Consider the following 57,671-nt stretch of genomic DNA (forward strand, 5'->3'; position numbering starts at 1 on the left):
GTATCCGTCGGCGGCGAGTTCGCGGTACATCGGCGGGAGGTCGGAGTTCGGCAGTTCCTGCTGCGCGCCGAACGGGGTGCGCTCCAGCAGGATCGGGAGCGGTCCGCTTGCGTGGCGCGGAGTGAGCGTCACGGCGAACAACCGGGTCCCGTCGCGCATCGGGATGACGAGTTCAGCACGATCGAACTGCAGCGCCGACGAGCGGCCTGGTCGCGAACAATTCCCGGTCGCGAGAACCAGGGATGCAGCGAGCGCGGCGTGGCGGGCTCGCGCCAATCGGAGAGGTCGGAGTCGGGGCACTATAGTAATGAATGGTATACCGGTGCGGGAGCGGCGGCGATGGTCGCCCGGTCTAGTTCAGGAGCGGCGCTGTCCCCGGGGCGTCGCAGAGCTTGGCGCGCAGGGCGGCAAATGCTTCACCGTTGGTCGGGTCGAGCACAAAGACATTGATCCGGTTCTGGTAAATGAACGGCGTCATCGTGCTGGCGCCCTTGATCCCCGGCTTGCCGCCGATTCGCCCGCAGACGACGGGCGCCGGCCAGCTGTTGCCCGTTTCGGCGGGTTGCACCACGATCAGCGAATCGAAGGTTGCCGTCGCGGGATTCTTGAGGAGCTGGGCCACTGTCGCCTTGGCATCAGTGGCGAGCGCCTGCGCGCCCGCCTTGTGCGCGGCAAGGAGGGAATCGGCGGCGCGGTGGGCCACGGCGGCGGAATCAACAGTCGACGGCGGAGGAGAACTGCCGCGACCACAGGCGGCAACGAGGAGACCGATCGCAAATGCGTGGCGGGGCATGAGTGCTCCTGTGCGTTGGTCAGGCAGCGCGAAATCTACTGCGCCATCACCCCGCGAAGAGATCGTGCGCGGACGCGGTGGCGTGGGCCAGCTGATCGAAGGTGCACTGCTTCGGCGCCTTGTCCGGGCGCCAGCGCACCAGCGACGTCCCGTGCCGGAAGCGTCCACCGCTCCAGTGGTCGTAGGTGACCTCCACGACGAGCTTCGGCGCCAGTGGTTCCCATTTCATGCTGCGCTTGCCGCTCCAGCGGCTCGGGCCACCGGGCGCCTTGCCGGTAAAGCCCGGCGGCTTGATCAACGTCTTGAGTTTGCGCGTCAGTGCCGGACGGTCGTCGCGCCTGAACGACGAGAGGAAACCGACATGGTCGAGCTTTCCCTTCTTGTCGTACAGACCAAGGAGCAGCGATCCGACCAGCGCACTGTTCGACGCATAGCGAAACCCGCCGACGACGCAATCCGCCGTCCGAATCTGCTTGACCTTCCGCATCCCGGTCCGTTCGCCCGATTGATACGGGAGGTCGAGACGCTTGGCGATGACGCCGTCGATCCCCTGCCCCGCCATGGCAAACCAGTGCTTCGCCACCTTGGGATCGGCCGTCGCCGGCGACAAGGTGATCTGATCGTCGGCGGGAAAGCGCAGCGACAGCTTCTCGAGTTCGCGGCGGCGCGCCGACAGCGGCTCCCGGACCATCGATTTCGATCCGCGCGCGAGCAGGTCGAATACCACGTAGGTCGCGGGATACTCCGTGCTGAGCTTGCGAATGCGGGACGCTGCGGGATGGATGCGCTGCAGAAGCAGGTCAAAGTCGAGGACGCCGCCGTGGTCGATCAGCAGCTCGCCGTCGAGGATGAGCTGACGCAGCGACAACCTGGCCACCATATCGACGATCTCGGGGAAGTAGCGCGTGAGCAGCTTGCCGCTCTTCGACATCAGCGTGACCGTTCCACCATCACGAAAGGCGAGGCAGCGGAATCCGTCCCATTTCGGTTCGTACTGCCATTCCTTCCCCACAGGGAGTTCGTCGACCGGAGCAGCTTCCATCGGCGGGTAGTCGGTCTCGAGTGCCAGCATCGGTCACCTGGCGCCGCGCGCCGGCGGTCCGAACGCGGCAAGATCGAACCGACCGCGCGACGACAGGAGCGGTTTCCAGAGATCGCCCACCCTGCGGACCCGGTCGGGAACGGTGTGGATGGTGAAGTCCTCGATCCGGACGCCGGCCTCCACGTCGTGCCATTTCAGTGGTGTCGACACCGGCGCGCCGCGCCTGGGGCGGACCGAATAAATCGACGCGAGGGTCCGTCCCCAGGCGTTCTGATTGTAGTCCACCAGCACGTGCCCGCGCGGGCGATCGGCGACGCGGTAAATCGCGGTGAGAAGTTTCGGATGCAGCACGGCGAGTTCCTGCGCGATCCGTTTCGCGACCGCCCAGACCTCCTTCTGCGTCGGTCCGCGCACGATCGGCAGATAGACATGGTATCCGCGCGATCCTGTCGTCTTGACAAGTGGCCGCATTCCGAGTGCCGCGAGGGCGTCGCGGAGGATGAGGGCGGCGTCGGTCACCCTCGCGAACGACGCGCCGGGGACCGGATCGAGATCGAAATGGATGAAGTCGGGACGATCGACATCGTCACAGCGCGCGTACCACGGATTGAGGTCGATGCAGCCGAGGTTGACGACCCACGCCAATGCGGCGCGATCCTGGATGATCGGAAAGTCGATCACGTTTCCCGACGCATGGGAGATCGTACAGGTCTCGATCCATTCCGGCCGCGGCGACGGCGCACGCTTCATGAAAAAGCACTTCCCCGTGATTCCGTTCGGGTACCGCTTCATCACCATGGCGCGGTCGCGCAGGTGCGGCAGCAGGACCGGGGCGATGCGCAGGTAGTACTCGATCAGTTCGCCCTTGGTGATCCGGTCGGTCGGCCAGTAAAGCTTGTCGAGGTTGGTGAGCTCGACCTCGTGACCGTCGATCGCCATCAACTCCGCGACAGCAGGCGCGCTGACGGCGTGAGCAGATCGGCGAGCCCGCTTCGCCGGTGGCCGGATCTTCCTTCGCGACGAGGTGATCACAGGAGCGTAGTCGAGTTCAGCTCCGACTCTTGCACAGCGAAGCAACAGACCGCCGCGGCTCATGTCGCCGCGCCCGGCGAATGTCGTCGGGAAGAGGAGCCGCTCGGCGAAGATGGTTTGCAGCACACCGACGTACTTGTCGGTCGCGACGGAGCCAAGCAGGATGGCGTGACGGATTTCTGATGCGCCGGCAATGAGTGCGGCGTCCCTCGCCAGCGGCACCCGATACGGTTCGTGAGTGTGATCGATGGAGGAGGCGCTCATCGCATGCAGATCGTCCAGGGTAATCTCCTGCGACGGATCGACGAGGCCGCGATCGCTGGTGATCACCCGGATCAGGTCGTCCGGTGCGCCAAAGCGCCTGGCGTAGGTGAGCTTTCCCCGGAAGTAGAGTCCGCTCAGAAAGGAGAAGACCTCACCGAGGGGGACGGCACCGGCGCGCAGGCGCGTCGCCAGATCGAAGGTCGCGCGTGGATTGAAGAGGAGGGCTGCCCGGCGACCGGCGGTACTCGCCGGCGAGAGGAGAAAGAGTCGCGGCACGCAGGTGAGACGGCGCCTGTCGGTGCTTCACGCACAGTCGCGAGCCGGGACTGCGGCCCCGCGCAATGTTTCCGGATGCGGCGCAGTTCGTTGCGCTCCCGGCCGACTGTGATAGAATCCACGCCACCTGTTCAAGGAATTCCTGATGCACCACCGCACTCTCGGCTCGCTCGACGTCTCCGCCCTCGGCCTCGGCTGCATGGGGATGAGTCACGGTTACGGCAAGTTTCCTGATCGAGCGGAGATGATCGCCCTCACCCGGAACGCGGTCGATCGCGGCATCACTTTCTTCGATACCGCCGAGGCGTACGGCCCGTACACCAACGAAGAGATCGTTGGTGAGGCGCTCGCTCCGGTGCGCGATCAGGTAGTGATCGCGACGAAGTTCGGATTCCGGTTCAACGACAAGGGAGCGCAGGTCGGCGAGGATTCGCATCCGGCGCACATCAAGGAAGTGGCGCACGCGGCACTCAAGCGGCTCCGGACCGATCACATCGATCTCTTCTACCAGCATCGCGTGGATCCGTCGGTACCGATCGAGGATGTCGCCGGCGCAGTCCGTGACCTGATCACCGAGGGGAAGGTTCGCCACTTCGGGCTCTCCGAGGCTGGGGTGCAGACGATTCGCCGGGCACACGCCGTGCAACCGGTCACGGCGCTCCAGAACGAGTATTCGCTCTGGTGGAGAACTCCGGAGCGTGAGGTGATCCCGGTCCTCGAGGAGCTGGGGATCGGCCTGGTGCCGTTCTCGCCGCTGGGCCGCGGCTTTCTCACCGGAGCGATCGACGAGAAGACGTCGTTCGAGAGCACCGATTTCCGCAATCACCTGCCGCGGTTCAGCGCCGAGAATCGCAAGGCGAACCAGACGCTGATTGAGCGGATCGCGGCAATCGGAAAGCGGCTGCATGCTACGCCGGCGCAGGTCGCATTGGCATGGCTCCTGGCACAGAAGCCGTGGATCGTTCCGATCCCGGGGACGACCAAGTTGAGCCGTCTGGAGGAGAACATCGGTGCGGACTCACTCACGCTGTCGCCCGACGACTTGAGGCAGCTGGATGACCTCACGCGAAGCGTCGAAGTCCACGGCGACCGTTATCCCGACTATATGGAGGCAAAAACCGGAATCTGAGTCCGGGCGGCCCGGATCGCTGACTGTGCGATCCGGCTCCCAACCGTGTGCGATGCGTGGTGCCGATCGTCGCCGCGTTTGAGGTTGCCGATGCCATGGAGCGCCGGTATTCTCTACCCCCCCCGGGTGACTGATTGGACTCGCGAACCTGACTCCCAAGCGGTCGAAGGCTTCAGCCAAGAAATCAACGAAAGCGCGCGCCAAGACTGCCCGCGCTGTTTCCCCCGACGCGTCGGACGACCTGTCGACTGCGGATCCGACCGGCTCGGGGGATCCGCGCCTTCCGTTTCCCGTCGTGGCAATCGGCGCGTCGGCCGGAGGGCTCGACGCGACCAACCAGCTGCTCAAGGCGCTTCCGGCGAATACCGGGATGGCATTCGTGGTGGTGCATCACCTCGCACCGAGCCGGGTCAGCATGCTCGCCGATATTCTGGCGCGTTCGACGGAAATGCCGGTCCAGTCGGCGCAGGATGCGATGGCAATCGCTGCCGACCACGTTTACGTCATTCCTGCGGGCGCCGGCATGGAGCTCGTCGACGGGAAGCTGCGGGTCCATCCGCGGCGCAAGGCCGACGGATATTATCGACCGATCGATGAGTTCTTCCGCTCGCTGGCGCGGGAGCAACTCCATCGATCGATCGGCGTGGTGCTGTCGGGTACCGCCAGCGACGGGACGCTCGGCTGCGGGGAGATCAAGGTTGCGGGCGGTATCGTCTACGCGCAGGATCAGTCGGCTCAGGAAGACAGCATGCCACGGAGCGCCATCGCCGCCGGGTGTGTCGACTTCGTCCTCTCGCCTGAAGCGATCGCCCAGTCACTGACCGAGATCGCGGCGCATCCGCTGGTGGTTCCGCGAGGCGGAGCGCCGGTGCCGGTGGACGTCAATCATCTGTCGGCGGTGCTGGACCAGGTGCGGATCGCCAGCGGGATCGATTTCGAGCATTACAAGCGCGCCACCCTGCTGCGGCGCATCACTCGTCGCATGGTGCTGCACAAGCTGACCGAGATCCGCGACTATGTGAAGATGCTCGCCGAGGATCCGATTGAAGCGGAAGCATTGGTGCAGGACATCCTGATCAATGTCACCTCGTTCTTCCGGAACCCGGAAGGGTTCGAGCTGCTGAAGACGCGCGTCTTTCCCGCGCTCTCCCAGGATCGCACCGGCAAGATGCCGCTGCGGATCTGGGTCCTGGGCTGCTCCACCGGCGAGGAGGCGTATTCGATCGCGATCGCAGTCACGGAGTTCCTGCACTCGACCGGGCGGCACGTGCCGGTACAGATCTTCGCAAGCGATCTCAGCAGCGTCGGAATCACCAAGGCGCGCGAGGGGATCTACACAAAGTTGATCGAGCAGGAGGTGTCGCAGGAACGCCTGCGGCGCTTCTTCGTCGCGACCGACGGCGGGTACCAGGTCAACAAGATGATCCGCGACATGGTGGTGTTTGCGCGGCACAACGCGCTCGTCGATCCGCCGTTTTCGCATGTCGACCTGATCAGCTGTCGCAACATGCTGATCTACCTCGATGCGACGCTGCAGCAGCAGATCGTCACGACAATGCATTACGCCCTGAACGCCGGCGGTTTTCTCTGGCTCGGCCCGTCGGAAACGATTGGCGCAACGCAGGGGATGTTCGACCTCCTCGATGCCAAGTTCAAGCTGTACCAGCGCAGGCCAGGCGTCGCTCATCCCGAGGGGCTGGGACGGAGGGAACACCTCCCCGGGAAGCGCGGTCCGATGGCCAACCACGACGTCGAGCTCCGCATCGGTCGCGATCCGCTCCTCATCGGGGATCCGCAGCGCGAAGCCGACCGCCTCCTGCTGTCGCGCTATGCCCCGGCGGGCGTCCTGGTGAATGGCGACTTCGAGATGTTGCAGTTCCGCGGGGACACGTCATTGTATCTCACCCCCGCACCCGGGCGAGCGTCGCTGAATCTCGTCAAGATGCTGCGGGACGGGCTCGTGGTCGGCGTGCGCGCCGCGCTGCTGCAGGCAAAGCGCGAACGGCGGCCGATCCGGCAGGAGGACCTGCGGATTCGCGCCGGCGGGACGACGCACGTGATCAGCGTCGAGGTGATCCCGATCCGGGTGCCGGCCAGCCGCGACGTGTATTACATGGTCGTCTTCGATGACGTGGCATCGGCGCGGGCGCGCGAAGGATCACCCACCAGGAGCGAGGCGCCGCCGCCGATGCGCGGCGCGCGCGCAACCAGCGAAATCCGGCGTCTCCGTCAGGAGCTCGCGGCGAGCCGCGAATACCTGCAGTCGGTGATCGAACAGCAGGAGGCGGCCAACGAAGAGCTGCAGTCAGCCAATGAAGAGGTACAGTCGACCAACGAAGAACTGCAGAGCATCAACGAGGAACTCGAAACGTCGAAGGAAGAGATCCAGTCGAGCAGCGAAGAATTGGCGACGGTGAATGATGAACTGCAGACACGCAATCAGCAGCTGCTGCAGAGCCACAACGACCTGCGCAATCTGATCGACAGCGTCCAGATCCCGATCGTGATGCTCGGCCCGGATTTCCGGATTCGCCGCTTCACCCCCAGCGCGGAGCGACTGCTCAATCTGATCGGCACCGATGCCGGCCGTCCGATCACCGACCTCCGGAGCAACATCGAGATTCCCGACCTCGAGGAGCGGTTGCGGCAGGTGATCGAGACGATGAGCGCCCAGGAAATCACGCTGCAGGACCGTGATGGCCGCTGGAACCTCCTCCGCCTCCGCCCGTACCGAACTGTCGACCAGAAGAGCGACGGCGTCGTGATGAGCTTCGTGGACATCGACTCGCTCAAGCAGGCCGAATCGTCGGCGCGAACGTCGCGAGATCGTCTTGCCATCGTCCAGGACGACGCGCCGCTCGGGATCCGCGAGACCGATGCGTCGGGGCGACTCACCCGGGCGAACGACGCCTACTGCCGGATTGTCGGTTACGAATGTGATGAAATCCTCGGCCAGCACTTTGCCGACGGGGTGGTCGAGGCCGATCGCGATCAAGCCGAGGGGCAATGGCGGCGAGTGATGGAGGGCGACATTCATCATTACCGGGACGAGTACCGGATCGCCCGGAAAGACGGCGCCGAACGCTGGGTCGAGGTGCACGGCTACGCCCTGCGCGATGAGCGAAAGACTCCGGTGGCCGGCGTGGCGTTCGTCCAGGATATCACGCCGAGAAAGGAGGCGGAGGCGGAACTCCGGGCGGCCGATCGCTCGAAGACCGAATTCCTGGCGCTGCTCGCGCACGAACTGCGCAACCCGCTGGCGCCGCTTCTCAATGTGACCCAGTTGCTTGCCGATCAGGACCTTCAGAGCGAACGCTTCGCCGAGCTTCGCGATGTGCTCGAGCGCCAGATCCGCAATCTCGGCCGGATGACCGACGACCTACTCGATGTGTCGCGAATCTCGCAGGGGAAGATGCAGCTGCGTCGCGAGGACGTCGACTTCGCCGGCGTGGCGCGCCGGGTGGCCGCGCTCTTTCGCCCCACGCTCGATGCGCGGTCGCAGCGATTCGTGGCGACGATCCCCGATCACCCGATACCGGTGGACGGTGATCCCGTGCGCCTCGAACAGATCGTCGACAACCTCCTCACCAATTCGTCGAAGTTCACCCCGGCGGGAGGCACGATCCAGCTGACCGTGGCGAGCGCGGCGGACGATCGCCGCCTCGTGGAGCTCCGCGTCAAGGACGACGGGATCGGCATGGGCGCCGAGGTGCTGGCGCGGATCTTCGATCCGTTCATGCAGGCCGACAAGACGCTCGACCGCAAAGGTGGAGGTCTGGGCCTCGGCCTGACGCTGGCGCGACGGCTGGTGGAGCTGCACGGCGGGACATTGACCGCGATCAGCGAAGGGCCGCAGCTCGGTTCCGAGTTCGTGGTCCGCCTGCCGGTGGTGAACCGCCAGGTCAAACGGTCGGTCGAACATCCGGCAATTCAGGTCACGCGCGAGCGGCCACTGCGAGTGATGGTCGCGGATGACAATCGCGACGGCGCCGAGACGCTTGCGATGGTGCTGCAGCTGGCCGGCCATGTGGTCGACACCGTTGCGGATGGCGCGATCGCGGTGGAGAAGATCAACCAGTTCGCCCCCGACGTGGTCCTCCTCGACATCGGGCTTCCGGGGAAGGACGGCTTCGAGATCGCCCGCGAGCTCCGCAGCAACGGCGGCCCGAGGATGCGGCTGATCGCGGTCACCGGCTACGGCAGCGAACGCGACCGGCAACACGCCGCCGACGTCGGGATCGACGACTACTTCACCAAGCCGATGGAGATCGAACCGCTCCTGGCACTCCTCGGCTCGATCGGCACCTGACGGGCGGCACCGCTGTGCGTCGGCGCGCCGCGTTCCCCGACAATGCTACTTCAGGAATGTCCCGTCGGCGAGTTCGCGAAACGCCTGCCCGAGCTCCTCGCGGGTGTTCATCACGATCGGGCCGCGCCACGCTACCGGTTCGCGCAACGGCTCCCCGGATACCAGCAGGAAGCGGATCCCTTCTTCGCCCGCCTGCACGGTGACTTCGTCGCCGCGGTCGAAGAGGACCAGCGAGCGGTTGCCAACGGTCTCATGAATCACCTGATCCGGAATACCCGCCACTTCCGTCGCCACCGGCATCGGATCGGAGGCGTTGGAAAAGCGGCCGCTCCCGGCGAAGACATAGGCGAAGGCGTTGCGCGTCGTCTCGACCGGCAGACTCTTCCGCTTCCCCGGAGGCACCGAGATATCGACGTATGACGGGTCGGCGGCGATTCCCTCGACCGGCCCGCGAATTCCCCAGAAGTTGCCGGTGATCACCCGAGCCACCGTGCCGTCGTCGTCGGTGCGAACCGGGACGTCGCCGGCCTTGATCTCCTGGTAGCGCGGCGCCGTCATCTTCTTCGATGCCGGAAGGTTGGCCCAGAGCTGGAAGCCGTGCATCCGGCCCTCGGCATCGCCCTGCGGCATCTCCTGATGGATGATCCCGCTTCCGGCAGTCATCCACTGCACGTCACCTGCGCCGATGGTTCCGGCGTTGCCGATGCTGTCGGCGTGGTCGACCGTTCCGGCGAGGACGTAGGTAATCGTCTCGATCCCGCGATGTGGGTGCCACGGAAAGCCGGCGAGATAGTCGGCCGGCCGGTCGTTGCGGAAATCATCAAGCAGCAGGAACGGATCGACCTCGGCTGTGTCTCCAAAGCCGAACGCTCGGCGGAGATGCACCCCGGCGCCTTCGAGCGTCGGCATGGCGTGGACAATTCGTTTGACGGGTCGGATGGACATCGGGTCTTCGGTCCTGTCGATCTGGCGCAGGGAGATTCCTGGCGCGGTCTTCAAGAGTAAACAATAGGAGGTTCCCGGGGACTGCACTGCTGATGACTGACCGGTAGTAGCCGCGATTGGCGTGTCAGCGAAGGCCGAATCCCCTTGCTGTCTCATCGCATCGGAAGCTCTGGACCCGCCCGTCGATAGCTTCGGGCCAACATTGCAGTCGCATCGGCTTCATGGAGATGACCCACGCCGCGACGAGGGGGCGATGGAGCCGAGGCGGTAGCGCTCGGTGATCCAGTCGGTCCTGAATCGCTCTTCGACATCGCTTGTCCGCGCAATGAACGATCGTCGCACGTGACAAGCTTGGGAGTGTCACGTCGCCGATTCACCGAGTTGAAAGGCACGGCGATTCGGCGCGCTCACTGAGGACAATCACTTGATTAGCTCGATCCCATGGGTCCCCACGCGCGCAGCGGACCTCGTCACGACGCCGGGCGTTCCTATGAGTTGAATCAAAGCTCCGCTGATGGAGTCAGCCGCGAGAATAGAAGCTGCAGCGCCGGAAGAAATGCACTTGGTCAGCATTTGCCGGTCATGAATTGGAACAGCGTCGACAAGGTCGTCACTGTCCATTGATTGCCACGACGTCCGCTCGACAAGATACCGGTCGACTGCCTCGAACTCCCCTTGAAGGTCAGCACATATAGCGATAAGTGCCGCTTGGTGTGCGAGAGGGTGAATCGAGAGCGGAAACTGACGCAATCGCACCGGAGGTAGCTTTTGCTTGGTGCTCAGGTTCTTGAGGTCGCTCCGGAGCGTGCGGCAGAAGGGGCATTGGTAATCAAAGAAGACCACGATGGTGTCTCGCTTGTCCAAGCTATCAGGCCGGACTAACCAGATACCGTCCCGGTTCACCATTCTCCAATTCAAGGCGGCCGCCTTATTCATCGCGCGCGACTGCGAATACGCGGCGATTCTAGTCCTTACCGGCCCGTTGGGATTGAGGATCAGGTATAGAAGGCCACAAAGAACTACTGTGCAATTGACACCGATGATTGTGCGTTCAATTCTCGATACACTTCCTTGCATTGTTGCATTCCTCGGAATAGGAGCACGGTCGCCGTCGGCGACGTCCTCCGCTTCCAACGGAAGCCGCCGACGGAAAAGGCCAGCTACCTCAAGGGAAGCAGCCATCCGCGCCTAAGGCAGTGTGGACATTGCACAGCCCAGCCATCGCCGCCCCGTGGTCTCCGCTATGACAGCCCATGTCATCGGCCCACGCAAAGCTGTGCTGATTTGATCCGTCGACCCACTTGTGTCCGCACCAGCCGCTGCCGCTGTCATTCTCGCCGGGCGCTGTATCGGCCCGAGCCGTGGTTGCTTGCAGGCTGAGCACCATGATGGCTGCGGCAGCCGTGCTGGTCACTAGCATCGCAATTCGCATTGGACTCTCCTATCAGTGTGGTGGGTGAATGAGGCGGAAGCGGAACAAACGGATCGTCGAACTCAGTCCATCTGGATACGTTTCCTGGGCAATCACAGAATCCGAAAGAAACTGAGTCAGCGCTTGATCAACTTGCTGTGATGCGATGAGAGTCGCCGTGGAATCGGTGACGGAGTAAACCGCCAGAACGGCATCAAGAACCAGATCTCGATCAAAGCCGTAGAATGATCGAATCGGTCGCCCTGTACGCGTCAGACCGGGCGGTGTCGTTGCTGAATCGAGCGAGAATCTCCACTTGCGATCAGGTACCTGTGTGATCGTCCACAGATAGCCATCGCGGCTGCGCCATGCCGACTTGGTGGTCGCGATCGGCACACTGCGTATGCCGAACTGAGCAAGCTTGTTCAATTGGTCGGGACCATACGGCGTGAACCAGGATGCCGGCAACCGAAGGCGGCGAGTCCGATGCCCGTCAAACGACCATTGTTCAAAAATGGGAGCGAAGTACTCCGAAACAGTCCAGATCCCGGACCCGGCGTCCGCTAACCAGCGGGACCCCATGCCGGACCGAAATGTGCGGGGCCCGGCTGGGTCAAATCCATTGGTGTCACCAAACGTTCGCCCGCGGCCATCGGGTCCATATGCGACAAAGGTGCGAAGGTTCGAACTTCGATTCGATCCGACAACGCGTCGCCCGGCTAGGCCGACGAGTCGCGCGTCATCGAGCGGCTGCGCAACAGTTTCGGTGATCGGGGGTTGGCCCGAAAGAGGGAACCACACGATTCGATTGATGCTGAATGCCCCTATCAGTGAATCGGACGTCGCCACGACATGACCGATGCCCGTCAATTCGCCGGGGCCTTTGCCGCGATGGCCAATCAGCCGAATCAGCGATCCGTCCCAACCGAACTCCGCAACTTTGCTTGGCTCCGACACCGGGCCAACGTAGAAGTGTTGGTCCATACCTTCCGCGACGTCAGCAAGAACTACGGGAACGACCGTATCCTCCACCGATCCGATTTCGGCGATTGGTGATATGGAGATTCGGCACTGCCGGCAGGATGGGACGTCGCTAAGGGGATTTCGGGTGAGCGTGTCGCCCGCTTCCACAACTCCAACGCCCGGAATGTGGTCATTGGCGTGCCGCTGCCGCGGCGCACACGCCGAAGCGAACATCATCCCAACCGTAACGATTCGGGAACGGGATATCATGGTCGGCCGATCATTAGCATCGTTCAAAACGAAGAAGTAGCAAGGCGCAGGCGCCGCAGTCGATCCCATTTCACAACGAAGGCAGCCTTCTTCATCGTAGCTCCTTAACAGATTTCCGATAGTCCCGCGCAATCCGTCGAGTAACATTGATCCATGACTACTCCAGATCTCTTCGGCCAAGGGTCGAACCTCACCGCCGTGCAGATGTGCGTCCGGGCCGGCGCCGGATTCGTGATCGCCGTTGTCCTCGTCCGGATCGCGGGGCGCAGGTCGTTCGGCATGCGTTCCCCGTTCGACGTGGTGATCTCCCTCCTCCTCGGCGCTGTGCTGAGCCGGGCGGTGGTCGGTGCATCGCCGTTCTGGCCCACCGTGGCGGCGTCAACCGTCCTGGCGCTGCTGCACCGGCTCTTCGGATTGCTCGGGACGATGAGCCACCGGATCGGCCGGGTGATCAAGGGCGAGAGCATCGTCGTCTTTGCCAACGGAACGGTTGACCCGGTACATCTTCGCCGCGCGCTGATCAGCGTCGAGGATCTGACCGAGGCGGTGCGGGTCAATCTCAATCAGAACTCGTTCGACGGGATCGAGCAGATCCGCGTGGAGCGGAACGGCGAAGTCGGGATCGTGGTCGCCCAGCCGAAGTGATCGGTGCGTCCGGGGGATTCGTCCGACGTCTTTCCGGGAGAGGGAGGCGTCATGGACCTGGTGACGCAGGAAATGCTGGGTGAATCGGCCGAACACGGCGCTCGCGCCATCGCCCACGAGTACCTGCAGCACGCGGTGAAGCGGGCCGCGCCGCTCCTGGTGCCGCCCGCGACGGCGGATGCCGCTGCCGCCGAGCGCACATCGGCTGACGTCCACGACTTCCGCGTCGCCTTGCGTCGACTGCGCACCTGGCTTCGAGTCTGCAAGAAGCCGCTCGATGAGATCGTCCCGAAGAAGCGGCGCCGCGCGCTGCGACGGATATCGCGCTGCGCCGGCAGGGCACGCGACGTGGAGGTCGAACGATCGTGGTTCGGTGAATCGCAGCTCCCCGGGGCCGACGCCGCGACCCTCGCCGCGGCCAGCCACTTCCGAAACCGGCTCGACAAGAAGGAGCTGAAACGGGTCGACCGGCTTCGTCGCGCGATTGCCAGCGATTGGCCCGCGGTGGCCGAACAACTCGGCAACGATCTCCGCCACGATGCGCCGGAGGGAACGGGCGACAAGTTCGGACCTCACCTTGCCGGCGCACTTCGCGATGAACTGGAGGAGTTGCGGCAGACGGCGGGAACGCGCCCTCGCACATCCGATGTCGGCGCGATCCACAAGACCCGGATCGCAGCGAAGCACCTCCGGTATCTCCTGGAGTCGTTCGAACCGAAACTCGGGCGAGGAACCCGGACGCTGTCCCTGCTGACCGGCGCGCAGGAGAAGATCGGCGCGCTGCACGATCAACAGCTGGTGGCGAAGCGGATCGACAAGGAGATCTCGGCCAAGGGGGCCAACGGGGGAATCGTGAAGTTGCGGCGGATCGCCCGTCAGCGCATCCGGGACGCCACTCCTGCCGCGCGAAAAACCGCCGCCGCCTTGTCGCAGCCGCAGATTGGCCGCGACGTCGGCGCGCTGGCGACGCGATGTGAACGACGGCCGAGGAGATTGCGGTAGGCCGGGACCGAGCCTGAATCACCCCAGCGGGAGCTCTCCGAAGCGCGGAAGAGGGGCGCGAAGGTTCCGCGCAAAACGAAGAGTTCCTGGCGGATCCCCAAGCGGCTATTCGTACCGCAACGCCTGGATCGGGTCGAGACTCGCCGCACGCTGCGCCGGCCAGAGGCCGAAGGTGAGCCCGACGACCGCGGAGAATGCGAACGCCACCAGGATCGCGACGATCGAGAGCTGCGTCGCGGCGCCATATTGCCGGGCGACGAAGATCGAAGCACTGACCCCGGCGGCGATCCCGAGGACGCCGCCTGCAACACAGAGGACCAGCGCCTCCACCAGGAACTGCGCCATGATCGTGAAGCGCGTCGCACCGAGCGCCTTCCGGATCCCGATCTCCTTGGTCCGCTCGGTGACCGACACGAGCATGATATTCATGATGCCGATCCCGCCAACCAGCAGTGACACCGCGGCGATCGAGATGAGCAGACTCGAGAAGGTATCGGCGGTCTGCTGCCGGGTCGCGAGGAAGTCCATCGGCGACATGATCCGGAAGTCGTTCGGATCCCCCGGCTGGATCTTGTGCTGGCGACGCAGCACATCCTCGGCGTCGACCATGCTCCGCTGCAACGGCACACCCGGCGCTGCGATCACGGAGATCGACCGCAACCGGTCGGTGCCGAAGACGCGGAATTGTGCCGTCCGCAGCGGAATCAGGATCTGCTCGTCTGGATTGTCGTATCCCTGCGCCCCCTTGGCGCTCAGCACGCCGATCACTTCGAAATCGACCTGACGAATGGCGATCAATCGTCCGATCAGCGCCGCCGGGTTGACGCCGAGCAGCTTGGGGACGTCGGCACCGACGACGGCATAGCGCTGGCGTGAGGCGTCGTCGCCGTTGGTGAACATCCTGCCGAAGGGGATGGTGTAGTTGTGGGCGTCGGCGTAGTTCGCCGTGGTGCCGACGATGCTGGTGTTGATGTTGTGATCGAGGTACACGACCTGCTGATTGCGGGAGAGTTCGGGAACGACGGCGGCGAAGGTGGTGCCGTCAGCGGCGAGCGAATCGGCATCGGCGACATACATCGCCGCTCGTGTCGCCGACGCGACGTGCCCTTGCATCCGTCCCATCCCCGGATTGATACTGATCAGGTTGGCGCCCAGTGCGTTGATCTGGTCCTGCACCGCCTGCTTGGCACCGCTCCCCATCGCCACGACGGTGATCACCGCTGCCACACCGATGATCACACCCAGCATCGTCAGCGCGCCGCGAAGCTTGTTCGCCCGGATGCTGCCGATCGCGACCCGAATCGTTTCACCGACCAACATCGTGCCCGCCTCCGCCCAGCGTCTCCGAAGATGCGCGACTTTGCGTTGCCGGAATCATCGCGGCGTGCGCAATTGCCGACGACTCCGCAATGTATAACGTATCGCTCCCATCTCCAGTGCCAACTCAACTCGCCGAGAGCTCCGCGAGCCGCGCCACCGTGTTCATGTTGCGCGCGGTTGCAGCCTTTGCCGCAGGAATCCGGAGTGTCGACTTTCCCATTCCCGCCGGATAGTAGACGAAGATCTCGCGCGTCCCGAGACGGATCACTTCATCGGTCTGTCCAGCCACGCGCGCCAGCGCATCCTTCGGCGGGTCGTTGTCGAGGAAGTGGACGTAGGTGAGGTTCCCGGCCTTGGTGCGGAACGGATTGGCGGAGACAACGCCCTGCATCTCCGCCCCGGTGCGAATGAAGACGTCGATCGCCGATCCCATATGCGCAAAGAGACACTTCTCCAGCGCGCCTTTCACGGCGCGCGGCCGCAGCTTGCTCCGGAAGACCACGTTGCCGCTGGCGATGTACGTCGCTACCTCGGTGAAGCCGGCTCCGATGCACAGTTGCTTGAGATCGGCCATCGCGAGTTTGCCGGTGCCACCGACATTGATGGCGCGGAGGAGAGCGACATATGTTGCCATCTCAGCGCACGTGCATCGTGGTCATCATCCCGGATCCGAGATGCTCTGCGATATGGCAGTGGAGCATCCAGTCGCCCGGATTCGATGCGTCGATCAAGAGGTCGACCGTCGAGCCCACCGGGATCAGCACCGTATCCTTCCAGACGAGGTTGGCGGTGGGGACGCCGTCCCGCGCCACGACCAGCATCCGCTGGCCATGCAGGTGGATCGGATGCTGCATCGGGTGAAATGACTTGGGGTCGTTGTAGATCCGGAGCTTGATCACGTCGCCGCGCTTCACCTGCCAGTCGATGGCGTCGTTTTCCTTCCCCGTCGCATCGTCGCGGATGATCCATCGCACCTGACTCGCCGTCGAGAGCCAGTTCATGTCGGGCATCCCGTCAACCCATTCCACGGGGTGGAAATACGCCGTGTCGATGCTCATGAACTGCACCGTGAAGAGCGGGAGCGCCGTGACGGCGACGGTGAGCGTGAGCTGCTTGTCGGGCGGCCTCGAGAAATACTGCCGGTATCGAGCGATGTCTGCTGACACCGCCGCATTGGCGCGGAGGTGGGTGAAGGACGCCGCGTAGTCCGGCGTCGCCGGCGACGAATCGACAGTGACCCACCCCAGGGTGTCGACCACGGCCTCGAATTCTCCCTTGTAGTGATTGATCGCCTGGATCGCGTTGACCAGCGGGAATCGCCCCGGCCGGTCGAAGCGCGCTTCGATCACATAGCGCTCCGCCGGGGCGAGCACAACGCTGGCGACCGATTCCTCCCGTTCGAATCGGCTCTGATCCGACGCGACCACCTTCATCGCGACACCGGGAAATGACACGTTCCATGTGCGCGAGGAAGCAACGTCGGTGAAAAAAAATCGCACCACCTGCCCCCGCTTCACCGTCAGCGACCAGTCCGGCTCGCCGTTGACGAGCGGGATGTTCCCCACCCGGCCCATCAGCGCGAAATCCGGCGCTTCCCGGCCGAAGGGAATCAGCGTGTCGGCGTTGATCATCAGGTCGCCGAGCATCAACGACTGTTCACTGTTTGCCGGTGAGTAATAATCGGAATCGGGACTGTCGACCAGCATGCTGCCGTACAGCCCCATCGCCTGCTCGATATCCTCCCGCACGTGCGGGTGATACCAATAGATCCCCGCATCGGGAAAGCGGACCGTGTAGGTGTAGTCACCACCCGGCGGTACCTCATGTTGCGTCAATCCCGGAACGCCGTCGTCGCGGTTGTCGAGCCGGAGCCCGTGCCAGTGCACGCTGCTCGGCAGGTCAATGTGATTGTGAAATCGTACCGTGATCGTGGCATGCTGCGCGACGCGAATCAGCGGGCCGGGTATCTGGCCGTTGAAGCCGTACATGACGAAGGCCTTGCCGCGAATGTTGCGCGACACCAGCGTCGCCGTCAGGTCGAGCGTGTCGCCATTGCGAAGGCGGACAATTGTGGTCGGGGTCGTTGCTGCGAGCATCGACCGGTCGACGCCAATCCCCGGCAGAAACGGTGCAACCGGCGGCAGCAGTCCGGCGAGAGCCGGGAGAATCATCATGCCGGCTGGCATCGGGATCGGCATCGATGCCGCGGCCCCCATCTGCATCCCCTGCATTCCAGCCATGGAGGTCGAGTCCTGCGCCTGCAACGGTCCCGCCGCGGCGGCGAATAGTCCGAGCGCGCACGCGGTGCGCCGGATCACTGCGAGATGCCGCGGAAGAGCGGGTGTGTCAGGAAGGTTTGCAGCCAACCACTCGGCGAGGTCCCGTGCAACACGATCGGACCGGTGTGCGTGGTCGATCCCGCCGTCGCTTCGGCGGTGATGACCAGGAGAAACTTGTTCATCGACGTCTCGCCGACCGTGGCAGTGTCGCCGGAAACCGTGCCCAGACGATGCCACTCCGTCAGGTCTGGTGAGACCTCCCAGGCCACGAGCGCGTGGTAGGGGCCGAGCGTCGCCGGGGCCGGGAGATTCGCCGCCGAGATTCGCACGTTGTACCGATGCCGGCCGTCGGCGGTCACCGCAACGCCGAACGGCGACGCCGCGAAGACGAGACGCGCTTCGCCGTGCGCGCCCGGTGCCCTGGCGCCGGGGAGGAGGACGATGCGGTACGGTCCCTCCGGATCCCGCGACGCCAGGGCCAGCACGGCGGCGGCCAGCGCGCCGATCATTGGCGCGGCGCGTTGCCGCCGGTCGTGCCACCGCCGCCAGCCTGGGCAATGGGGCCGTGATCGTAGTCCTGCACGCTGGAGATGTTCGGCATGCCGACGCTCTTCCCGTTCCAGCCGGTGAAGCCATCCATCCGGAAGAGCCAGAGTCCGCTGCGCATGTCGCTGATCGCGATCAATCCGTCGGAGTTACGGATATCGACGCCGAACGCACCCTGCTCGACGCTCGTGGTGCTCTCCCAGTTGACGTCGGGATTGCCGCCGAACCCGTGCTCGTGGACGCAGTTGGTGCAGGTGTAGTACCAGCCGTCGGTCCTGGGATGCACCGGATCGCGGAGGTCGAAGGCGAAGAAACCATCTTCATACGCAGAGACGAAGACGAAGGGCCAGCGGACTTCGTGATTGTGGGAGAGGTCGTGCCAGTCGGCGGTCCATGCGGAGACCGGAAGGTCGAGATTCTGGCGCTTGCCGTCCTGTCCCGCGCGCAAATCCCAGATCCGCAGCGGGGTGTACTGGTACTCGGTCTCCGTCACCGCGTAGTTGCCATCGGGCGACGGGGTGAAGGTGTGCGCGATGTCATATCCGAGACCGGTGATGGTAAAGAGCTGCACCGGATGTTCCGGATGGGTGATGTCCCAGGCAGAGTAGCCGCCGAGACCTGCGCCGTAGAAGACGTCACGGTGCCGCGCAACGTCGTAGCCCACATAGAAGTCATGATAGCCGCCGGCCATGACCTGCTTCATCGGCGTCGGATTGTCGACCTCACCGATCAGCCAGCTGCCCGGCTCAGCGTTGCTTACGACCTTCGCGAGATCGTAGATCACCGCCTTGGTCTGGCCAACGGTGGCGAAGTAGAGAACGCGGCCGTCGGAATGCTTGTAGGCGAAGGTGTTGTGGAAGCCGCCTGGCGCCTGCGGGTAGCGGATGCGCGCCACGACCTTGACGCTGGCAGGATCGGGCAGGCCGGTGACATCGAAGATCACCGCGCCAAGGTCTGCGTCGGGACTTCCCTGGTTGAACTGATATGACTGCGCATAGTAGTAACGATTGCCGATCTTGAAATACTTGCCGTCCATCGCGCCGATTCCCCGGTGAAGTTCGGGGTTTTCGATGGTCCAATCCACCAGCTTCTTCGGATGCGCCGGATCCCGCACGTCATACATCTGCGCATCGAAATTCACGAAGCCCGAGACGTAGACGTATGGGCGTCCGGGATCCTGCTCCATTTCGACATCCGCGTCCTTCCAGACGCCAGGATGAGTCACCACGTGGGCGACGACGTGCACGTTCGGCGACCCGCCGGTCTTCAGGCCGGGCGTGGGAACGGTTCTCCCGGGATCCTGCCCGTGCGCTGAGGCCACCACCCCGGAGAGAATCAGCGCTGTCATTCGTGCCCGCATGTCGACTCCTTGAAGGGGACTACGTCAGGACCTGAAGTCACGCCAATTTACTGCCCCAAAGCACGCTTGAGCGCTGATTCGCCGCCCAGAACCGGAATGGAGATCGACGTGCCATCGAGGTCGACCGTCAGCTCGGTTCCGGGCGTCGGGCGGAGGGTGAAGCCGTAATCGCTCGACAGAATCATCAGCGCAAGCTGCTGCCCCGGCTTGATGATCTGGTCGTCTGGCTGAAGCGGGAAGGTCATGGTGTAGAACTTCCCCGGCACCAGCGGCATGCCGGGGATCTTCGAGGTATAGTCGTCGCCATTCTTGAGCGACTGGTAGTTCTGCGGGTCAGCCCACCCGCGCGTGACGACCCCGATCTGGCCGGCGCTCCCGATCGGCGCCGGATCGAACGGCAGGGTCACGAGATAGACCGAGAGATTCGCCGCCGGCTTGCTCACCGCAATCTTGAGCGTCACCAGCGTGCTCCCGGACATGTGGATCGAATCCTTGAGCACCGGAAGGGCATAGAGGAGCCGGTTGGTCGACGTGCTCGCTTTCGCCATGTCGCCCGGCTTCACGTGCCAGTCATCGACCAGCTTCTCCGCCCCCTGCTTCCCCTCGGCCTTGAGGGTCAACGCCGCGACGCCGTTGCCACCCTTTGCCGGATGGAGCGTGACCATCGCCGTGCCGGGGATCGGGTAGTCGGCGTAGAACGTCGGCGGCGCCGCGCCGCGCCCGCCGCCGGGAACGACTGCAGTCGACTGGACAATCATCGCGCGCGGCAGCGTGTCGACGCCGTTGTTGATGCCATACAGGTAGTGCGCCCACCATTTGTTCTGGATCTCCTGCGGCGGCGGCGCGCCATGACCGCCCTGGCTCATGTAGATCTTGGCCGACGGATTGATCTTCTTGAGCGCTTCCCACATCCGGATCGTGTTGTCCGGCATGACGTTCCAGTCGTTGAATCCGTGTGCGAAAAGGACCGCGGCGTGGACGTTCTTGATCAGCAGCGTCTGGTCGCGCTCCGCCCAGAAGTTGTTGTAGTCTCCATGCTGGCGATCGGCCTGTTGCGCGAAGAGTCCGTCACGGTAGATGCTGTCGCAGCGCGCGCGCACGCGTCCGCTGTGCACGAAGTCGTAGAGGACCTCGACGTCTTCGCCGAGATAGCCGCCGGGAGAGCGATCGAGTCCGTAGGAGCGGTAGTAGCGGTAATCAGAGGTGTTCGGCGAGATCGGGATTACCGCTTCGAGCCCCGGCACGCCGGTCACCGCGGCCGCCATCGGCAGCGCACCTTCATACGACGTCCCGTAGATCCCCACCTTGCCGTTCGACCAGCCCGCGGCACTCACTTCCTGGTTGCCGTCGAATGTGGTGTACGCCTTGGCGCGTCCGTTGAGCCAGTCGATCACGAACCTGGCGCCGTTGCGTTCGGTGGAGTCGCCGGCGGTGGGACATCCGCCGGAAAGACCGGTCCCCGCCGCCTCGACGTTGATGGCGATCAGGCCGCGCGGCACCCACTGCGATGCGTAGCGCGCCTCGACCGGAGGATCGGCGAGGAACGGGCGATACGTCGCCGGCGTCCGCTTTGGCGGCGGCGCACCGATCTCCTGCTCGACGTTCCAGTCGGCGTCCGAGTTGCCCGGACCGATGTATGGCGACGCAAGCATGATGACCGGCAGCTTGATCCCGGCCTTCTCTGCTGCCGTGGAGCGTACGATGTCGGCATGAACCCGATCGGGCTTCCCATCGTGGTCGCTGTCGAAATTGGTCTCGACCCAGACCCGCTCCTTCACCCATTGCGTCGTGTCGGCGTATTCGGACACCGGCTGCAGCATCCCGTCGCGAACGATCGGACCGAGATGGCCCAGCGTCGTGATCGCGGAGACCGGGCGGGTGGTATCGCCGCCCCGCCCCGCACGCTGTGCCGAGAGCGGGCCGACCAGCGCAAGCGCCAGGAAGGCGGTGGCGGCCGACGTGATACAGGATTCAATCCGCAATGACAGCCGGGGATGCTCAATTGACATGTAGTCGCTCGTGTAAAGGACAGGTCGTGGCACGGTAACGTCGGCCACAAATATGGCAGGGGCGCCGTCGGGAGGCTCGCCCCGGCGCTGCTCATGCACCGCGCCAGGAATCACGGTATACTCTCGCGCGAACACCCCAACCCATCCGGAGCCTTTCAGTGTCACTGCGCATCGGCGATGCGGCGCCCGATTTCACCGCACAAACTACCGACGGCCAAATCACCTTTCATCAGTGGCTCGGCGACTCCTGGGGAATGCTCTTCTCGCACCCCAAGGATTTCACGCCGGTCTGCACCACCGAGCTCGGTGCGCTGGCACATCTGAAGCCCGAATTCGACCAGCGCGGCGTGAAGATGATCGGGCTCTCGGTCGATCCGATCGACCGCCACGTCGGGTGGTCGAAGGACATCGAAGAGACCCAGGGGCTCGCGCCGAACTATCCGATGATCGGAGACACCGACCTGCATGTCTCCAAGCTCTACGGGATGCTCTCGGGCGACGCGGGTGACAGCTGGGACGGGCGCACCGCCGTCGACAACCAGACCGTGCGGAACGTCTTCATCATCGGGCCCGACAAGAAGATCAAGTGGATGATCGCGTATCCGATGAGCACCGGACGGAACTTCGAGGAAGTGCTCCGGTCGATCGATTCGCTGCAGCTCACGGCGAAGCACAAGGTGTCAACGCCGGCAAACTGGCGGCAGGGCGAGGATGTGATCATCTCGGGAAACGTGAACGAAGAAGAGGCTCGCAAGACATATCCCGGCGGCTGGAAGCAGCCGAAGCCGTACATCCGGATCGTACCGCAGCCGGGCCGATAAGCCGGGCTGTTCCGGGACGCTGACCATCAGCGCCTTGTCATCACCGGTACCGTGGTGGCAAGGCGTTCGACTATCCGTGATCGTCTCGTGGCGCGACCGTTGCGAGACGGCCGCCGAACGCACGAATTCTCCCCGCACCTTCTGGTCGCTGCACCACGCGACACCCCGTCGCGCACGCCGACCACCTGGAGAATTCGATGCGCCCTACGATGCGGTACCGCCTCGCCCTCGTCACGCTTGCGCTTGTTGTCGCCGCGTGCCAACCGGACCAGAACCCCACCGCGCCGGCCACGCCGCCGAGCCTCAGGAATGACAAGACCAGCACCGTGCCCGTCGTGGTCGGCGTCGAGGTAGTGCCGCTCCTGCCGAACGATATCCTCGCCACGATCAACGGCATCCACGTGTTCAACGGCGGATTCGGTTCGGCGATCGACCAGCCCGAAGGCGGCAACAACGACTTCTATTCGCTGACCGACCGCGGACCGAACGTCGCCGGCAACGGCACCGACAAACTCTTCGCCGTGCCCGATTTCCATCCGCAGGTTGGTCGGTTCCATCTCGAAGGGGCCACGCTGGTGCGGCAAGGTGTGATCGTGCTCAAGAATGAGTTCGGTGTTCCGATGAGCGGCCTCCCGGTGGGCGCAGCGGGGTGCGGCGCCACCGGCGAGATCCCCCGCGACATCAACGGAAATCTCCTCCCGTTCGACCCCAACGGCATCGACAGCGAAGGGCTTCGCGTCCTCGGCGATGGTTCGTTCTGGGTCTCCGATGAGTACGGTCCGTTCATGATTCACTTCTCCCGCACTGGCGTCACCCTCGAGAAGGATTCGCCGTGCAGCGGACCGAATCCGCTCCCCGCCGTGTTGACCCATCGCCAGGCGAACAAGGGAATGGAAGGGCTCGCGGCGCTCAATGGCGGACATCTGCTGGTGGGAATCGTCCAGAACCCGCTCGACAATCCCGCCCACGCCGATGCCAAGAAGTCGCACCTGCTTCGCATCGTGATGAACGACGTGCAGCATGGCAAGACCGCGCAGTATCTCTACCCGATGGATGACCCTAGCTACGGCGCCAGCGACATCGAAGCCGTCTCGAACACGACCTTTCTCGTCGACGAGCGCGACGGCAACTTCCTCGGCGATCCGGCAAATCCTGCAGTCCAGAAGAAGCTCTACCTGATCGATATCAGCGGTGCCACCGATATCAGCGATCCCGCCAACGGACCGAACGGCCTGATCGTCGGCGGGAAGACGATGGAGCAGATGTCCGACGCCGACCTGGTCGCCAACAAGATCGTGCCGGTGAAGAAGACGCTCGTGGTCGACATGCTCGCCTACGGCTACACGCACGACAAGGCGGAGGGTGTCGCGTTGATCGATGGCGGGAAGACGATCGTGGTGTCGAATGACGATGACTTCGGCGTGAGCGACGACGGGCACGCCCACCTGATCCAGAAGCTGCTTCCGTCAGGTCTGGTCGATCACAATGAGGCGTGGTTCTTCCACCTGAGCAAGTCGCTCAAGTCCGATCACTGAACGGTACAACGGACCCCGCGAGCCGGCAGTGATGCCGGTTCGCGGGCCCTACCGCGACAGCCATCCCAGGTATTTCATCGAGTCGTCGAAGAAGAGCATCGTCGACACGCGCCCCGCCCGATGTTCCGGGCCCCACGTGACGTAGCGGGAACTCCCCGCCCTTACCAGATAGAAGAGCCGAGCCGAGTCGGGGGTGCCGACGGCGGCATTGATCGCCTGCTGCGCGTGCGAGCAGACCGGCCCGGACGACACCAGCGCCAGATCGTGCGGATCAATGCCGGAGAATCCCACGGCGCGCCGGCTGGCGCTGTCAACCGGGTTGGTGAGGAGTTCGCCAAGGCGCGCCTCGAGCCGGGCCGAGTTGGCATCGACACCAAGACACGACAACGGCTGCCGCCGGCCAAGCGCACACGCTGCCACGAGGAAGACGACGACTGCCGCGGTGAGCGTCATGTCGCGCCGGTAGGTCTCGCTGTTGGGATAGTCGATCGGCCGGAGCTTCCGTTCGACCGACGGTGCGAATCCGACGCCGACGGCGAAGAGCAGCAGCATCACCCATGAACGGATCGATTCGGCGCGCGTGTCGCCGCCAGGGCTCGCCTGTGCAGCGGCGGATGGAGTGACAGCGGCAACCGTCGAATCCGGCAATTCCGCCGCCGTCACGATCGCCAGGCGGCGCTCCGCCTCGAGCCAGAAGGTCGCCGGAAGCGCCGGCGACGCGGCGACTTCCGCAGCCATCGTGCGGATTCCGGCCGCCATCGGGGAGAGCGGCCCGAGCTTCTGGTACGCCATCGACGGCATCGGCAGCAGGTTGATCACCACGATCGCGACGAATGCGATGATCACGGCACCGATCGGTGCAGCAACGACTCCCGAATTCGGTTCGGTCCCGGTGACGAATGCGATCGCGATCCCGAACAGACCCCACCACGAGAAGAGTGCGAACCACGGCGCGTGCCCGAAGCCCATCGTCCAGATCACTCCGCTCGCGACAGTGATCAGCGCGCCGATCCAGAGGCCGCTCGCAATCCTCGTCAACAGATTGTCGTCACTCCTGTCGTGACCACGGCTGATCGCCCAGGCGATGATCGCACCGGCCGGAAGGAACGAGGTCAGCGACGCGAGGAACGGCCTGAGGAACAACGACGCAGTGTGCGCCACGAGGTCTTCGGTCAGGAACCCGATGAAGCCGAAGCCGGTCGCCCATGCGAGTGCCAGAATCGTCTGGCGACCGGGCGTGTCGTGATGGACCGGCGGCTCGCCACGACTCTCCCGCCGCGCGATCTCGACGTAGTGCTGCACCCAGTGCACCGCGAGGCCGATGAAAGCGGCGAGGAGGATCGTGATGGCAGCCTCGTGGTTGGTCGACCGGAACGACAGCCAGACGACCCACGCCAGCGTCGAGCCGACGCTGCCGAGCACGCCCCCGGCGAGTGCGGCGCGATACGAGGTGTATCGCGCCGTGGCATCGTCCATCCGGGTGGGCGAGGTCATCGAAAGTGTGCTCCTGAACGGGACGGCCGGGGGAATCGGCCGCGATTCTAACTCGCGCCATTCCGGGGCGCCAGACAGCGCCGCGACGGCCGCCGTCCGTGGCGGAAAGGCCGCTCTCCCCGTAGCTTCCGCCGACCCTCCAGACATCCTTCCAACCGGACGCGAATGGATCTGCGCGAGCAGTTGCAGCAGCACCTGGGATCGTCATATCTCCTCGGCCGCGAGCTCGGCGGTGGCGGGATGTCGCGGGTCTTCGTTGCCGACGAAGTCCGCCTCGGGCGCCAGGTGGTCGTCAAGGTCCTGAGTCCCGACCTTGCGCAGGGGATCAACGCCGAACGGTTCGAACGAGAGATCAAGACGGCGGCGTCGCTGCAGCAGGCGAACATCGTCCCGCTCCACGCCGCCGGCGAGGTCTCGGGGCTGCCGTATTTCACGATGCCGTTCGTGGAAGGCGAATCTCTCCGGCATCGACTGACGCAGGGCCCGCTCTCGATCAACGAAGTGGTCGTCATCCTTCGCGACGTCACCCGCGCGCTCGCGTACGCACACGCCCGCGGCGTCGTGCATCGCGACATCAAGCCGGACAATGTCCTCCTCTCCGGGGGCGCGGCGGTCGTCACCGACTTCGGCATCGCGAAGGCGATCAGCGCATCGCGCACCGATGCACCCGGTGGAACCCTCACGCAACTCGGCACCTCGATCGGCACGCCGGCGTACATGGCCCCGGAGCAGGTCGCCGGCGATCCGAATCTCGATCATCGCGTCGACCTCTACGCCCTCGGATGCATGGCGTACGAGCTTCTCACCGGACAACAGCCGTTCGCCAACCGGACACCGCAGAAGATGCTGGCCGCGCACCTCAGCGAGACCGCGACGTCGGTGCAGCAGCTTCGGCCGGACACGCCGCAGGGACTCGTCACGCTGGTCTATCAGCTGATGGCGAAGGACCCGAACGACCGGCCGCAGACGGCAAGTGATGTCCTCCGCGCGCTCGATGCGGCGATCACCAGCAGCGCGCCCACCGTGGCGTTTTCCGGACCGGGAATGCTGCGAAAGTCGCTGCTCTACTACGCCATCTCGGTCGTCGTGGTGCTCCTCTGCACCCGCGCAGCGATCATCGCGATCGGGCTCCCCGACTGGGTCTTCCCCGGCGCGATCGTCTTGCTGGCGCTGGGCCTCCCGGCGCTGCTGATCACCGCCTACGTGCAGCGGGTGGCGCGGCACACCGCGACCGCGACGCCGACGCTCACGCCGGGCGGCACGATGTCGCAGAGGATGCCGTCGGGGACGATCGCGACGATGGCGATCAAGGCATCGCCGCATGTGACCTGGCGGCGCACCTGGCGCGGCGGAGTCGTGGCGATCGGCGGCTTTGTCTTCCTCGTCACCCTCTTCATGGTGACGCGCGCGTTCGGCATCGGACCGTGGGGATCGCTGCTCGCGTCGGGAAAGCTCGCCGCGACCGATCGCGTCGTCCTCGCCGACATCGGCGTGCCGCCGGCGGATTCCGCCCTCGGCCCGATCGTCGACGAAGCGATCCGCGCCGCGTTGTCGCAGTCGCGGTCGGTCAATCTCGTCCCGCAGACCGACATCGCCGAAGCGATGCAGGAGATGAAGCGATCGAAGGATGCCGCGCTCAATGATCCGACCGTGGTGCACGACGTAGCGCAACGCACCGGCGCCAAGGCCGTCCTCGGCGGGCGCCTCGCGCGCCTCGGCAATGGCTACGCGGTCAGTCTCGAGCTCTCCGCGGCGCAGGGTGGCGCGGTGCTGGCGTCGTACCAGGCGACGGCGGCGAGTTCGCAGGACCTGCTCTCGACGATCGACGGACTCGCCCGCAAGCTCCGCAGCAAGGTCGGTGAGTCGCTGAAACAGGTGCAGCGCACCATCCCGCTCGAACGGGCGACCACCACGTCGCTCGCGGCGCTGCGGAAGTACAGCGACGCCGTCGTCGCCAACGACATCGACTTCGACTATCCCCGCGCGATCCAGTCGGCACGCGACGCGGTCGCACTCGACTCGACCTTTGCGCTGGCATGGCGCAAACTTGCCGTCGCGCTGTTCAACAGTTTCGCGCCGGCGTCCGCCCAGGATTCCGCCATCGAACACGCCGTACGCTATGCCGACCGGCTCCCCGATCGCGAGCGGTATCTCCTCCTCGGCTACCATTTTGAAAACGGGATCACTACCGCCGATCGACGCAAGTCACTCGACGCCTACCGCAGCGCCTACCAGGTCGACTCATCAAGCACCGTCGCGACCAACCAGCTCGGGCTGCTGTTCAATCAGCGACACCAGCAGGATAGCGCAGTGCGGTATTGGCGTCGGCAGGTTCAGCTCGCACCGAACGCAGGGAACGTGGGGCGCGTGGTCGTCCAGCTGGCTCAGGGAGGTCACGGCGCGGAGGCGGCGGCGCTGCTCGATTCGGTCGTCAAGGCGGACCCGGCGGTCGCCACTTCGAACCTGATGATGTACGACGCTCGAGCCGCGGCGTTGATCGCACTCGGCAAACGCGACTCCGCCCTCGCGATCTCTGCGCAGATGATCCGATCGCCCGATGCGACGTTGCATCTGAATGGTCTCTTCATGGAATCGACCAACGCGTCGGTACTCGGCAAGCTCCAGCGGATGATCGAGGCCGACAGCGAACTGGCCATCGCCGCCCCCGGCTCGAATCCCGCGCTGGACGTCCCGCTCGCGCGCGCCCAGGCCGACATCATCCTTCGAGACAGGGCAGCCGATGGCGTCAAGCTGGTCGACGATGTCGTCGCGGGGCGCGCCTGGACCGGGATCGCGCCGAGCGACCGTCCCTACTTCGGAGTGATCGAGCTGTATGCTCGTGCCGGCCGCCCTGATCGCGCCCGCGCCATACTGGCGCAGTTCCAGAGCGACGATCCTGGTGCCAAGGCCCCTGACTCCAAGGCCGACGTCGCGCTCGCGGAGGGAAGAATCGCCGTCGCCGAGGGGAAGTTTGACGACGCGATCCGTCAGCTTCGTGCAGCGGAGTTCCGCGAAGACGGGTCTCCGGTCGAGTGCCGCGCGTGCGTCGAGTTCGAGCTCGCCCGCGCCTTTGACCTCGACCATCAGGGAGATTCCGCCGTCGCCCATTTCGAACGGTATCTCTCGTTCCCTCCCGCGGAGCGCTCCGTCGGCGTCGTCACCGCGGACTATCTCTACCTCGCTGCAGTCGAGAAGCGCCTCGGCGAGCTGTACGAGGGAAAGCACGATCGCGCCAGGGCGCTGCAACACTACAGTGCATTCGTCGATCTCTGGAAAGGCGCCGATCCCGACCTGCAGCCGGTCGTCGCGTCGGTTCGGCAGCGGATGGCGCCGCTGACTGCGCAAGAAGGGCACTGAGCTGCATCGGTCCTGATTCAGGAGCGCGCCGTGCCGGTTCGCCGAATTGTCTCTGCCGCACCCGTGATCTGCTCTGCATCACTCCAGCTGGCGGCGTGGACAGCCGGCACTCCCCCGCTCGGCGCGCAGACCCGTGCACTGCCCCCGGCCCCAGTCGCGGCAGTGCGCCCGGTGACCGACGACTACTTCGGCACCAAGGTCGTCGACGACTACCGGTATTTCGAACACCTGAACGAGCCCGATGTCCAACAGTGGATGAAGGCCCAGGCCGAGTACACGGATTCCGTGCTCGCGAGGATCCCAGGCCGCGCGGCGTTCCTCGCGCGGATCCACGAACTCGACGCATCGGAGCAAGCACTGGTGACCTCCGTCTGGCGCCGGCCCGGCGATCGCTATTTCTACCTGAAGCGCCTTGCCAGTGAGCCCACCGACAAGCTGTACGAGCGAACCGGCCTGCGCGGCGCAGAGCGAGTTCTCGTCAATCCGGCGGACGTCCCGCTGTTGCCCCAGCATCGGGGCAGAGGACCGAGCAGCATCAACGGCGTCACGATTTCGCCCGACGGCCGGTACGCCGTCGTCGGCATCGCGCCGGGCGGAGCGGAGTTCGACAGTGAATTCCACGTGTTCGTCACCGCGACGGGGCGAGAGACCGGCGACGTCATTCCTCGCAACAGCTCCAACGAAGTGGGTTGGCTACCCGGAAATCGCGGATTCGTCTACGCGCGGCCGCAGGAGCTTCCCCCCGGCGCCCCCGCCACCGCAGCGGAACAGAAGGAGCGCAGTTACCTGCACGTGCTGGGGACACCCACCCCCAGCGACCGTGCGGTGTTCGGCTACGGGGTGACACCATCCGTCGTCGTCGATTCATCCAACGGTGCCGGCGTCCGTACCGGCCCGGGGTGGCGATACGCACTCGGCGTGCTCAGCGACGGCACCTCGCGCAACGGCGCGTGGTACATCACCTCGATCGACTCGCTTGGGATGCCGCACGCGGCGTGGCAGAAGATCGCCGGGTTCTCCGATCAGGTCACCCGCGCCGCGCTGCACGGCGATGACCTCTATCTCCTGACCTCACACAATGCATCGCACTTCAAGATCCTTCGTACCGACGCGCGGCATCCGGATCTGGCGACGGCGGAGACGGTGGTGCCCGAAAGCGAGGCGATCGTCCATCAGATGAGCGTGGCACGGGACGCGATGTACGTGCAAGAGACTGACGGCGGCGTCGATCACGTACTGCGGGTTCCGTTCGGACGGGACCCGGTGGTCGAGCACCTGACGCTGCCGTTCGCCGGCAAGGCCGATCTGAACGTCGATCCGGAGCTCCCCGGTGCACTGATCTGGCTGGCAGGTTCCACCCGGGCATTCGCCCTCTATTGCTACCATCCCGCCACGAGAAGCCTGACAGACACGAAGCTGCAGCCGGAGGGGCCCGTCGACCAGCCGACGACGATCGCGTCGTCCGAGGTCGAGGTCACGAGCTGGGACGGCACAAAGGTCCCGCTCACGATCGTGCATCCGACGGGGATGAAACTGGATGGCTCGCATCCCACGATGCTCGTCGGCTACGGCGCCTACGGCGATGCCCTCGAACTCGAGTACGATCCAATTCAGATCGCCCAGTACGAACGGGGCGCCGTGGTGGCCGCGTGCCACGTGCGCGGCGGCGGTGAGCACGGCGAGGCGTGGCATGCGGCCGGCCAGAAGCTCACCAAGCCCAATAGCTGGAAAGACTTCATCGCGTGCGCCGAATATCTGATCGCCAACGGGTACACGTCGCCGGCACATCTTGCGGGCGAGGGCGGGAGTGCCGGCGGCATCATGATCGGCCGGGCGATCGAGGAGCGACCCGACTTGTTCGCAGTCGCGGTCGCAAGTGTGCCGCTGGCCGATGGCCTGCGATCGGAAACCACCGCCAATGGCGTGCCCAACGTCGCCGAATTCGGCAGCACGAGCACAGAGGACGGCTTTCGCGCCTTGTACGCAATGAGTCCCTACGCGAACATCAAGGATGGAGTGAATTATCCGGCGGTACTCGTGACCACGGGGATCAACGATCCACGGGTCCCTCCATGGGAAGCCGCAAAATTCGCAGCGCGGCTGCAGGCCGCAACCGCGAGCGGGAAGCCGGTGCTGTTGCAGGTGGACTACCACGCAGGCCACGGCGCCATGACCGCTGCGCAGGGGCTGCAATTTGAGGCCGACAGCTGGAGCTTCATCTTCTGGCAGACCGGCGATCCGGCGTTTCAGCCGAAGCGTTGATGCGACGAGGCGCGCCAACCCTCAGCGAGATCTACGTGATCCGGAACTTCGACACGAAGCGGCGGCGGCTGTCAGTGCCCCGCGGCCCGCTGCACGTCGGGCGGGAAATCCTCCATCTCCTGAATCTGCCGCACCTCGATCGTGTCGCCCTCGAGCATCGGCGCCTTGCGCGCCCATGCGATCGCCTCGTCTCGCGAATTCACCTTGATCGTCCAGTAGCCACCGACCATCTCCTTCGCTTCGGCGAACGGCCCGTCGGTGACGCTCGACGTCCCCTTCCCGAATGCGATCCGCGCGGCCTGCGGCGGTGGGCGAAGGCCGTTCATGTCGAGCACGATGCCGGCATCGATCATCGACTGGTTGAACTTCGTCATCTTGGCGACGAGATCGGCGGGCGGCGTGAAGTCGGCATCCGCTGATTCGTAGGCCTTCGGGATCACCAGCAGCATGAAGCGCATTGTCGTATCTCCCCAATAGTCCGTTCTGTCGGATTCGAATCAGTTGGCGAACTGCCCCGTGGAATGAACCGCATCGAGGCGCAAAGCGATCCATCCCCGGCGCCCACGAGCGACCAGAACCGTCAGCACTCCGACGACGAACGGCGTCACCGCCATCGCACCGCCGCCGATGGCGAGAGTGACGATCACCGCACCGGCCATGATGATCGAGAGCCCAGTTGCCGCGATCGGGGTCAACTCACGACGGATCCGGAGCGCACCCGGGAGGATCAGCCCCAGGGCGCCGAGGAACTCCATGGCGCCGATGAAACGGAGGAATCCCACCGGAAGTGGCGCCATCCGCGCCAAAGTGGCAGCAGGGGTCGCTTCCTTCATTCCACCGGCAAAGAGGAAGAGGGCAGCGAGGATGATCTGGACCGCCCAGAGCGCCTTGGTGTTGCGGCTTGAAGCATTGGATGAGGACGACATGGTCTGGCTCCGCGTTCGAGGTGTCGCCGGGACCGAGTGTTCCGGCTCTACCACTGCGTCGAACGGGGCCGACCGAAATCGACAGGGCTACCATGACCTAGCTGTCACACCTCCCGCCGCGGCACTCCCAGCCGATGACCAGCGCGATCCCGAACAGGGCGATGACCGGAGAAAGCCAGATCCACGCCTCGCGACCGGGATGTCCGGCGCGCGGCTGGGAGATGTCGGCCAGGGCGTATTGCACGCGGCAGCTGTCGCAATTGAGGTGCTTGAGCCAGGGCACGCCGCTCAGCGAGTCGGCCGAAAACCGCACCCCGTGGAGACGCACCACCTGATCGTGAACATGGAACTCCAGGATTGCCCGTTGATCGACCGGGTGCGGCGCAGGACTGATGGCGACCGGCTGCCAGTTGGCACAGCCGTACGCCGCGAAGACGACCAGGAGCAGGGCGCTGTTCCAGCGGGTGCGGAGACCTCGCATCATCGGCATGCGACGAATCTACGCCCGATTCATCAGTCGGTTCACGATGCACGAACCGGTCGCTCCTCACCCCTTGCCCACAGAGGTATTCCGGAGCGATACTCTTGCCACAGAGGTATGCACCGCTACGGAGGTACCGATGGCTGGCTCCGATCTCTTCACCGGTTCGCTCGATCTGCTCGTCCTCAAGGCGGTGACGTGGGGGCCGCGCCACGGATACGCGATTGCCCGGTGGCTGCGGGAACAGACCGGCGAGACGCTGCCGATCCACGAAGGGGTCCTCTACCCTGCGCTCCATCGCCTCGAACGGAAGGGATGGCTCGACGAGGAGTGGGGGGCGACCGAGTCGAACCGCGAGGCGAAGTTCTACCGGATCACCCCGGCGGGGCGCGCCGCGCTCCGAGTCGAGACGGCGCGATGGCGCGCATACACCCAGGTGATGAACACCGCGCTCGCCGCGCAACACGGGCCGTGACGCGATGAAGCGCCGCTTCGATTGGCCGCACGGCCGCGATCAGGTCAATCAGGACGTCGATCGCGAGCTGTCGTTCCATCTCGACGAACGGCGCCGCGAACTGATCGCGGCCGGTGCCTCGCCCGACGACGCCGACCGCGCCGCACGCGACGAGTTCGGCGACCGTGCCTCGATCGAATCGGAGGTGCGGACGCTGCGGCGCGACACCGTACGCGCTCGCCTTCGTCGCAACTGGTGGGACGATGTCGGCCAGGATCTCCGGATCGCGGTCCGCAGTCTCCGCCGCGCTCCCGGGTTCACTGTCGTCGCGCTGCTTACGCTCGCCCTCGGCATCGGCGCCAACAGCGCGGTCTTCTCCGTCGTCAACGGCGTCCTGCTCAGACCGCTGCCGTACCCCGCCGCAGGACAGCTCGTGCAACTCTGGACCGATCAGCGTGCGCGCACTGGCCGGGCGCAGCCCGAGTGGCTCACGCCACCGGACTTTGTCGACTGGCGCGAGCAGAACAAGACCTTTTCGAGCATGGCATCGTACCAGAATTGGGCGCCAACGATCACCGGTGCCGGCGACCCCGAAGCACTCAACGGATTGATGGTGAGCGGCGATTTCTTCCGGACCCTTGGCGTGAGCGCCGAGGTCGGCCGCACACTCACGGCCGCAGACGACGACCCCGCCGCGGAGCCGGTCGTCGTGCTGAGCGACGCGTTCTGGCGCACCAGATTCGGCGGCGATCGCGGAATCGTCAATCGGGAGATTCAGCTCAACGGGCAGTCATGGCGCGTGGTCGGCGTGATGCCGCCGGCGTTTCGCGCGCCGGTCGCAATTTCGATGGTGGTCTTCCGTCCCGTTCGGCGTCCGGCGACCAGTGGATGCGGGCGCGGCTGCATAGTGCTGCGGGCAGTCGGGCGCCTGAAGCCGGGTATCACACTGGCGCAGGCACAGGCCGATATCGGTACCATCGCGCGTCACGAGGCGGAGGCGTATCCCGAGACCAACCAGAAGGTCGGCGCGTGGCTCATCCCGTTGCACGAGCAGGTCACCGGCCCGACACGCCAACCCCTCCTCGCGCTGACGGCTGCGGTCGCACTGGTCCTGCTGATCGCGTGCGTCAACCTCGCCAACCTTCTTCTCCTCCGCGGCGAAACTCGGGCGCGCGAGCTCACCGTGCGCGCCGCTCTCGGCGCCGGCCGCGGGCGGCTGCTGCGTCAGTTGATGACAGAAGGGGTTCTTCTCGCCGGCATCGGTGGTCTGCTCGGCCTGGCGCTCGCGGCAGTGGCGTCACGCGCGCTCGCGGCGGTCGTCCCGCCGATCGTGCAGCAGATGCAGCAGGTCGCCGTGAACGGCACCGTGGTGGCGTTCACCGCGTTGACGACTGTCACTGCTGGAATGCTCTTCTCGCTACTCCCCGCCATCCGGTCGACCGGCTACGACCACCTCGGCCTCCTTCGTTCAGGAGTGCGTGCAGGAAACGCGCACCGCAATCGGCTCCAGCACTCCCTCGTCGCCGGGCAACTCGCGCTCGCGGTGATTCTCCTCGTTGGCGCGGGACTCCTGATCCGGAGTCTTGCCTCGATGGAGCACGTCGATCTCGGCTATCGCAGTGAGGGAGTGCTCTTCGACGCCCTCGCGCTCCCGGCTTCGCGGTATGACAATGCCAGGGCGATGTCGATGATGAGCAGCATTCTCGAGCAACTGCGCGCCAACCCGGCGATCAGGTCGGCGGAGATCACCGATCAGCCGCCGCTCAGCGCCGGCGATCAGGACATGACGGCAATTCCGGTCGGCGAACCATTCGACCCGAATGCGCCACCGAGTCTCTGGTATCGGGCGACCTCACCCGGGTATCTGCAACAGATGCACCTGCATCTCGTGGCCGGGCGGTACTTCGGCAACGGCGATCGCGCCGGTTCGACACCAGTCGGGATCGTCAACGCCGAGGCGGCGCGCAAACTCTGGCATGGAGAGAATCCTGTCGGCCGCACGCTTGCCGCCGGGCCCGAAGCCGCGGCACCGCGTCTCACGGTGGTGGGGGTGATCGCAACCGATCACGCCGATGGTCCCAATCAGCCGGTCAAGGGTGAGCTCTTCGTCCCGCTCGGGCAGGTTCCCGTCAACGGCTTCACTGTGGTGATCGAGCCGGCGCATGGGGACGCAGCCGCGATCGCAGCGCTCCGCTCGACGTTGCACGCCGCCGATCCACTCCTCCCGTTCGCCGAGCCGGTTGCGATCGAGAGTACGGTGAGCGATGTCGTGGCGCTGCCGCGGCTCTACGCCATCGTGATCGGTGTCTTCGCGACGGTGGCGCTCGCGCTGGCGATCATCGGGGTCTACGGCGTGATGGCATACGTGGTGGCGCAGCGTCACCGTGAAATCGGCGTTCGCCTCGCGCTCGGCGCATCGCCGTCCGTCATCCGTCGATTGATGCTCTGGCGCGGCGTGCGGCTGGCGATCATCGGCGCTGTCGCCGGGCTCACCGGCGCCGCGGCGCTGACCCGTCTCCTCGGATCGCTGCTCTTTGGGGTCAGCGCCACCGATCCGATGACCTTCGCCGGCGTCCCGCTGATTCTCGGCGCGGTGGCTCTTGTCGCGTGCTGGATTCCCGCGCGACGCGCCATGCGGATCGATCCGATCGAGGCGATCCGGGCCGAGTAGCGGGCATTTGCAGGCAGAGTGACGGCGTCGCTCAGCGCGGCGAGCGCGCGACCGCCGGCGGATCGGCGAACCGATCCTCTCCGGGTACCCCGATCGCCGAGACATCGCTACTGCCGCTGCCATCCTGTCGCAGCACTCCGTGACTGGTTGCTCCGATCAACATCCGGGAAGAACTCATCCGGATCGATCGTCACCGCGGTGATCGTGTTCGCGCCGGGGAATGTCACCGTCGTCTGCCGCTTGCCGGCGAGCCAGACATCGACCGGAATCGTGACGCGCGTCACGCTGCTGTCGCGATGCGTCACCGCGACGAAGACAGGCATCGGCGCGACGCCGTGATCGCCGATCGTCACCACGAGCGAATCACCGACGGTCGCGACGTTGTCGATCGCCTGGTCGAGCGGCCACGCATGATAGAACCACGTGCTCCAGAACCACGACAGATCGCGTCCCGCCGCGCGGGACACCGCGTTGAAGAAATCGTACGGCTGCGGATGCTTGCCGATCCACTCCTTGCCGTAGCTGATCAGCGCCTGATGGAGGACGTCTCCGCCGAGAATGCCGCGGAGCGCGGTGAGGACCTGCGCGGTCTTGTCGTAGTAGACGACGAGATAGGTGTTGTCGGGGAAGAGATCGCCCGGACGCATCAATTCGTCGTCGTCGCCGCGGCGTACCGTGCCAAGGTAGAGGCGGCGCTGGCCGTGCTCCGAGTCGTTGGCGCGCCCCCCCGTGCGATTCTCCCCATACAGCGCGCGCATTCCCTGCGCAACGTCGAACTGGGTGAACCCCTCGTCCATCCACGGGTTGCGCGTCTCATTCGAACCGACCTGCATCGGGAACCACATATGCCCGGTCTCGTGCATCAGGTCGCCCGCCAGCGAAAGCGTATCGGCCCACGGCTGCATCAGCGTCATCATCGGGTATTCCATCCCGCCGCTGTCGAGGATTCCCTCCATCGACGTCATCTGCGACCACGGATATCGCCAGAGCCAGTTCGACATCTGCTCGATCGCGTCGCGGGTGAATCGTGCGCCGCCAACGGCCCACGCGGCGGCGTCAGGCGTCAGGCGATAGAAGGAATTGATGTCGACCGTGTCGCGACCACCGGCGTCGTTCTTGACCAGTGCCCGGGTCGCGTCCCATGCGTATTCGTTACTTGTGCCCCAGGAAAAATCGCGGACATCCTTCGCGACAAAGTGCCACGTCGTCGTCGGACCATTCGTCGACGCGAACACCGCGTGCGGATCTTCACCGGGCGATGCGATCCGCACGGTGCGCCCGGTGCGCCGCGCCACCGCCAGCGAATCACGCGCCGCCCGCGACAGAACCGCCGATGCATTGACCAGTGAACCGGTCGCACCAACGACCCATCCGCTCGGCACACCGAGGTCAACATCGTAGTCGGCGGGATCCATGTAGAACTCCGCCTCCAACAGGTACGGATCGGTGACCCACCCATCGACGTCGTCGTACACCGCGACTTCCGGGTACCAGTACCCCATGAAGTAGACGTTCCCGTCACGCCCTTCGCGGCCATCGGCGGGCGCCGGCGCCGGTGTGTACGACCAGGCGATATCGAGCGCGACCGTGGCACCGGAAACGAGCGGAGTCACGAGCGGGATCGACATCACCGTGCCGTCGACGGCGTATTCACCCGGCGTCGGCCGTCGCGCCGGAGCCGCCGTCACCGGCATCGCGGGGTTGCGATCGGCCTCGGCGCGAATCGCCGTCCCGTCGACGAGCACCGATTCGAGGGTGACGCCATCGGTGACCGGAACGCTCTGTCGTCGTGGCGAACCCGCGGCGAAGGCGTTCTGCCGCAGATAGATCTCGATGGTGCGAAGCGTATCGGGCGAAAAGTTGCGATAGGTGATCCGCTCCTTTCCGGTCACCCGATGCGCCACGGGGTCGAGCGCGGCGTGAATGTCATAACTCGGATGCTGCACCCAGTAATTCGCCCCGGGTGCCCCGGTCCGCGTCCGGGTGCCGCGCGCGACTGCTCGGCTGAAATGGTTCGACTCGAAGATCGGACCGGGAATCGGGCGCGGCTCGTGCACGATCGCCGCGGGGTCACTGAGCGGCGCGGGGAGCGTTTGCGCGCGGATCGATGGAGCAATCGATACCAGGATCGATACAACAATCACGGCGGATTTCATCTTCATACCTCGCGTACTCCAGATCAAAGCCGGACTGGATGACATCAATGCCCGTTGAGCGCACCGAGCACCTGAACACCAAGGCGCACCGGTTCCCAGAATTCGAGCCCGGCGAAAATCAGGTCGTCGGCGTGGCTGAAGGCGGAGTCCGACGCCTGGTTGGATCCAGACGCCGGCTGCTCGGTCGTCGTGCCGACGATCATCACCGCTTCTTCCGTGGGATCGATGATCAGCAGATAGCATGAGATGTGTGCCGGGGTCGACTCGTGGACCATGTACCGCGACAGGCATCGGGAGATCCCGTGCGCGTGAAAGGTGAACGAGGACGTCGCAATGAATTCCCCGGGCCGCTGCTGAAACCCCGTCGCTTCGATATCGGTCAACATCCGGAACGCCGCTTCGGCAGCGGAACGGTCGCGGAAGACCCGGAAATCCACCTGGTCGTCGGGGTGGACTCCTTCGCGAACGGTGGCACGCGTCGCGCCGATTTCACCGGCATTCTCGGTCGACACCGTGGTGTACGATGTGATCTTCGCGCTCTTGTCGGAGAATTGGCTCTCGTCCATCGAATGGTTCTGCAGGAACGAATAGATGTCGGCCGGTTTGAAGATCGCCGGCTTCCCGTGCGGCGTCGGTTCGGTGTCGGGCGATGAAGGCGGCGGGGGCAGCTCCGGCGGTGTGACCGCTGCCGGCGGCGCCGCGGGCGGGGTAGCGGGTGGAGTCGCGCCGACCACGACCCGATGCCACGCACCGGTGCCAAGCTTCCCGGTTGCGGTCAGCGTGTCGTTGTGCGGCTCGAGATAGGTGCCGGTATCGGCCCACGCCAGGGTGGTCGATTCGAGCGTGTAATGTCCGCTGCGGGCACGGAAGATTCCGCTGTGCGCCGGAGTGTTCCCCGGCCCCTCGGCGTGGAAGGCGTACGTGCCGTTCGCCCGGATCTCCCAGACCCACCGCGCCACGCCGTCGGCGTTCGGCACCATCACATCCCAGGTCCCGACCAGCCGGGGATCAACCTTTGACGGCGCACAGGCCGCGAGCAACGCTGTCAACGCAAGCGCGTATCGCATCAGACCATCCGTGCCGGAGTGGGGATCGGGAGCACCGCAAATATACCGTTTGCATGGGGTCGGTGGTGCCGAGATCCACAGTTGCCAATTGCGTCCCCGGCGGTACTGTTCGGAGCATCCTCATGGCAATGAGTCACTCGTGACCCGTTCATTCATTGCGGTTCTTGCCCTGCTCGCCGGGACGCTCGGCTGTTCATCGTCCGGATTGACCACGACGGTCGATGACGGCCAACAGGTGCTTCGCGCTGTCCAGTTCTCCCACCCGATCGGCATTCTCGATCAGCTGACACTCCGCAAGTACGGCCGTCTCGTTGCAGTGGTCCAGCTCGATTCCACCGCACTCCTGATGACATCATCGTACGACCAGATTCGCGCACTCCCCGGCGTGACCTTTGTCGGGCCCTCGCTGGGAACGTCCGACACCGTCCATCTCGAGTTCGGCGTTCGCGCCCGCGATTCGTCGGTGGCAACGGCCGAATCGATCGTTTCGCAAATCGGGCAGACTGCGTACTCCCCCTACCATGGCTTCGTCTCGGGAATCGCCGCCGCAAATCATCTGGGCGAACTCGACAACTTCGCCTCGGTCATCGCATACGCCTGGTACAACTACGATCCAGATCATGACGATTGATCCCGGCGTAGCAAAGATCTCCTACCGCGGATCTCCCTTGAAGATCCACTGCACGCCAAACCGGTCGTAAAACTGCCCGTAAGTTCCGAACGGCATGGCGTGCAGCTCCTGGAATCGCTCCTTCTCTGCTCCCACCGCGAGCCGGTCGAACACCACCCTCAGCTCGTCGTAACCGCCGCCGATGACGAAGATCGCGAAGGTGTTCCCCTGCACCGGATCGAACGACGGCGATGCCATCCAGTCGGTGGCGACGATTTCGATCGCTCCGCTCTTCAATTGCGCGTTGATGATCCGCTGATGCTTCTCGGCGGGGAATTGCGTCTTCATCGGTGTGTCACCGACCTTCGTCAGGATCAACTCACCGCCAAGCGACTGGTGGTAGAACGTCATCGCTTCGGCGCAGTTGCCGTCGAACAACAGAAATGGCGCGCAACGCAGCATCGGTGATCTCCGTCAGATGATTCGAGTGTGATCGTCACCGCGACAGTGCGGCTACTCCGTCTTCGCCTTCCGCTGCTTCCCTGCCTGATACGCCGCCATCGCCGCATCGCTCCCCTCCAGCGTCGGCAGCGGATTCTCCGTCTTCGCCCCCGCGCCGATCAGCGCCGTCACCACCGCGGCGTAATCGCCGGTCTTCGCGTGCCAGCCGTGCAGCGAGCCGTGCAGCGCCCACCCCAGCGGCGGGATCTTGTGCTCGTTGTCGCGGGAGTCGAGCGGCGGATGGTACGAGAGGATCTCCCGCACCATCGCGGCGTTGCCGTGCCACGACGCCCAATGCAGCGACGTGCCGCCGTGCAGTCCGTTCGCCGCGACCGGCCACCCGGCCTTGAGCAGCAGCCGGACGGCCTTGGTGTTGTTGCCGACCGCCGCGCCGACGAGGCGGTGCACCAGTTCTGCCGAAATCGGCGCGTTGCGGTCGCGCTGCGCCATGAACTGCTCGAACAGCGCTTCGTCGCCGAGGAGGCACGCCTGGGTCACCTTCACGTCGTTGGAGCTGTGATCCATCAGGTAGTCGTAGACGTCTCGATGCCCGAACTCCTGCGCCACCATCTGCGGCGTCTTTCCCTGCCCCAGGGTCCAGACATAGATCGACCCGCCGGCGCGCGGATTCTGCATCGGAAAGTGGCGCGGACCAATGATCCGTTCGACGACGGTCGGATCACGTTCAACGAGCGCTCGGGCGCGATCGAGATCGCCGAGCGCCGCGATGAGGAAGATGTCGGCATCGGCTCCGGCATCGACGAGATAGCGCGCCACTTCCTGGCGTTCGCGGATGGCGTACTGTGCGGCGGTCGATTCGTGGTCGACGTCGCGCGCGTTGAGGTCGGCGCCATGCTCGACGAGATAGCGCGCCGTCGGCACGTCCTTCGCCCAGTGCAGCGGCGTCTTTCCGTCGCCACTGCGCTGGTGCACCGCCTGGGGATTGGCCGCCACCAATCTTGCCAGCTGGTCGACGAGGCCGAACTTCGCCGCGGCCACTGCGTCGACAATCGCTCCGCGCTCGACGAGGAACGGCATCAGTTCATCGCTCGAACTCTCGAGAACCGAGAATCCGCCGGCCCACCAATCGCTCTTCACCGACAAGTCGGCACCCGCCGCCAGCAGCAGGTCGATCATCTCGCGATTGCTCCGCTGCACTGCGGCGAGGAGCGGCGTGGCGCCGAAGCTGAGAACGTCGGTACCGCGATTGATGATCGCCTTGAGCTCCGGATGCGCACCGAGGAGATCGCGGACTTTCGCGACATTGTTCCCCTTGATCGCGAGATAGAAGGCGGTGGTCGGATCGGCCGTGAGCGATTCGACCTTCATCTTGAGCTCCGGCCAGCTCTTGAAGCCGTACTCGCGCGCGATGACGTGCTGCGCGTCGGCGAGCTTGTCGCCCCCGTCCACGCCGGCGTCGCGGAAGCGTTGCGTGCCTTCGGCGCTGCCATCGCGCACCGATTGCAACAGGGTCTTGGCCTGGTTCTTCAGATGGTCGAGATCAGGATGGTCCGGCAGGACGCGTGGCATGACTCCCCCTTCGTGGGTGCCCGGCGTCCGCTGCAATGGGCTGAAGAGAGGTCGATGTGTGCTGCGGTCGAACCCAGGTGGGATGATCCCTGCCCGCGGACGGGGTGGCGCCCTGGAGCGCGGGGAGATTCTAGCGCGGGGGTCGCGGGCGAGACAAGGGGTCGATCACCGGCACCGCCGTATCGCGCCGTCGACACCATCCTGTCCGCACCATTCCGCCGCCCGCCAATGCGTGCCCGCCGGTCCCGCTGTATCGTCCTGTATCACCAAACTCCCCACCTGGAGCACAGGAATGCATTCGATTCGCCACCGTCTGATGATCGGCGCCGCGCTGTCGGCCGCTCTCCCCGCGATCGCCGTGGCGCAGAACCCGCCGCCGGCCGCCACCGAAGTCGGCGCGTCACAGCTCGCGATGGTCGACCTCCTCCCCACGGGGATGCCGAGACTCAACGTGACGTCGCCCGCGTTCACGCAGATGAGCGACATCCCGATGCAGAACACCCAGTACGCCGGGAACGTCTTTCCCGGGCTGCATTGGACCGGCGGCCCCGGGTCGACCAAGTCGTACGCCATCATCATGCAGGACGGCGATGCGATGCGTCAGGGCGCGCCGATCCTTCACTGGACGATGGTCAACATTCCGGCCGCGACTCGCACCCTCGACCCCGGTATGACCGCCGCTCCCGACGGTTCGCAGTTCGGCCCGAACATGCGCGGCGCCAATCAGCCGTACACCGGTCCACGCACGCCGGCCGGCCCGAAGCACCGCTATCACATCCAGATCTTCGCGCTCGACATCGTCCTCCCCGACGTCGCCCGTGCCGACTACGGTTCGCTCACCGCCGCGATGAAGGGACATGTCGTCGCCGGTGGTGAGCTCGTGGGCCTGGGGCAGGCGCCGGCGCCGAGTGGACCGGGGGACTGACGGCACCGATCCGCCGACTTGTCGACTGTCGACACCGTCTTGTTGACAGCCGACAAGTCAGCGGGTATTCTGCGGCCAACCTGGAGTTGCCCATGGCCGCCACGTCCGATCTCCTGCAGGGAACCCTCGACCTCCTGATCCTGCAGACCCTCTCGTCCGGCTCGCTCCATGGCTGGGCGATCTCGCAGCAGATCGGCCAGACATCGAAGCAGCTGCTCCAGGTCAACCAGGGCTCGCTCTACCCCGCCCTCCACCGACTCGAGGGCGACGGATTCCTCGCAGCCAGATGGGGGATGTCGGAAACCGCCCGACGCGTCCGTTTCTATTCCCTCACCCGCACCGGCCGCACCCGCCTCGCCCGCGAAACCCGCAACTGGCGCGAATACAGCAACGCCGTCGACCTGATTCTCGGATCGGAACGGAGACCGGCATGACGATCCGCGCCATCCTTCGCGCGCTCAGGCTGATCGCCACGCCGCGCGCCGCCGAGCACGACATCGACGACGAAATCGAAGCGCACATCTCGCTGCAGGCGGCACGACACGTTGCCCTGGGCATGGACGCCGACGCCGCGCGGCTCAAGGCCGAGAACGAATTCGGACCGGCGGCGGCAACGAAGCAGGCGGTCCTTGGCGTGCACGCCAATCCCGGTGCCGCGTGGCCCGAAGTCTTCGCCGGTGACATCCGGTTCGCCTGCCGGTCGCTCGCACGCCATCGCGTCTTCAGCGGTGTGACGATCACCGTGCTCACCCTCGGCATCGCCGCGGCGACGCTGATGTTCTCCGTCGTCTCCGGCGTCATCCTCCGTCCGCTGCCGTATCAGCATCCCGACCAGCTGGTGATGATCTGGGCCGATTTCAATGATCCGTCGGTCGCCGGGATCCCCGAACCGGTGAACGGACTGCAGATCGTCGGCATTCAGCAGCACGGGCGCGTCTTCCAGAGCGTGTCGGGCGTCGAGTCGCGGCAGATGAATCTCCAGACCGACAACGCACCGGAGCGGATCGACGGCGCCGGCGTCGACGACAACTTCTTCCAGACGATGGGCGTGACACCCGCGATCGGCCGCGGATTCCAGGCGGGCGAGGAGAACCCCGGCGCCGACCACGAAGTGGTGATCGGATGGGATCTCTGGCAGCGTCGCTTCGCCGGCGACCGCGGCGTGATCGGCCGGAAGATCCTGCTCAACAACGAGCCGTACACCGTGATCGGCGTGGCACCGCAGCGGTTCAATTTCCCTGCGGGCGCCGGCATGCCGTCGACCGTCCCTGTGCCGGTCGCAACCGAACTCTGGGTTCCGGTGAAGCCCGCGCTGTACGGTCCATCGGAGGATCTGGCGGTGGCGCGCGTCAAGCGGGGAACGACCCTCGCCGCGACGCTCGCCGATCTCGACGACGTGGCGCATGCGCTCGACCTGCAGATCCCGGGCGCCAAGGGATTTTTCGCGATGCATGCCATCCCGCTGCGCACCCAGCTGGTCGGCGATGTGCAGGGGATGCTCTTCATCCTGCTGGGCGCCGTCGGCGTCCTGCTGATCATCGCGTGCACCAACGCGGCCCAGCTCTTCCTCGCCCGCCTGCAGGGGCGCCGCGGCGAACTCGCGATCCGCGCGGCGCTCGGCGGGTCGGCGGCGCGCATCGCCCGGGTCCTCCTCCTCGAAGCGCTGGCACTGACCGGGATCGCCGGCGTCGCGGGCGCGGTGCTCGGCTCGATCGCCGTGGGGCTGGTGCGCCACGCCGGATCGAACCGGATGCCGAGAGTGAGCGATATCGCGTTCGACGGACGAGTCATTGCAGCCGCCGTCGCGATCACCGTGATCGCCGGCCTGCTCTTCGGCGTCGTTCCAGCATTCCGTGCAGGGCGCATGCGGCTCGCCGAGGCCCTCAGGCGCCGGGGCCGGAGCGGCGACTTCGGTTCGCCACGGACCCGGCGGATCCTGATTGTCTCGGAGATCGCCCTCTCCGTGATGCTGGTCACCGGATCGGGATTGCTGATCCGTTCGCTGGGGCACCAGCTCGGCGGTGATCTCGGATTCACCGCGCCCCACGGCCTCACCTTCGAACTGTCGCTCCCCGCGCTCGCCTATCCCGAGAAGCAGGGCGCGACGTTCATGGAACATCCGAAGAGCGTCGACTTCTTCCACCAGGCCCTTGAGCGGATCCGCGCGATTCCCGGAGTCAAGGCAGCGGCGATCGGCAAACCGCTGCCGATGAGCGGTTCGGAAGAAGGAACAGTCTTCACGCCGGAGAACAGTGATCCGCGGCTGACGGCCAACGGGCACGCGCCGATCATCGACTACACCGTCGCGAGCCCGCAGATGTTCACCGCGCTCGGCACGCCGCTGCTGAATGGCCGCGACTTCGACGAGACCGACCAGCACGACTCGCCACCGGTCGTGATCCTCAACGCGGCGGCAGCACATTGGCTCTGGCCGGGACAGAGCGCGGTGGGACACCGGCTCCGCCTGGGGGGGGCTCGATCGCAAGCGACCTGGATGACGGTGATCGGCGTCGTGGCGGATATGCGTCGCTATTCGCTCATCAAGGATCCGTCGCCGGAGATCATCGTGCCGTACACGCAACGCCCCTATCCGACCTTCGCGCCGATGCAGTTCGTGGTGCGGAGCACGGTGGGCTCGGCAGCGCTTGCCGCACCGATTCAGCGGGCGATCTCGTCGATCGACCCGACGATTCCGGTGGCGCAGATGCGGACGATCGACCAGCTCGTGGCCGATGTGTCTGCCAACGCGCGCTTCGCCACGATCACCATGAGCATCTTCGGGATCGCAGCACTCCTGCTGGCGATGGTGGGATTGTATGGCGTGATCGCCTATACGGTGAACCAGCGGCGCCAGGAGTTCGGGCTGCGCACGGCGCTCGGCGCCGGCCGGGGCGACATCATCCGGCTGGTCCTCCGCGACGGGCTCACGCTCACGGTGATCGGCCTCAGCATCGGTGCGGTCCTCGCGGTGGCAGGCGGGCGCGTGCTCCGGTCGATGCTGTACCATGTATCGGTGGTTGATCCCGTGACAGCGATCGCGACGATTGGCGTGCTCGCCGGAGCGACGATCCTCGCATGCGTCATCCCGGCGCTGCGTGCGGCCGGAGTCGATCCGCGCATAGCATTGGAGGAGGGATAGCGCGACGACGGCGCCCGTAGCATCGACTTCCGCACCACCACACCCCGCGGACTCGTTCCGATCGATTCTGTCATCTGTACGTCAGCTTCGCACCGCACTCGCAGCTGAGAGAAGAGTGTCACTAGCACACTAGGTGTTTCCCTGATTGTGCGAATCGGGAATTGCAGTTAATACAAAGCGAATCTTCTCAGCCGACAATCATTGCCTTCTGTGAGAGACCCGATGACAATCGCGGGCCGCGCTGATCGCTTTCTGCAGATGGCCGTTGCGCCAGATGCCTGTGCCGTGGGGCGTTGTCGTGGCCGATAGCCGCGACGCGGAGTCCGCTGCGCTCACCGACGCTCGCGCGCTCGCGAGTCGTTTCCCGATTCTCGAAGCCGCTCCCGACGCGATGCTGCTGGTCGATGCCGACGGCAGGATCGTCCTCACCAACAGCGAGGCTGAGCGACTCCTCGGCTACGCACCGGGCGAGCTTCTCGGCGAGACGGTCGACACGCTGGTGCCGCTCGGGCTGCGCCGCGGCCACCCCGGGCACCGGGCGCAATACTTCAGCGATCCTGTCACACGGCCGATGGGGAGCGGCGTCGAACTGTCGGCTCGCCGGAAGGACGGCAGCGAATTTCCGGTGGAGATCTCGCTCAGCCCGATCGAGGTCGACGGGCGCAGGTTCGCGATCGCAGCAGTGCGGGATGTGACGATCCGCCGGCGCACCGACGGGAAGTTCCGTGCGCTCCTCGAAGCGGCACCCGACGCGATGATCATCGCCGGTGCGGACGGCAGGATCTCGCTGGTCAATTCCCAGACAGAACGACTCTTCGGCTATCCCCGCAGCGAGCTGATCGGCGAGACGATCGACATGCTCGTCCCCGACCGCTTTCGCGGTGGACATCCTGCGCATCGCGGTGACTACTTCGCCGATCCGCGCCCTCGGCCGATGGGGAGCGGACTGGCGCTCTGGGGCCGCCGCAAGGACGGCTCCGAGTTTCCCGTCGAGATCTCGCTCTCTCCGGTCGACACGGAGGAGGGGACGCTCGTCACTGCGGCGGTGCGCGACATCAGCGAACGGTTGCGCCACGACGACACGCGCCGTGAACTGATCCAGCAGAAGCTCGAGCAGGAGGCGTTGGCGAGACATGCCGCCGACCTCGCGCGATCGAACGCGGAGCTGGAGCAATTCGCCTACGTCGCGTCGCACGACCTGCAGGAGCCGCTCCGCATGGTGGCGAGCTACACGCAGCTGCTGGCCCGGCGCTATCGCGGCAAGCTCGACCAGGACGCCGACGACTTCATCGGCCATGCCGTCGACGGCGTGACCCGGATGCAGCAGCTGATCACCGATCTGCTGATGTATTCACGCGTGGGGACGCAGGGTCGGCCGCTCGAACCCACCGACTGCGAGGCAATCTTCTCCACGGTCGTGACCGATCTTGCCCCGTCGATCGCGACGCGCCACGCGATGATCACCAACGACGCGCTCCCCGTTGTTCTCGGCGATCCGTCCCAACTGACGCAGCTCTTCCAGAACGTGCTCGGCAACGCACTCAAGTTCCACGGCACCGAGGCGCCACGGATCCATGCCTCGGCCCAGCTCGAACGAGACCATTGGCACTTCGCCGTGCGCGACAACGGGATCGGGATTGCGCCGGAGTATGCCGATCGGGTCTTCGCGATGTTCCAGCGGCTGCACACCAGCGCCGAGTATCCGGGAACAGGGATCGGACTCGCCATCTGCAAGAAGATCGTCGAGCGGCACGGCGGGAAGATCTGGGTCGAATCGGATCCCGCGAAGGCGCCGGGGACGACATTCCACTTCACCCTCGCCGCTGCAACATCCGGGACGACCCATGCGATTTGAAGCGCTGCCGCGGCCGATCGAGATCCTCCTCGTCGAGGACAACGCGGGCGACGTGCGCCTGACTCGCGAGCTCTTCAAGGAATGCAAGGTGCGCAACACGCTGGCGGCAGTCGGAAACGGCGTCGATGCGCTACGGTATCTGCGTCAGGAGGGAGATTTCGCCGGTGTCACTCGCCCCGATCTCGTCCTCCTTGATCTCAACCTGCCGCGGATGAACGGGCAGGAGGTCCTCGCGGCGATGAAGGGCGACGAAGCGCTGCGGCGGATTCCGGTCGTGATCCTCACCACGTCCAAGGCAGAGGAGGACATCGTCCGGTCGTACAACCTCCACGCCAACTGCTACATCACCAAGCCGGTCGGTCTCGATCAGTTCATGACGGTGGTGCAGTCGATCGAGCAGTTCTGGCTGGCGATCGTGACGCTCCCTCCGGATCGGCGGCGATGACGTCGCCGATCACGGTTCTTCTCGTCGAAGACAACCCCGGCGACGCCAGACTCGTGACGGAGCTGCTGCGCGATGCGACGGGGGCGACGTGCCAGGTCGAGTCTGTAGCGCGGCTTCTCATCGCACTCGAGCGGATCGCTGCCGGCGGCATCGATCTCGTATTGCTCGACCTCGGCCTCCCCGATAGCCAGGGCGCCGCGACGTTCGACGTCTTGCACCGCGCCGTTCCCGAGATGCCGGTGATCGTGCTCACCGGACTTGGCGACGAAGCGCTCGGCCTGCAGCTGATCGGTCACGGCGCGCAGGACTACCTCGTCAAGGGCACCGTCGACGGCGGCGCGATGTCGCGCGCCATCCGCTATGCGATCGAGCGGGCGACCTCCGAACGGACGCTGCGTGAACGGGAGTCGCAATTCCGTGAGCTGGCCGAGAATATCGACGAAGTCTTTTTCGTGCAGGCGGCGGATTTCTCACGGACGCTGTACATCTCGCCGGCGTACGAAACGATCTGGGGGCGAAGTTGCCAGAGCGTGTATGACAACCCGGCGGCGTTCATGGACGCCGTTGTTCCCGAAGACCGGGCGGCGCTGGCGGCGGGAATCGCGATCAACAAGCAGGGCCGCGCCACCCACAATCTCGAGTTCCGGGTGCAACGACCTGACGGGACGATTCGTCAGGTTTCGGTGCGCGCGACCGGGATCCGCAATGAGCAGGGTGTCGTCTACCGGATCAGTGGTGTGGCGAGCGACATCACCGAGGAGCGTCGAATTCAGGACGCGCTCCGCGACAGTGAGGCGCTCTACCGCCAGATCACCGATACCTCGTTCGATGCGATCGAAAGAATCGAAGACGGCATTCTTCGCGAGGCGAACGCCGGCTTCGTGCGGATGTTTGGCTATGACTCGGTTGACGAGGTGATTGGCAAGCCCGTCTCCGCATTCGTTGCCGACGAGTCGCAGGCCGAAGTGGCGCGCAGGGTCAGTCAGGAGATCGAGGGGAGTTACGAGTTCGTCGGCCTCAGGAAGGACGGCGCACGGATCCAGGTCGAGGCGACGTCGCGGACCCACGCCAGCGGAGATCGCCGTTACCGGCTGACTGCCCTCCGCGATCTGACCGAGAAGCGGGTCCTCGAGGAGCAGTTCCGCCAGGCACAGAAGATGGAAGCGATCGGGCGACTCGCCGGCGGCGTGGCGCACGACTTCAACAACCTCCTGATGGTGATCACCGGCTGCGGCGAGCTTCTCCTGGAGGATCTTGCGGCCGGCGATCCGCGGCGCGAGAACGCGGATGAACTCATCAAGGCGGCAGAAGCGGCGGCGGCGCTGACACGGCAGCTGCTCGCCTTCTCCCGCCAGCAGGTGATCCAGCCACGGGTGATCACGATCGAGAGCGTGCTGCAATCGTCGGAAAAGATGCTGCGACGGTTGATCGGAGAGGATGTGGCGCTGGCGCTGGCGCTCAACCCGGCACCGGCGACGGTGAAGATCGATCCGCACCAGCTCGAACAGGTGGTAATGAACCTGGTGGTCAATGCGCGCGACGCGATGCCGTCGGGCGGCCGGATCACGATCGACACCACCGTCCTCGATCTCGACGACGCCTATGTGCGATCGCACTGGCCGGCGACGGCGGGGATGTACGTGATGCTGGCGGTGACCGACACCGGGATCGGGATGGATGAATCAACCCGGGCCCGGATCTTCGAGCCGTTCTTCACCACCAAGGAGATGGGGAAAGGGACCGGTCTCGGCCTGTCGATGGTATACGGCATCGTGCGGCAGAGCGGCGGGTTCATTTGGGTCTACAGCGAGCCGGGTCGCGGTGCCACCTTCAAGATCTACCTGCCGCTGGTCGACGGCTCGGCGGACGTGGTTGATCATGTGACGGAAATCGGGGCCGCCCCGACCGGCACCGAGACGATCCTCCTGGTGGAAGACGAGGAGGCGGTGCGGTCAGTGGTCCGGCAGGCGCTCGACCGGCATGGTTACAAGGTCCTGGTGGCACCGGACGGTGCAGCGGCGATTGGAATCCTCACTGCGTCGGACCAGCCGGTGCACCTGCTGATCACCGACGTGGTGATGCCGGGGCTGAGTGGGCGGCAGTTGGCGGAGCAATTCGCAACGATGCGTCCCGCTGCACGAATTCTGTTCATGTCGGGATATACCACCGATGCGGTGGTGCGTCATGGCGTCCTCGACCCGGGGATCGCCTATTTGCAGAAGCCGTTTTCGCCGGCGGCGCTGCTGCGGAAGGTGAGGCAGGTCCTCGACGGGCGGTGATGCGTGTCGGCGGCGATTCGGGAGACTGGATCAGCGTGGTGCCGCGTCGGATGCCGCAAGCACGAGCGCATCGTCAAGTGATGCCGCCAGATTCTCACGGCCAATTTCATCGAGACGCTGTGACCGTTCGAGCGCAACGAGCGGCTGCGCGTGGACACCGGCGAGTATTACGCGGGTCCCGCCACGACGCGCCTGGCGCACCAGCTCACCCAGGACATGAATTCCGGTGGCATCGATCGCCGGCACATGCCGCATCCGGAGAATCAGCACCCGCGGCCGTGCCGCCACCTGCCCCAGCGCGTTCTTGAACGACTCCGCGGCACCGAAGAAGAAGGGGCCGTTGATCTCGTACACCTCCACCCCGACCGGAATCGTCCTGGGACGAATCAGCTCGTCGTCCTCGCCATCGGACGATCCGGGGTCCCGCAACTCGCGGGTAATCATCGTCACGTTGGTGACCTCGGCCATCCGCCTCATGAACAGGAACGCGGCAAGGACCATCCCGACTTCGATCGCAACGGTCAGGTCGACTAGTACCGTGAGCGTGAACGTCGCGAGCAGAACGAGGACATCGCTCGCGGGAGCGCGCAGGTCGCTGACGAAGGTGCGCCACTCGCTCATGTGGTAGGCGACGATGACGAGGATCGCCGCGAGTGCCGAAAGCGGAATCAGCGCCGCCCATCGGCCCACGAATAGGGTGATGGCGAGGAGCGTGAGCGCGTGCACCATCCCGGCGACCGGGGTGCGCCCGCCGTTCTTGATGTTGGTGGCGGTGCGCGCAATGGCGCCAGTCGCCGGAATGCCGCCAAAGATCGGCGAGACGATGTTGGCGATCCCCTGCGCCACCAGTTCCATGTTCGAGCGGTGCCGACCGCCGATCATCCCGTCGGCGACCACTGCGGAGAGGAGCGATTCCACCGCCGCCAGGATGGCGATGGTGAACGCGGGGCCGATCAGCGCGCCGGCCCGCGCCAGCGTGACGCGCGGAATGACCGGCATCGGCAGGCCGGCATGCACGCCACCGAATCGGGTCCCGATCGTTTCCACCGGCAAACGAAACACGGTGGCGACGACCGTGCTGGCGATCAGTGCCACGAACGGGCCCGGGATGCGGCGGCTGATCTTCGGCCACGCAATCATCGTCAGCAGCGATCCGGCGGCGATCGCGAGCGCCCAGAGGTTGATGTCGTGCCAGTGACTGCCGAATGCTGTCCACCGCGGGACGAACGCCGCGGGCACCGCACCCATGCGCAGCCCGAAGAAGTCCTTGACCTGGCTCGACAGGATGATGATCGCGATGCCGCTGGTGAAGCCGATGATCACCGGATGTGGCACGAACTTGATCGCCGAGCCGAAGCGCGCCAGCCCCAGTGCGACGAGAATGACGCCGGCCATGAGCGTGGCGATGGCAAGACCGTCGACGCCGTACTGCTGCACGATCCCGTACACGATCACGATGAACGCCCCGGTCGGCCCGCCGATCTGCACGCGGGAGCCACCGAGCGCAGAGATCAGAAAACCGGCGATGATCGCGGTGTACAGGCCGCGCTCGGGGGAGACGCCACTCGCGATGGCGAAGGCGATCGCCAACGGGAGCGCCACAATGCCGACGATGACGCCGGCGGTGGCATCCGCCATGAACTGATGGCGGTCGTAGTCCCTGAGGGTTGTGGCGAGCTTGGGTAGCAACATTCGAGTTGGGTGAGCGTCCCGAGCCCGTCAGGCGGCGTTGGGGAGGAGCCGGCGGATCTCGGCGACGAGGTCGTCGAAGAGGAACGGCTTGCTCATGAAGGCGTTGGCACCTGCAGCAAACGCCGCACGCTGATCCTCCGGCGCATCGCGCGCAGTGAGCATCAGGATCGGTACGGTGCGGCCGTCGGCGCGGAACGACCGCGCGATGTCGATCCCGCTCTTGCGCGGCAGCATGTGATCGAGAAGCACGAGATCGACGTCGTCACCGATCTTCGCCTGCGCGTCTTCGCCGGTCGTCGCCCATTCCACGTCGAACCCTTCATCGCGCAAGCCATGGGCAATGAAGCTCCCGACGCGGGGGTCGTCTTCGACGAGCAGGAGGCGCAGCGGCGCTTTCGTCATGACGCGTCGCCAGTCGCATCGGCGCCGTCACTGCCGGATTCGCGCAAGGCGAAACCGACCCCTCGTACGGTCTGCAGCAGTTCGACGCCGGCGGCATCCGCCAGCTTGCGGCGAAGATTTCCCACATGCACGTCGACCACGTTGCTCTCGGGATCGAAATGCATGTCCCAGACCTTCTCCAGCAGCGTGGTGCGCCGGACGACTTCGTCGGCGTGCAGCAGGAAATACTCCAGGAGCTGGAACTCCTTGGGCGTCAGGTTCATCCGCTTGCGGCCGACGGTGACGCGATGATGGGCCCGGTCCATGGTGATCGGCCCGAACCGCAACTCCTCCAGTCGGCCGGTCCCGCCGCGGCGCGTGAGCGCGCGCAACCGCGCAAGGAGCTCATCGAAGCGGAACGGCTTGGCGAGATAGTCGTCGGCGCCGGCATCGAGTCCTCGGACGATATCCTCGGGTGCGTCGCGCGATGTGAGCATCAGGATCGGCGTGGTGCGCCCCTCGCGCCGCAGTTCAGCTGCGATCTGGAAGCCGTTCTTCTTGGGGAGCATCACGTCGAGCAGGATGGCGTCGTAGTCGTACACGTGTGCCAGCATCCCCGCCTGATCGCCGTCAGTCGCGACATCGACCGCGTGCCCTTCCTCCTCGAGCCCCTGCTTGATGAAGGAGGCGATTTTCCGCTCGTCTTCGACGACCAGGATCTTCATGGCGCGAAAGGTGGCGAGGCCCCGATGAAGGGGGCGCCAATCCAGGATGAAGGTTTCTTCATCCTTGCGCGCCGAGCGGCAAGTCAAGCACAAAGATGCCGGCGCCCTCCTGCGGGGTGGCGCCCAGGTCGCCACCGAGAAGCCGCGCCAACCGCCGTGAAAGCGGCAGCCCAAGGCCGATCCCCTGCTTCTCGCCGTCCGCCTTGGTGACGTAGATGTCGAAGATCCGCTCGACCTCGTCTTCGCGAATCCCAGGCCCCTCGTCACGGACGGTGTAGCGCATCCGGTCACCGGCGACCGCGGCCGAGAGCTCCACCGCCGACTTCTCCGGGGTGTACTTGATGGCGTTGCTCAGGAGGTTCACGAGGATCTGCTCGACCCGGCTGGCGTCGGTCTCGATCGGCGGGAGCGTCGGCCCCAGCTTGACGAGAATCCGCACCTCCTTGGTGTTGGCTGATGGCATGACCCGGCCGATAGCACGCCTCGCCACGCCGACGGAATCGACCAGCCTGATCACCGGCTTGAGCCGATCCTCGTCGAGGCGGCTGAGGTCGAGGAGGTCATTGATCAACCCCACCGCCTGCTGCGCGGAGTCGAGCACTTCGAAGGCTGCGGGGGGCACGGTGGCCGGATCCTTCTTCCGGACCAGGAGCTCGGACCAGCCGTAGACCGCCGCGAGTGCGTTGCGCAACTCGTGATTGACCATCGCGAAGAAGCGCTCACGAGTCCGATGCAGCTGATGGACTTCGGCAAGCAGCCGCGCGCTCTCCTCGTGCAATCGGGCGTTCTCCACGGCCGACGCGGTCATCGCGGCGAGCAGGATGGCGATGTGTTCGTCTTCGTCGGTGAACTCGCTGCCGTCGAGCTTTTCGGTGAGGTAGAGATCGCCGAAGATGCCGCGGCGCCCGGCGACGGGGACGCCGAGGAATGTGTGCATCGGAGGGTGATGCGGCGGGAAGCCGTACGAATCGGGGTGACGCGCCAGGTCGGGGAGCCGGATGGGCCGTCCCTCGCGGATCACCAGGCCGAGAATGCCGTGACCCGTCGGCCGTGGTCCGATCCGGGCGATTTCCTCGTCGCTGAGGCCGTGGGTGACGAATTGTTCGAGGAGGCGTCCATCCGGCGCGAGGACACCAATCGCTGCGTAACGTGCGCCGATCACGTCGGCAGCGATCTCGGCAACCCGATGGAGGACGCGATCGAGCGAGGCTTCTGAGGTGAGTGCGACCCCCGCCAGCACCAGCTTTTCCAGTCGCTCACCGCGACGAATCGCACGCTCCATCGATTCGCTCCGAAGGTGACGGAATCGCCCCGGACAACAGGGCTCAGGCAAGCTCCGCCGCGTCCCGACAGATGTCAAGCATCGATCGCAGGATCCACAAGAAACCTTCATCTTCGCTCCACCTGCGCTTCATCACCCGACCGGTACACTCCGTCCAACAACTCTGACGGAGCTGCCCGATGTCGATCGAAACCGAGCACCAGCCGACCCGCCGGTCATTCCTGTGCCAGGGAGCGAGCATCGCGCTCGCCCTTCCGGCTGTGAGCGCCGTCGTCGCCGCGTGCGACCGCCCCAAGGCTGCCGCTGCAGCTGCTGCGAAGCCCGTCGCGCCACCGCTGACGCCGCGCCAGAAAGCCGACGCGATGGATGCGGTCCACGAACGGGGAATGAAGGCGTTTCCGGCAAAGACCACCGGTGTCGGTAGCGTCGATCTGGCGCCGCGCATTGAGCACGGCGTCAAGATCTTCGATCTGACCGCGGAGAAGATCCAGTGGGAGACGCAGCCCGGGAAGATGGTGGAAGCATTCGCCTACAACGGGATAGTCCCCGGTCCGACGATCCGCGTCCGCGAGGGTGACCGAGTCGAGGTGAATCTCATCAACAAGCTCGACCAGTCGACGGTGATTCACTTCCATGGCCTCGAGCTCCCCAACGACCAGGACGGCGTGCCCTTCATCACCCAGCCGCCGGTCAAGCCGGGGGAGACCTACACCTATCGCTTCACGGTGCCGAACGCCGGGTCGCACATGTACCACTCGCATCACAACTCCGCCGAGCAGGTGAGCAAGGGGATGCTCGGCGCGTTCATCGTCGAGCCACGGGATCCGAATCCGGCGCACCGCGCCGACATCGACGCGCTGATGATCCTCAACGACGGCGTGCATGGCTACACGCTCAATGGCAAGTCATTCCCCGCAACCGCGCCGATCGTCGCCAGCAAGGGCCAGACAGTGCGGATCCGTTTCATGAATGAAGGGATGATGATCCACCCGATGCACCTGCACGGGATGCACATGACCGTGATTGCGAAGGACGGGTGGGATCAGCCGCAGCCGTGGAAGTGCGACACGCTCAACATCGCGCCCGGTGAGCGCTGGGACGTGCTGGTCAAGGCGAACAATCCGGGAACATGGGCATTCCACTGCCACATCCTGCAGCATGCCGAGAGCATGGAAGGGATGTTCGGGATGGTGACGGCGCTGGTGGTCACATGAGCCAGCCGACGACTCCGCCGCAGATGAATGGCTCTTCATCTGTCGTTCACGCTCCTCTACAGCCCGGGATCACACTTTCGGTGCATCAGCTGGTACGAACCATCGATCCGAGGTTGCCATGTCACTGTCGAGACTGAGCTGTTCCCTGATCGTCGCGAGCGCCGTTGCGGCGACCGCCTGCCGCACTCCCGCGCCGCAGGACCTCCTCACCGGCGACGCTGCCCGGGCGGTGTACGTCGCACCCGGCCACTACGATGAGTTCTACGCCTTCCTCTCCGGCGGCTACAGCGGCCAGGTCGCGGTGTACGGACTACCCTCGGGGCGGCTCCTCAAGGAGATCCCGGTCTTCTCGGCGTTCCCGGAGAATGGCTACGGCTACACCGAGGAGAACCGCGCACTGCTGCAGACGACGTACGGGATGGTGCCGTGGGATGACACCCATCATCCTGAACTGTCGCAGACCAATGGTCTCCCCGACGGCCGCTGGCTCTTCATCAACGGCAACAACACGCCGCGCATCGCGCGCATCGACCTGACCCGATTCGAAACCGATGAGATCATCCAGATCCCCAACTCGGCGGGCGGGCATGCGTCGCCGTTCACCACCGGCAATTCGGAATATGTCGTCTCCGCGACGCGCTTCTCGGTTCCGGTGCCGAACAGCGACGTGCCGATCGCCGACTACAAGGAACGTTTCAAGGGGACGTTGTCGTTCGTGCGCGCCGACCAGCCGGGGAAGATGGACATCGCTTTCCAGATCCTGATGCCGGGGTACGACTACGACCTTGGCCACGCCGGCAAGGGACCGTCCGACGGCTGGTTTTTCTTCACCAGCTACAACAGCGAGCAGGCGTACACCAAGCTCGAAGTGAATGCATCGCGCAACGACAAGGACTACATCGCCGCGGTGCACTGGAAGCTCGCCGAGCAGTGCGTCAAGGATGGCAAGGCACACCGCACGCCGGCGGAGTACGATCACAACTACGTCGACGAGAAGAGCCGCATCGCGGTCACCGAACGCAAGCACAGCGTCCTGGTCCTGAAGCCGGAGGATTGTCCCGGCGTCGTCTACCTGATTCCCACGCCGAAGTCGCCGCATGGCGTCGATATCGATCCGACCGGTGAATACATCGTCGGTGGCGGCAAGCTCGCCACGGTGATCCCGGTGCACTCGTTCACGAAGATGCAGCAGGCGATCGCCGCGAAGGCATTCGATGGCGATCTCGACGGCATCCCCGTGCTCAAGTACGAAGCCGTCCTCGCGGGCGAAGTGCAGCACCCGGGCCTCGGGCCGCTGCACACCGAGTTCGACGGGAAGGGATACGCCTACACCTCGATGTTCATCTCGTCCGAGGTGGTGAAATGGAAGCTGGGAACGTGGCAGGTCGTCGATCGGGCGCCGACGTACTACTCGATCGGCCACCTGATGATCCCCGGCGGCGATTCGCGCCAGCCGTGGGGGAAGTACCTCCTGGCGATGAACAAGATCACCAAGGACCGCTACCTCCCGACCGGCCCGGAGCTCGACCAGTCGGCACAGCTCTTCGACATCAGCGGCGGGAAGATGCGACTCCTCCTCGACTTCCCCACCGTCGGCGAGCCGCACTACGCACAGGCACTCCCCGCGTCGTTGATTCGCGCGCGGCAGGTGAAGTTCCTCGCGCTCGCCGGCAACACCAATCCGTACGTGGCTCGCAGCGAGGCGGACGGCGGGATCACGCGCAGCGGCAAGGCCGTGCACGTCAAGATGATTGCGATCCGCAGCCACTTTGCCCCGGACAATCTCGAGGGGGTGATGCTCGGCGACACGGTGTACTTCCATGTCACCAACATCGAGCAGGACTGGGACATCGTCCACGGCTTCGCGGTCCTGGGGATGAACACGGCGAACCTGATCCTTCTGCCCGGTGAGACGCGCACGTTGCGCTGGGTCCCCCAGGAGGTCGGCGTCTTCCCGTTCTACTGCACCGACTTCTGCAGTGCGCTGCACCAGGAGATGCAGGGGTACATCCGCGTGAGTGCGCCGGGGAGCAACGTGCCGCTCACCGCCAACACCTCCCCCAAGGCGGCAACACAGCAGGCGCGGATGCCGATGAACCATGGCAGCATGAAAGGGGCTGGGCGATGACCCGCCGCGGCCGCATTCTCCTCGCAATCGCCGCGCTGCTGACGATCGCCGCGCTGATCCTCCCGCTCTGGACCGTTCGGCTGGTCGCGCCGCAGTATCCCGAAGGGCTCGGACTGGCGATCCGGACCAGCACTGTCGTCGGGCTC

At 65.2% G+C, this 57,671-nt stretch carries 44 protein-coding genes (2 of these 44 running past the window's edge); 20 read left to right on the plus strand and 24 right to left on the minus strand.

Going from position 1 to position 57,671, the window contains the following annotated elements:
* The 4 genes from VGM20_06015 to ligD form a co-directional block, all read right to left on the minus strand.
* Positions 1–276: the 5' portion of a CocE/NonD family hydrolase gene (locus VGM20_06015; GenBank protein ID HEY4100413.1), read on the minus strand. Its footprint begins 1,527 nt before the window's first position; the window shows 276 of its 1,803 coding nt (coding positions 1–276); its start codon is at positions 274–276; its stop codon lies beyond the left edge, outside the window.
* Between the two features lie 76 nt (positions 277–352).
* On the minus strand, positions 353–793 hold the full coding sequence (locus VGM20_06020; protein HEY4100414.1) for a hypothetical protein: 441 nt from the start codon (positions 791–793) through the stop codon (positions 353–355).
* 46 nt (positions 794–839) lie between these two features.
* Complete coding sequence (locus VGM20_06025) at positions 840–1,865, minus strand: ATP-dependent DNA ligase (protein HEY4100415.1); 1,026 nt, start codon at positions 1,863–1,865, stop codon at positions 840–842.
* Between the two features lie 3 nt (positions 1,866–1,868).
* Positions 1,869–3,407 carry a non-homologous end-joining DNA ligase gene (gene ligD / locus VGM20_06030; protein HEY4100416.1) on the minus strand — a complete coding sequence of 513 codons (1,539 nt, stop codon included), beginning with the start codon at positions 3,405–3,407 and terminating at the stop codon, positions 1,869–1,871.
* Positions 3,408–3,552: 145 nt separating this feature from the next.
* Here ligD and VGM20_06035 point away from each other — a divergent pair, with 145 nt between their 5' ends.
* A complete protein-coding gene (locus VGM20_06035) occupies positions 3,553–4,536 on the plus strand; it encodes an aldo/keto reductase (protein ID HEY4100417.1) in 984 nt (327 codons plus the stop codon).
* A gap of 295 nt (positions 4,537–4,831) precedes the next feature.
* On the plus strand, positions 4,832–8,845 hold the full coding sequence (locus VGM20_06040; GenBank protein HEY4100418.1) for a chemotaxis protein CheB: 4,014 nt from the start codon (positions 4,832–4,834) through the stop codon (positions 8,843–8,845).
* A 45-nt stretch (positions 8,846–8,890) separates the two neighbouring features.
* On the opposite strand, the gene VGM20_06045 is transcribed toward VGM20_06040, so the two are convergent.
* A complete protein-coding gene (locus VGM20_06045; GenBank protein ID HEY4100419.1) occupies positions 8,891–9,790 on the minus strand; it encodes a pirin family protein in 900 nt (299 codons plus the stop codon).
* A gap of 1,444 nt (positions 9,791–11,234) precedes the next feature.
* Positions 11,235–12,233 (minus strand): hypothetical protein, encoded by a 999-nt coding sequence (locus VGM20_06050; protein HEY4100420.1) that lies wholly within the window; start codon positions 12,231–12,233, stop codon positions 11,235–11,237.
* A 354-nt stretch (positions 12,234–12,587) separates the two neighbouring features.
* On the opposite strand from VGM20_06050, the gene VGM20_06055 reads away from it, so the two are divergent.
* Together VGM20_06055 and VGM20_06060 are read left to right on the plus strand one after the other, a co-directional pair.
* Positions 12,588–13,079, plus strand: coding sequence for a YetF domain-containing protein (locus VGM20_06055; GenBank protein ID HEY4100421.1), 492 nt, complete (start codon positions 12,588–12,590; stop codon positions 13,077–13,079).
* A gap of 3 nt (positions 13,080–13,082) precedes the next feature.
* The gene (locus VGM20_06060) at positions 13,083–14,081 is read left to right on the plus strand and encodes a CHAD domain-containing protein (protein ID HEY4100422.1); all 999 of its coding nucleotides are present in this window, start codon (positions 13,083–13,085) and stop codon (positions 14,079–14,081) included.
* A gap of 105 nt (positions 14,082–14,186) precedes the next feature.
* Here the strand turns inward: VGM20_06060 and VGM20_06065 are convergent, their stop codons facing one another.
* The 6 genes from VGM20_06065 to VGM20_06090 all read right to left on the minus strand — a co-directional run bounded on the left by VGM20_06065 (position 14,187) and on the right by VGM20_06090 (position 21,595).
* The gene (locus VGM20_06065) at positions 14,187–15,401 is read right to left on the minus strand and encodes an ABC transporter permease (protein HEY4100423.1); all 1,215 of its coding nucleotides are present in this window, start codon (positions 15,399–15,401) and stop codon (positions 14,187–14,189) included.
* A 124-nt stretch (positions 15,402–15,525) separates the two neighbouring features.
* Entirely contained in the window at positions 15,526–16,035 is a 510-nt protein-coding gene (locus tag VGM20_06070) for a DUF1697 domain-containing protein (GenBank protein HEY4100424.1), read from the minus strand.
* A 1-nt stretch (position 16,036) separates the two neighbouring features.
* The gene (locus VGM20_06075) at positions 16,037–17,719 is read right to left on the minus strand and encodes a multicopper oxidase family protein (GenBank protein HEY4100425.1); all 1,683 of its coding nucleotides are present in this window, start codon (positions 17,717–17,719) and stop codon (positions 16,037–16,039) included.
* A complete protein-coding gene (locus VGM20_06080; GenBank protein HEY4100426.1) occupies positions 17,716–18,189 on the minus strand; it encodes a hypothetical protein in 474 nt (157 codons plus the stop codon). The genes VGM20_06075 and VGM20_06080 overlap by 4 nt, the downstream gene beginning before the upstream one ends.
* Complete coding sequence (locus tag VGM20_06085; protein ID HEY4100427.1) at positions 18,186–19,586, minus strand: hypothetical protein; 1,401 nt, start codon at positions 19,584–19,586, stop codon at positions 18,186–18,188. Before VGM20_06085 ends, VGM20_06080 begins: the two co-directional genes overlap by 4 nt.
* A 47-nt stretch (positions 19,587–19,633) precedes the next feature.
* Complete coding sequence (locus tag VGM20_06090) at positions 19,634–21,595, minus strand: Xaa-Pro dipeptidyl-peptidase (GenBank protein HEY4100428.1); 1,962 nt, start codon at positions 21,593–21,595, stop codon at positions 19,634–19,636.
* 158 nt (positions 21,596–21,753) lie between these two features.
* Between VGM20_06090 and VGM20_06095 the strand changes: the two genes are divergently transcribed.
* Positions 21,754–22,416, plus strand: a complete 663-nt coding sequence (locus VGM20_06095) for a peroxiredoxin (protein ID HEY4100429.1) — start codon at positions 21,754–21,756, stop codon at positions 22,414–22,416.
* Between the two features lie 197 nt (positions 22,417–22,613).
* The gene (locus tag VGM20_06100; GenBank protein ID HEY4100430.1) at positions 22,614–23,951 is read left to right on the plus strand and encodes an esterase-like activity of phytase family protein; all 1,338 of its coding nucleotides are present in this window, start codon (positions 22,614–22,616) and stop codon (positions 23,949–23,951) included.
* Positions 23,952–23,999: 48 nt separating this feature from the next.
* Here the strand turns inward: VGM20_06100 and VGM20_06105 are convergent, their stop codons facing one another.
* Positions 24,000–25,445, minus strand: coding sequence for a hypothetical protein (locus VGM20_06105; GenBank protein ID HEY4100431.1), 1,446 nt, complete (start codon positions 25,443–25,445; stop codon positions 24,000–24,002).
* Between the two features lie 165 nt (positions 25,446–25,610).
* Between VGM20_06105 and VGM20_06110 the strand changes: the two genes are divergently transcribed.
* Both VGM20_06110 and VGM20_06115 read left to right on the plus strand, forming a co-directional pair.
* A complete protein-coding gene (locus tag VGM20_06110; protein HEY4100432.1) occupies positions 25,611–28,802 on the plus strand; it encodes a protein kinase in 3,192 nt (1,063 codons plus the stop codon).
* 30 nt (positions 28,803–28,832) lie between these two features.
* On the plus strand, positions 28,833–31,064 hold the full coding sequence (locus VGM20_06115) for a prolyl oligopeptidase family serine peptidase (GenBank protein ID HEY4100433.1): 2,232 nt from the start codon (positions 28,833–28,835) through the stop codon (positions 31,062–31,064).
* Between the two features lie 71 nt (positions 31,065–31,135).
* Here VGM20_06115 and VGM20_06120 read toward each other — a convergent pair whose 3' ends face one another.
* The 3 genes from VGM20_06120 to VGM20_06130 form a co-directional block, all read right to left on the minus strand.
* Positions 31,136–31,522 (minus strand): YciI family protein, encoded by a 387-nt coding sequence (locus VGM20_06120; GenBank protein HEY4100434.1) that lies wholly within the window; start codon positions 31,520–31,522, stop codon positions 31,136–31,138.
* Positions 31,523–31,561: 39 nt separating this feature from the next.
* On the minus strand, positions 31,562–31,990 hold the full coding sequence (locus tag VGM20_06125; protein ID HEY4100435.1) for a DoxX family protein: 429 nt from the start codon (positions 31,988–31,990) through the stop codon (positions 31,562–31,564).
* Between the two features lie 97 nt (positions 31,991–32,087).
* A complete protein-coding gene (locus tag VGM20_06130) occupies positions 32,088–32,480 on the minus strand; it encodes a hypothetical protein (GenBank protein ID HEY4100436.1) in 393 nt (130 codons plus the stop codon).
* Positions 32,481–32,610: 130 nt separating this feature from the next.
* Here VGM20_06130 and VGM20_06135 point away from each other — a divergent pair, with 130 nt between their 5' ends.
* Entirely contained in the window at positions 32,611–32,946 is a 336-nt protein-coding gene (locus VGM20_06135; GenBank protein HEY4100437.1) for a PadR family transcriptional regulator, read from the plus strand.
* 4 nt (positions 32,947–32,950) lie between these two features.
* Entirely contained in the window at positions 32,951–35,596 is a 2,646-nt protein-coding gene (locus VGM20_06140; protein ID HEY4100438.1) for an ABC transporter permease, read from the plus strand.
* Between the two features lie 107 nt (positions 35,597–35,703).
* Here the strand turns inward: VGM20_06140 and VGM20_06145 are convergent, their stop codons facing one another.
* Positions 35,704–37,752 carry a M1 family metallopeptidase gene (locus tag VGM20_06145; protein ID HEY4100439.1) on the minus strand — a complete coding sequence of 683 codons (2,049 nt, stop codon included), beginning with the start codon at positions 37,750–37,752 and terminating at the stop codon, positions 35,704–35,706.
* A gap of 44 nt (positions 37,753–37,796) precedes the next feature.
* Positions 37,797–38,819: a hypothetical protein gene (locus VGM20_06150; GenBank protein ID HEY4100440.1), complete on the minus strand. Its 1,023-nt coding sequence runs from the start codon at positions 38,817–38,819 to the stop codon at positions 37,797–37,799.
* A 139-nt stretch (positions 38,820–38,958) separates the two neighbouring features.
* On the opposite strand from VGM20_06150, the gene VGM20_06155 reads away from it, so the two are divergent.
* The gene (locus VGM20_06155) at positions 38,959–39,450 is read left to right on the plus strand and encodes a hypothetical protein (protein ID HEY4100441.1); all 492 of its coding nucleotides are present in this window, start codon (positions 38,959–38,961) and stop codon (positions 39,448–39,450) included.
* Between the two features lie 21 nt (positions 39,451–39,471).
* On the opposite strand, the gene VGM20_06160 is transcribed toward VGM20_06155, so the two are convergent.
* Both VGM20_06160 and VGM20_06165 read right to left on the minus strand, forming a co-directional pair.
* Entirely contained in the window at positions 39,472–39,891 is a 420-nt protein-coding gene (locus VGM20_06160) for a VOC family protein (GenBank protein HEY4100442.1), read from the minus strand.
* Between the two features lie 51 nt (positions 39,892–39,942).
* Positions 39,943–41,460: an ankyrin repeat domain-containing protein gene (locus VGM20_06165; GenBank protein ID HEY4100443.1), complete on the minus strand. Its 1,518-nt coding sequence runs from the start codon at positions 41,458–41,460 to the stop codon at positions 39,943–39,945.
* A 292-nt stretch (positions 41,461–41,752) separates the two neighbouring features.
* On the opposite strand from VGM20_06165, the gene VGM20_06170 reads away from it, so the two are divergent.
* From VGM20_06170 to VGM20_06195, 6 genes are all read left to right on the plus strand, one after another.
* Positions 41,753–42,385 carry a YbhB/YbcL family Raf kinase inhibitor-like protein gene (locus tag VGM20_06170; GenBank protein HEY4100444.1) on the plus strand — a complete coding sequence of 211 codons (633 nt, stop codon included), beginning with the start codon at positions 41,753–41,755 and terminating at the stop codon, positions 42,383–42,385.
* 92 nt (positions 42,386–42,477) lie between these two features.
* Positions 42,478–42,819, plus strand: coding sequence for a PadR family transcriptional regulator (locus VGM20_06175; GenBank protein HEY4100445.1), 342 nt, complete (start codon positions 42,478–42,480; stop codon positions 42,817–42,819).
* On the plus strand, positions 42,816–45,524 hold the full coding sequence (locus VGM20_06180) for an ABC transporter permease (protein HEY4100446.1): 2,709 nt from the start codon (positions 42,816–42,818) through the stop codon (positions 45,522–45,524). Before VGM20_06175 ends, VGM20_06180 begins: the two co-directional genes overlap by 4 nt.
* A gap of 274 nt (positions 45,525–45,798) precedes the next feature.
* Complete coding sequence (locus VGM20_06185) at positions 45,799–47,379, plus strand: PAS domain S-box protein (protein ID HEY4100447.1); 1,581 nt, start codon at positions 45,799–45,801, stop codon at positions 47,377–47,379.
* Entirely contained in the window at positions 47,369–47,824 is a 456-nt protein-coding gene (locus VGM20_06190) for a response regulator (protein ID HEY4100448.1), read from the plus strand. The genes VGM20_06185 and VGM20_06190 overlap by 11 nt, the downstream gene beginning before the upstream one ends.
* Positions 47,821–50,103, plus strand: coding sequence for a response regulator (locus VGM20_06195; protein HEY4100449.1), 2,283 nt, complete (start codon positions 47,821–47,823; stop codon positions 50,101–50,103). Before VGM20_06190 ends, VGM20_06195 begins: the two co-directional genes overlap by 4 nt.
* 30 nt (positions 50,104–50,133) lie before the next feature.
* On the opposite strand, the gene VGM20_06200 is transcribed toward VGM20_06195, so the two are convergent.
* The 4 genes from VGM20_06200 to VGM20_06215 are packed head-to-tail and all read right to left on the minus strand — an operon-like array spanning position 50,134 to position 54,183.
* Positions 50,134–51,795: a SulP family inorganic anion transporter gene (locus tag VGM20_06200; protein HEY4100450.1), complete on the minus strand. Its 1,662-nt coding sequence runs from the start codon at positions 51,793–51,795 to the stop codon at positions 50,134–50,136.
* A 27-nt stretch (positions 51,796–51,822) separates the two neighbouring features.
* A complete protein-coding gene (locus tag VGM20_06205; GenBank protein HEY4100451.1) occupies positions 51,823–52,197 on the minus strand; it encodes a response regulator in 375 nt (124 codons plus the stop codon).
* Positions 52,194–52,901, minus strand: a complete 708-nt coding sequence (locus VGM20_06210; GenBank protein ID HEY4100452.1) for a response regulator transcription factor — start codon at positions 52,899–52,901, stop codon at positions 52,194–52,196. Before VGM20_06210 ends, VGM20_06205 begins: the two co-directional genes overlap by 4 nt.
* A 58-nt stretch (positions 52,902–52,959) precedes the next feature.
* Positions 52,960–54,183, minus strand: coding sequence for a GAF domain-containing sensor histidine kinase (locus VGM20_06215; protein HEY4100453.1), 1,224 nt, complete (start codon positions 54,181–54,183; stop codon positions 52,960–52,962).
* A 179-nt stretch (positions 54,184–54,362) separates the two neighbouring features.
* On the opposite strand from VGM20_06215, the gene VGM20_06220 reads away from it, so the two are divergent.
* From VGM20_06220 to VGM20_06230, 3 genes are all read left to right on the plus strand, one after another.
* On the plus strand, positions 54,363–55,397 hold the full coding sequence (locus VGM20_06220; protein HEY4100454.1) for a multicopper oxidase domain-containing protein: 1,035 nt from the start codon (positions 54,363–54,365) through the stop codon (positions 55,395–55,397).
* 118 nt (positions 55,398–55,515) lie between these two features.
* Positions 55,516–57,525 (plus strand): Sec-dependent nitrous-oxide reductase, encoded by a 2,010-nt coding sequence (gene nosZ / locus VGM20_06225; GenBank protein HEY4100455.1) that lies wholly within the window; start codon positions 55,516–55,518, stop codon positions 57,523–57,525.
* Positions 57,522–57,671, plus strand: partial view of a hypothetical protein gene (locus VGM20_06230; protein ID HEY4100456.1) — the 5' end (the start) only. It continues 480 nt past the right edge of the window; only the first 150 of its 630 coding nucleotides appear in the window; its start codon is at positions 57,522–57,524; the stop codon falls past the right edge of the window. Before nosZ ends, VGM20_06230 begins: the two co-directional genes overlap by 4 nt.

This window comes from Gemmatimonadales bacterium (genome assembly GCA_036500345.1).
In the GTDB taxonomy this organism is placed as follows: domain Bacteria; phylum Gemmatimonadota; class Gemmatimonadetes; order Gemmatimonadales; family GWC2-71-9; genus Palsa-1233.

Coding starts and splice junctions, on each gene's coding strand:
- VGM20_06090 (HEY4100428.1), bottom strand. CDS start 21,595: ATGTCAATTGAGCATCCCCGGCTGTCATTGCGGATTGAATCCTGTATC.
- VGM20_06180 (HEY4100446.1), top strand. CDS start 42,816: ATGACGATCCGCGCCATCCTTCGCGCGCTCAGGCTGATCGCCACGCCG.
- VGM20_06195 (HEY4100449.1), top strand. CDS start 47,821: ATGACGTCGCCGATCACGGTTCTTCTCGTCGAAGACAACCCCGGCGAC.
- VGM20_06080 (HEY4100426.1), bottom strand. CDS start 18,189: ATGATCGGCGCGCTGGCCGCCGCCGTGCTGGCCCTGGCGTCGCGGGAT.
- VGM20_06145 (HEY4100439.1), bottom strand. CDS start 37,752: ATGAAATCCGCCGTGATTGTTGTATCGATCCTGGTATCGATTGCTCCA.
- VGM20_06190 (HEY4100448.1), top strand. CDS start 47,369: ATGCGATTTGAAGCGCTGCCGCGGCCGATCGAGATCCTCCTCGTCGAG.
- nosZ (HEY4100455.1), top strand. CDS start 55,516: ATGTCACTGTCGAGACTGAGCTGTTCCCTGATCGTCGCGAGCGCCGTT.
- VGM20_06150 (HEY4100440.1), bottom strand. CDS start 38,819: ATGCGATACGCGCTTGCGTTGACAGCGTTGCTCGCGGCCTGTGCGCCG.
- VGM20_06105 (HEY4100431.1), bottom strand. CDS start 25,445: ATGACCTCGCCCACCCGGATGGACGATGCCACGGCGCGATACACCTCG.
- VGM20_06210 (HEY4100452.1), bottom strand. CDS start 52,901: ATGAAGATCCTGGTCGTCGAAGACGAGCGGAAAATCGCCTCCTTCATC.
- VGM20_06035 (HEY4100417.1), top strand. CDS start 3,553: ATGCACCACCGCACTCTCGGCTCGCTCGACGTCTCCGCCCTCGGCCTC.
- VGM20_06125 (HEY4100435.1), bottom strand. CDS start 31,990: ATGTCGTCCTCATCCAATGCTTCAAGCCGCAACACCAAGGCGCTCTGG.
- VGM20_06175 (HEY4100445.1), top strand. CDS start 42,478: ATGGCCGCCACGTCCGATCTCCTGCAGGGAACCCTCGACCTCCTGATC.
- VGM20_06025 (HEY4100415.1), bottom strand. CDS start 1,865: ATGCTGGCACTCGAGACCGACTACCCGCCGATGGAAGCTGCTCCGGTC.
- VGM20_06045 (HEY4100419.1), bottom strand. CDS start 9,790: ATGTCCATCCGACCCGTCAAACGAATTGTCCACGCCATGCCGACGCTC.
- VGM20_06185 (HEY4100447.1), top strand. CDS start 45,799: ATGCCTGTGCCGTGGGGCGTTGTCGTGGCCGATAGCCGCGACGCGGAG.
- VGM20_06135 (HEY4100437.1), top strand. CDS start 32,611: ATGGCTGGCTCCGATCTCTTCACCGGTTCGCTCGATCTGCTCGTCCTC.
- VGM20_06120 (HEY4100434.1), bottom strand. CDS start 31,522: ATGCGCTTCATGCTGCTGGTGATCCCGAAGGCCTACGAATCAGCGGAT.
- VGM20_06070 (HEY4100424.1), bottom strand. CDS start 16,035: ATGGCAACATATGTCGCTCTCCTCCGCGCCATCAATGTCGGTGGCACC.
- VGM20_06165 (HEY4100443.1), bottom strand. CDS start 41,460: ATGCCACGCGTCCTGCCGGACCATCCTGATCTCGACCATCTGAAGAAC.
- VGM20_06110 (HEY4100432.1), top strand. CDS start 25,611: ATGGATCTGCGCGAGCAGTTGCAGCAGCACCTGGGATCGTCATATCTC.
- VGM20_06100 (HEY4100430.1), top strand. CDS start 22,614: ATGCGCCCTACGATGCGGTACCGCCTCGCCCTCGTCACGCTTGCGCTT.
- VGM20_06020 (HEY4100414.1), bottom strand. CDS start 793: ATGCCCCGCCACGCATTTGCGATCGGTCTCCTCGTTGCCGCCTGTGGT.
- VGM20_06220 (HEY4100454.1), top strand. CDS start 54,363: ATGTCGATCGAAACCGAGCACCAGCCGACCCGCCGGTCATTCCTGTGC.
- VGM20_06160 (HEY4100442.1), bottom strand. CDS start 39,891: ATGCTGCGTTGCGCGCCATTTCTGTTGTTCGACGGCAACTGCGCCGAA.
- VGM20_06170 (HEY4100444.1), top strand. CDS start 41,753: ATGCATTCGATTCGCCACCGTCTGATGATCGGCGCCGCGCTGTCGGCC.
- VGM20_06055 (HEY4100421.1), top strand. CDS start 12,588: ATGACTACTCCAGATCTCTTCGGCCAAGGGTCGAACCTCACCGCCGTG.
- VGM20_06130 (HEY4100436.1), bottom strand. CDS start 32,480: ATGCCGATGATGCGAGGTCTCCGCACCCGCTGGAACAGCGCCCTGCTC.
- VGM20_06085 (HEY4100427.1), bottom strand. CDS start 19,586: ATGCGGGCACGAATGACAGCGCTGATTCTCTCCGGGGTGGTGGCCTCA.
- VGM20_06215 (HEY4100453.1), bottom strand. CDS start 54,183: ATGGAGCGTGCGATTCGTCGCGGTGAGCGACTGGAAAAGCTGGTGCTG.
- VGM20_06200 (HEY4100450.1), bottom strand. CDS start 51,795: ATGTTGCTACCCAAGCTCGCCACAACCCTCAGGGACTACGACCGCCAT.
- VGM20_06140 (HEY4100438.1), top strand. CDS start 32,951: ATGAAGCGCCGCTTCGATTGGCCGCACGGCCGCGATCAGGTCAATCAG.
- VGM20_06065 (HEY4100423.1), bottom strand. CDS start 15,401: ATGTTGGTCGGTGAAACGATTCGGGTCGCGATCGGCAGCATCCGGGCG.
- VGM20_06205 (HEY4100451.1), bottom strand. CDS start 52,197: ATGACGAAAGCGCCGCTGCGCCTCCTGCTCGTCGAAGACGACCCCCGC.